The organism is Actinomadura macra NBRC 14102, from assembly GCF_001552215.1.
Taxonomy (GTDB): domain Bacteria; phylum Actinomycetota; class Actinomycetes; order Streptosporangiales; family Streptosporangiaceae; genus Spirillospora; species Spirillospora macra.
This window is the reverse complement of the sequence record NZ_BCQT01000027.1, coordinates 56215-111478: the sequence shown is the minus strand read 5'-3', so window position 1 is coordinate 111478 and position 55264 is coordinate 56215. Positions and strand designations below refer to the sequence as shown.

Sequence of the window (55264 nt, the reverse complement as noted above, 5' to 3'; positions counted from 1 at the left end):
CGGGTCTGTGGGGGCGGGGGCGGCTGGATCGCTGTGCGTGCAGGAGGTTGAGACCTTCGCGCCACCACATAATGTCGGCGCCGCGGGTCACGATGGTGGTGTGGATCGCGTGGACCGGTTGCTGGCGCTCGTCGCCGAGCTTCGTGCGGCCTCGCCCGTGGCGGTGGAGTCGTCGACGCTGGGTGAGCGTCTCGGGGTGAGCGAGCGGACCGTGCGGCGCGATCTGGAGCTCCTCACCCACGGTGGGCTGCCGGTCCAGGCGGGTGCGGGCGGGTACGCGCTGCCGGACGTGCCGCCGGCGCCCGCGCTCACCGAGGTCGGGTCGCTGATGGGGCCGGTACACGACACGCTGGTCGAGGCGGTGCGCACCCGGCGGATCGTCCGGCTGGTCTACACCGACCAGGGGGGTGTGCGCAGTTTCCGTGACGTCGAGGCGCACGGCCTGGTCGTGGCCCCTTATGGGGAGTACCTGGTGGGCTGGTGCCGGATGCGCGACGGGCCGCGCATGTTCCGCCTGGACCGGGTGGGGGCGGCGTTCCTGTCGGGGCGGGGCGCGGAGGTCCGCGATCTGGACGATCTGCTGGCGGCGCTGCGGGTGCCGATGCCGCGTCCACCGGCCGAGCCGGGGTCGCGGCGGGGCCCGGCGGGTGCCGCGCGTGCGCGGGCGTGGACGTTGGACCGGCTGGAGTCCGTCCGGTCCCGGCTGCGCGAGGCGACCGCGGAGGTGCGCGGGGGGCAGGAGGGCGCGGCGGCGCTGCGCGGTGTTCTCGGGCATGTGGCGGAGTGGACGCGGTGGCAGCTGGCGGCGGTCCGGGCCGTGGCGACCGACGAGGACCCGGTGCTGGAGGGACGCCGGCCGCCGTTCCCACCGGAGTTCGACCGGGATCTGCCCTACGCGCGGCGGGAGCGGATGATCCAGGACGCGATGGCGCTGCGCTCGCTCGGCGACCTCGCCCGCGACCTGCAGGAGGTGCTGGAGGCGGCGGCGCACTGGGTCGCCGACTGCGATGACGCGTTGTGGGAGGGTGAGCTGCCCGACCCGCGCCCGTTCGGGCCGCCGGGCGCGCCGCGTCCGTTGGCCGATCTGCTGGCGGGGTGGCGCGGGCCGCTCGCGCACATCGAATGGCACCTGGACCGGCTGACCGACGAGCCGCCGCGGCCGCCGGCCGAGGACGACGGGGGTGTGTGGCTTGTCGACCTTTGCCCGCTCCAGGCCTGACCTGCGGGACGGGAGCGTCAGCGGCCGGGGGTGTCGACGGTGAGGGGACGGCTGTCGAGGGGGTCGAGGAGGCGGGTGAACCAGACGGTCTTGCCGGCGCCGTCGGGACGGGCACCGAACTCGGTGGCGAGGGCCGCGACCAGCAGCAGGCCGCGTCCGGCCTCGGCCCAGTCCAGGATGTGCGGCGGGGGGCCGGGGGCGGGGGGCGCCATCGGGTTGCCGTCGCTGACCTCTCCGGCGATCCGCCGTCCGTCCAGGCGCAGGGTGAGCCGGACGGGACCGGTGCCGTGCACGACCGCGTTGGTGACCAGTTCATCGACCATCAGGACGATGTCGTCGATGTCGGCGGGGTCGCTCACACGCCACGCGCGCAGCGTCCGTCCGGTGAGAGCGCGCGCTCGGGAGGCCGCGCGGGTCTCGGCCGCAAGCTCCCACGCCGCGCGGTGGTGACCGCCTCTGTCGATCTCGTCGATGTCGTCGATGGATCCCTCGGTGGACCCGTCGACGCCCAGTTCCTTGGTGCCCATGCCCCGTCTCCTCACCTCTGGTGGTTTCCGCAGGTCAGCGGCCCTAACAGGCTTCTTCCCCGCAGGCGTCGCGGCATGGGGCCCTGGCCACAGATCTGGCCGCGCCGGCAGTTCCCCGTGTCGGCGGCGGACAGGGTGCTCGCACCCGGCCACGGTGGCGCCTCCGTGCACCGTCCGTGGTCGATCCGGGACAGGTCCCTCCTTTTCCCGCGTCGGTCTAGATAAGAGGACGCACCGCCCACCGGGCCGGTGCACGGGTCAAGGTGGGCCTCACTTTCGGGTGAGGTGATCGTGACACACGGGGACCGATGGAGAGAGCACGGCACGGTTGCCGTTAAGCTGGTGGGCGTCGGTGTGGCATGTGTCCCCCGGGCTCTACACAACGCCTTCGGGGAATACCGCCGGTCCGTACGGTCCGGGCTGGAACTCCGTTGTGCCTTTCGCCGTGAGGCGACCACCACACCGGCCTTAGCGCCGAGGCCCCGGCGAGATCTGATCTCGCCGGGGCCTCGGCGTTCGCTGGGCGGGCCAGGGGTGGGCGTGCGTGCGGCGGCGCCTATCAGGACATCGCGGCGGCGACCGCGCCGCCGACCGCGGCGAGGACCACGATCGCTGCGACCACCACGACGACGATCACTCGGACGCGGCGTCCGGTGCGCGCCTCGCCGAGCCGGGAGAGGCGATGGGCCAGCCGCGGATCGTCCTCGCTCAGGCGGACCTCGATCTGCGTGAGGATCCGCTGCTCCTCCATCGACAGCGCCATACTCATACCTCCGGGGGGCGTTCCAGATGTCTGGTTCCTGCCCACGGAGCAAGATCATTATCCCCCGGGCGCGGTAACCGTTGCGCCACGCGCGGGCCTGCTCTCGTGGTGGAGGCGGTCCAGCGCGGTGACGTAGTAGGTGTAGGACCGGCCGGGCTTGGCGGACGGGTCGATGATGCCGCCGCCGCGCACGTCGGCCACGAGCCGGGAAGGGTCGACGGGAGCGCAGCCGGGTCGTTCGCCGTCCACCCGGTAGACCGCGTAGGACGCCGCGCCCTGCGAGGGTCGCCATTGCACCCGCACGCCCTTGCCGTCGGCGCGGGCGTCGACGTCCTGGACGGGCGGCGGTGTCGTGCCGGCGCCGTCGCGGGCGGGCGGCGGTATCGCGGGGGTGCCGTAGTGGTCGCGGCGGAGGCGGTCGGCGAAGCCGCGCCGGTCGGAGACGATGTCGGAGGCGCTGAAGAACACGTCGCCGCGCACCTTCGGGTACCGGGCGTTCAGGGTGAGGTGGCGCGAGAGTTCGGCGGGCTTCTTCCAGGTGGCGTCCTGACCGACGCGGTAGGCGGCCTGCCCGATGGTCAACTGCACGTCGGTGTCGTCGACCTGCTGGGCCCACCAGTCGACGAGCGCGGCGTAGTCGGCGCGCTCGTCGCCGAGCGGCCAGTACAACTGCGGGGTGACGTAGTCGAGCCAGCCCTCGCGGATCCACTTGCGGGTGTCGGCGTAGATGTCGTCGTAGCTTTGCAGCGCGCGCGTGGGCGACCCGGCGGGGTCGGTGCTCTTGTTGCGCCACACCCCGAACGGGCTGATGCCGAACCGCACCCAGGGCTTGGTCTTGTGGATCTGGTCCGACAGCGACTCCACGAGGGTGTTGACGTTGCGGCGCCGCCAGTCGGCCTTGCTCAGCCCGCCGCCGTGGGTCTTGTAGGTGGCGGCGTCGGGGAAGTCGCCGGTCTCGGGGTAGGGGTAGAAGTAGTCGTCGAAGTGGACGGCGTCGATGTCGTACTTGCCGACGACGTCCAGCACGGCCCGGGTGGTCAGGTCCCGTACCTGCGGCAGGCCCGGGTCGTACCACAGGCCGGTCCCGTACTTGCGGACCCAGTCGGGGTGCTGACGGGCGGGACTGTTGGGGGCGAGTTTCTCCAGGTCGTCCTGGCGGCTCACCCGGTAGGGGTTGAACCAGGCGTGGAACTCCAGGTTGCGTTCGTGTGCCTCCTTCAGCATGAACGCCAGGACGTCGTAGCCGGGGTCCTTGCCCTGTGTGCCGGTGATCCACTGCGACCACGGCTCATACGGGGAGGGGTAGAACGCATCGGAGTTGGGGCGGATCTGCACGAACACCGCGTTCATGTTCATCGCCTTGGCGGTGTCGAGCAGCGCGACGAAGTCGGCCTTCTGCCGTTCGGTCGGCCTGCCGGTGTCCTTGGGCCAGTCGATCCCGGCGACGGTGGCGATCCACATGCCGCGCAGTTGCCGGGCTTTGGAGTCGCGGGGCGCGGGGATGTCCGGGCACTCGGCCTTGGCGCTGACGGGGACGGGAGCGCGCCCGCCGCCATCGCCGTCGCCGTCATCGGTGCCGCCGAGCGCGGGCACACCGCAGCCGGCCAGCGCGCCCGCCGCAAGCGCGGCCGTCATCGCCGCCGTCACCATCCGGATTCGCGTCCCCGCTCGCCATGCCATAGCGAGCCATTGTTACGCACTTGTTGCGATGGTACGCACGGAACGAACGATCCTCGCGCGCCCTCCCGTTGCCTTGCTCGAACATGTGTTCCATACTGTTCGTCCTGGTCGGGTCGTTCACGTGTTCGAAGGAGGCGGTGTGCGCTGGGATCACCTGCGGCTGGCCGAGGACGCGGCCGCGCCGGACCTGCCGCTGATCGAACGGCGGGCGGTGGCGCGCACATTCGACACGCCCGAGTTCCGCGGCATGACCTTCTACGAGGTGCACGCCAAGACGATCATCAACCGGGTGCCGGCCGCGTCCCGTGTTCCGTTCGAGTGGACGGTCAACCCCTACCGGGGGTGCTCGCATGCGTGCGTGTACTGCTTCGCCCGCAAGACCCACGAGTACCTCGACCTGGACGCGGGGGCGGACTTCGACTCGCGGATCGTGGTGAAGGTGAACGCCGCCGAGCGGGTGCGGGCGGAGCTGTCGGCGCCCCGGTGGCGGGGGGCGCCCATCGCGATGGGCACCAATGTCGACTGCTACCAGCGGGCCGAGGGCCGCTACCGGCTGATGCCCGGCATTCTGGCGGCGCTGCGGGACGCCGCCAACCCGTTCTCGATCCTGACGAAGGGGTCGCTGATCCTGCGGGACCTGCCGTTGCTGCGGGAGGCGAACGAGCGCACGCGGGTGAGCACGGCGGTGTCGGTGGGGTTCGCGGACGCCTCGCTGTGGCGGCTGGTGGAGCCGGGCACACCGTCCCCGCACCGGCGGCTGGAGGTGTGTGCGGCGCTCAACGGGGCGGGCGTGCGCTGTGGTGTGCTGATGGCGCCCGTCCTGCCCTACCTGGCCGACTCCCCCGCCCAGTTGGAGGAGGCGGTGCGCCGGATCGCCGCGGCGGGCGCGACGTCGGTGACGCCGATCCCGCTGCACCTGCGGCCCGGCGCGCGGGAATGGTTCCTGGCGTGGCTGCGCCGCCACCGCCCGGACCTGGTGGTTCCCTATGCGCGCCTGTACGGCGGCGGCGCCTACGCGCCGAAGGAGTATCAGGACGGGATCGTCGCGCAGGTCCGCGACCTGGCCGCCAAGTACGGCATCGCCGACCCGCCGCACCGCGACGTCCCGCCGGCGCCCCCTCCCCCGCCCGGCCCCCATCAGTTGAGCCTGCTGTGAGGGCTCTACTCTGAGCGCCCGCCATGGGCTCACCCGATCTCACCCGATCTCGTCCGGGCGCGGGTCGCGCGACTGGCCCGGCGGTCCCTCGGATGGGGCCGCGGGGGTGAGGCCGCTGAGGTGCGCGCACGGGTTCCAGAGAGCGTCCGGCGCCGCCCGCTCGGCGCGCGGACGGTACGGGAGGGGTCAGGCGGCGGGGAGCCGCAGGTCGCGGCGCAGGCGGTCGGCGCCGGTGAACAGGTGTGCGCGCAGCCCGGCCTCGCGTGCTCCGTCGATGTTCTCCTGGCGGTCGTCGACGAAGACCAGGTCGCCGGGCGCGGCGTTGAGGGCGTCGCTGACGTGCCGGTAGATGCGGGGGTCGGGCTTGGCCAGGCTGAGGTCGGCGCTGAAGAACCGGTGCTGGAACAGCGCGGACCAGGGGCGGCGCTCGATGTCGCGGGCCAGTTCCAGGGGCGCGTTGGACAGCAGCGCGAGCGGGACGCGCCGGGCGGTCAGGTCCTGCAGGACGGCTAGGGTGCCCGGGTCCAGGTGCGACCACATGTCCAGGTCGAGGCCGACGAGGGTGTCCAGCAGTGCGGTGCCGGCGACGCGGCCGAGGCGCCCGCACAGCTCGCCCCAGTATCCGGCGGCGTCGACGGCGCCGAGGTCGTAGGCGCGGCGTCCGCTCCAGTAGGCGTCCCAGAACGGGCCGGGCTCGGCGCCGAGCGCCGCGGGCAGCCGTGCGGCGGCGTCCTCGGGCGGCCGGCGGCACACGACCTCGCCGTAGTCGATGACGACCCACTTCATGTGACCTCCGATGTTCGCTCCCTCGCCTTTCTAACATGAATCACGTTAGATTGAACATATGGAAGGTGCGGAGCGGGTGCTGGCGATCGTCGAGCGGTTGCGGTCGGCGGAGCGGGTGACGGTGGCCGACCTCGCGGCCGAGACGGGCTGCTCGGAGATGACGATCCGGCGGGACATGGACCGGCTCGCCGAGGACGGGGTGCTGCGGCGGGTGCGGGGCGGTGCGGTGAGCCTGCTGCTGCGCGGCGAGGCGACGCCGTTCGCGTTGCGGCTGCGGGAGGCGGCCGAGGTCAAGCGGCGGATCGCGGCGCGGGTGGGCGCGCTGGTGGCCGACGGGGAGTCGGTGGTGCTGGACGGCGGGACCACGACGCTGGAGGCGGCGCGGGTGCTGGCGTCCCGCCGGCTGACGGTGGTGCCGTTGGACCTGCACTCGGCGAACGCGCTCAGCGCCGCGCCGGAGGTGACGCTGCTGGTGCCGGGTGGCCGGACGTCGCCGGGGACGTTGTCGTTCACCGGGCACCTGGCGGAGGTGTCGTTGCGGGCGTTGCGGGTGGACACGGCGGTGCTCGGTGTGTGCGGGCTGTCGGCGCGGCATGGGCTGACCGCGCACGATCTGGCGGAGGTGCCGGTCAAGCAGGCCGCTCTCGCCGCGGCGCAGCGGGTGGTGGCGGTGTGCGACGGCGCCAAGCTGGGCCGGACGGGCCTGGGTCATGTGTGCCCGGTCACCGCTTTGGACGTGCTGGTCACCGACACCGCGGCGCCCGCCGCCGCGGTCGCCGAGATCGAGGCGGCGGGCGTGGTCGTCCACCGGGTGTGAGGTCCGTGGCCGGTCAGGCGGCGGTGGTGATGAGGGAGGTGGCGAGGCGGCCGACGACGCCGCTCCAGCCGTTGCGGTCTCCCATGATGCGGCGGGCCATGGCCTGGTAGGGGTTGTCGGGGTCGAACCCGTCGTGTTCGAGGAACAGGCGGGTGCCGGTGCCCTCGGGTTCCAGCCGCCAGGTGACGGTGGAGTCCAGCCCGTTGTCCTCGCCCGGGTCGACCCAGCTGTAGCGCAGCATCCGTTCGGCGTCGAAGTCCAGGACGCGGCAGTGGCAGACGCCGCCGAACGCGACGTTGGGCCGGGGTGTGGTGGTGAGGGTGAAGGTGTGGCCGATCTCCAGGCGGAAGTCGCACGGCATGAACCAGCGGGCGAGTAGTTCGGGGTCGGTCAGGGCCCGCCAGACGCGGCTCGGTGGGTGGGGCAGGAACTCCTCGACCCGGATGGTGCGCAGGTCGCGGGCACCATCTGGTCCGGCGGCGCCGGGCGGGGTGTCGGCGGGTTCGCGGGTCATGTGTCCTCCTCGTCCAGGACGCGGCGCAGGGCGGCGGTCTTGTGTCGCCAGAACCGCTCGTAGGGGTGCAGCCAGTCGGCCAGGTCCATGAGCGGCTGGGCCTCCAGGTGGTAGTGGCGTTCGCGTCCGCGTCGCGTCTCGCCGACGAGCCCGGCGTCGCGCAGTACCCGCAGGTGCTCGGAGACGCTGGGGCGGGCCATGGCGAAGTGGGCGGCGAGCGCGCCCGCGGTGCTGGGCCCGTCCAGGAGCAGGCGCAGCAGTTCGCGGCGGACGGGGCTGGCCAGCGCGGCGAACAGGTCGTCGGCGGTGGCGGTCACGCGGCCGGTCTCCGGTGCCCGGCTCAGACGGTCCCCCCTGCTTGATCGGCCAGGACGATGCCGTTGCCGTCGGGGTCGGTGAAGGACGCCTGCCGGCCCCAGGGGGTGTCGGCGGGGCCCTGGACCTCGACGCCGGCGCCGCGCAGCCGCGCCAGGTCGGCGTCGAGGTCGGTGGTCTCCAGCATCAGGCCGGTGACGCCGCCGGGTTCCATCTCCAGCCAGGTGACCAGGACGGCGCTGGTGCCGCCGCCGGCGGGCCCGACCTCCAGCCAGCGGGCGCCCTCGGCGAACGGGACGGGGCTGTCGCCGAGCACCTCGAAGCCGAGGACGCCGACATAGAAGTCCTTGGCGCGGTCCTGGTCGGAGACGGGAAGGGAGAGACGGCTCATGCGGGTGATGGTCATGCGCCCCACTATATGTAGGATTTTCCCTACATATGCGGGCGCGCAGGGCGGCCGGGACGGGGAGGGGCGCGGCGACGAGCCCGAGGTAGGCGCGGCGGACGCGGCCGTCACGGATGAGGGCGCCGATGATGCGGCGGGTGGTGGCGTTGATGGGGACCGCCAGGCCGAGGCCGATGCCGGCGACGGCGGTGTTGACGCCGACGACGCGGCCGCGGGCGTCGGCGAGGGCGCCGCCGGAGTTGCCGGGGTTGAGGGCGGCGTCGGTCTGGATGACGTCCTCGATGACGCGGACGGCACCGCCGCTGCGGGTGGGCAGGGACCGGCCGAGGGCGGACACGACACCGGCGGTGACCGATCCGGCGAGGCCGAGGGGATTGCCGACGGCGACGACGAGCTGCCCGACGACAAGGCGGTCGCTGTCGCCGAGGGTGACGGGACGGGGGGTGTCGCCGTCGGCAAGGACGACGGCCAGGTCGGACAGAGGGTCGGTGCCGACGACGGTGAACGCGGTGGTGGTGCCGTCGGCGAAGGCGGCCTGCCCGGCGCTCGCGCCGCCGACCACGTGGGCGTTGGTGAGCAGGAACCCGTCACCGGTGAAGGCCACCGCGGATCCGGCGCCCTCGCCGCGCCGGTGCCGCACGCGCAGCGCGGCCACCCGGGGCGTCAACTCGCGGGCGACGGCGGACACCGCGGCGGAGTAGGCGTCCAGCGGCGGTTCGGTGCCCCCCGGTGCGGGCTCGTGGGCGCCGGGGTCCTGGTCGCCGGGCTCGGGGGTTCTGGGGTCATGGGGGATCATCACACCTCCCGATGATTACATGGTTACACAGCAACCCCGGGTGGGGGCGAGATGTTCCCTGGCCGTAAACGGCGATGCGGCCGGAGGCGGGCTGACACGCAGGTGGCCATCGGCGGGACGTGCCAGGGGTGGACGCGACCACGACACCGCACAGTCCTTGATCATTCGGGCCGCGCGCAGCCCCGTCCGGGTCGTAGGGTCGGGGCATGGGTGGCATACCGGGGATGGACGGGGAGCCGGTGGTGGTGGAGCGGGTCGCCGGGACCGGCGGAGAGCTGGTGCTGCGACGCGCGGGCGAGCACCTGGAGATCATCGGCAACGGGGTGTTCCTGATGGACACCCGCAACGGCGAGTCCGAGCGGCTGCTGGTACGCGCGGCGGTGGCGGGGCTGCGAGCTCCGGTACGGCTGCTGATCGGCGGCTTGGGGGTGGGGTTCTCACTGGCGGAGGCGCTGCTGCTGCCGCAGGTGGCCCAGGTGACGGTCGTGGAACGCGAGCGCGCCGTGATCGGCTGGCACCGGACGTTGCTGTGCCCGTGGTCGCGGGGCGCGCTGGACGACCCGCGCGTCACGCTCGAACACGCCGACCTGCTGGACGTCGTCGCCGACCCGGCCACGGGTCCGTTCGACGCGCTGTGCCTGGACATCGACAACGGGCCGGACTGGACGGTCACACCCGACAACGCCCGGTTGTACGGGCCGGAGGGGTTGGAGTTGCTGGCGGCGCGGCTGACGCACCGGGGAGTGCTGGCGGTGTGGAGCGCGAACACCGCCCCGCGTTTCGAGGCACTGCTGCGGGAGCGTTTCGCGCGGGTGGAGGCCCGCCGGGTGCCCGTGCCGCGCGGCGAGCCCGACATCGTGTACCTGGCGCGCGAGGCGCTGCCCGCCGCAGGCCTCACCCCGGCCTGAGCCAGCCCGACGCGCACCGTCCGGGACGGCGTGCTGCGCGGGCAAGGCAGGACCCTACAAAGCGGAGTAGGCGGGTTCTGTTGCCCGCGGCGTCGGATTCGGATGGGTGGTTCGCTAGGTTTCGGGCTGACAACACCTTTTGGGAGGATCAGTGGCTTCTGTCCACGCCGCCCCGCGGCGTCCCGCCGTCCTGGGCGACCTGCTGCCCGGTTCCCTGGCCCGCGACGCCGCGCTCGTCGCGGGCGCGGCCGCCTTCGTCGGCGTCGCCGCGCAGGTCGCGGTCCCGCTGCCCGGCACGCCGGTCCCGATATCGGGGCAGACGTTCGCGGTGCTGCTGGCGGGAGCGGCGCTCGGCTGGAGCCGGGCGGGCCTTGGCATGGTGGTGTACCTGCTGGCCGGGATGGCGGGCGTGCCGTGGTTCGTGGACGGCGCCTCCGGGACGGGCGCTCCGACGCTCGGCTACGTGATCGGGTTCGTCGTGGCGGCGGCCGTGGTGGGGTGGCTGGCCGAGCGTGGCGGCGACCGCACCCCGACCCGCACGGTCGCCACGATGCTGACCGGGACGGCGATCATGTACGTGACGGGAGTGCCGTATCTGATGGCTTCGCTGCACCTCGGGGTGGAACGGGCACTGGAGTTGGGGGTGACGCCGTTCCTGGTGGGGGACGCGCTGAAGGTGCTGCTGGCCGCCGGGTTGCTGCCGGCGGCCTGGCGGCTGACCGGCACCCGACGCGACCGCACCCGCTGATCGCGTCCGTCGCTGCACCGCATGCCCGCGGTCCCCGCACACCGGTCGACGGGCATGAGGTCGCGACCGTGGGGCATACGGGTGACATCCACCCCGGCCACGGCACGACGGCGGGCATCTCGGCGGGCGTTCGGGCGGCGGATTGTGGCGTACGCCTCATCGCGCACGGCGGCCCCGCCTGTTTGAACAGGTTCAATTCTCCCGTACAGTGGCTTTCGTGAAGCTCGCCGTGACAGCACCGGACCGCCTGTCCGTCCGCACCGTCCCGATCCCCGACCCGGGCGACCTGATCTCGCGCCTTCCGCACCCCACGGCACTGGCATGGGTCCGGGGCGGGGAGGGCATCGTCGGCTGGGGCGAGGCCGCGCGGGTGGCACTGCCCGGCGGTGAGGACCGGTTCGCGGCGGCCCGGCGGCTGCTGGGCGAGCTGTTCGGCGCCGCCGACGTCGACGACCGGGTGGGCGTGCCCGGATCGGGGCCGGTGGCCTTCGGTGGGTTCTCCTTCGACCCGAAGTCGCCGGACTCGGTCCTGATCGTCCCGCGGCAGGTGCTGGGGCGGCGCGGGGGGCGGGCGTGGCTGACCACGATCGGCGAGGAGCCCGATCCGCTGGCGCTGGTGCGGCAACCGGTGGAACCGTCCTCGCTGGCCTGGAGCGACGGCGCGCTGTCGGCACCGGCGTGGGAGGGCGCGGTGGCCGCGGCGGTGGAACGGATCCGCGGCGGCCGGCTCGGCAAGGTGGTGCTGGCCCGCGATGTCAACGTCCGCGCGGCCGAGCCGATCGACGCGCGGGTGCTGCTGCGGCGGCTCGCGGCGCGCTTCCCCGGCTGCTACACGTTCTCGTGCGCGGGCATGGTCGGCGCGACACCCGAACTGCTGATCCGCCGGACGGGCGGGGACGTGGACTCGCTGGTCCTGGCGGGAACGATCGCGCGCGGTACCGGGCCCGCCGACGACACGGCACGGGCGGCGCGGCTGTTCGCCTCCGCCAAGGACCGCGAGGAACACCAGTACGCGGCGGAGATGGTACGGGACGCGCTGGCGCCGCTGTGCGCAGACCTGCACGTCCCCGACGAGCCGGAGCTGCTGACGCTGCCCAACCTGATCCACCTGGCCTCCCCGGTGCGGGGGCGCCTGGCCGACGACCGGTCGGTCCTGGACGTGGTGGCGGCGCTGCACCCGACACCCGCGGTGTGCGGGACACCGACACCGGTGGCGGCGGACCTGATCCGCGAGCTGGAAGGCATGGACCGGGGCCGCTACGCGGGACCGGTCGGGTGGGTGGACGCACGCGGCGACGGCGAGTGGGGCATCGCACTGCGCTGCGCGGAGATCGACGGGACGCGGGCACGGCTGTTCGCCGGGTGCGGCATCGTCGCCGACTCCGACCCGGCGGCGGAGCTGGCGGAGGCGCAGACCAAGTTCGGTGTGATGCGCTACGCCCTCCAGGGCTGACCCGCCGGGCGAAGCCCCCCGGCCAGGCGGCCCTGGAACGGGTGGGCCCGGGACCGGGTGCTCGGTCGGGGGGTCACACTGGTGGGGTGCGTGCGAGCCGACTGCTGTCCCTGCTGCTGTTGCTCCAGGCGCGCGGCCGGATGACGGCCCGCGAACTGGCCGAGGAGCTGGAGGTGTCGGTCCGCACGGTGTACCGGGACGTGGAGTCGCTGGGCGCGGCGGGCGTCCCGGTGTACGCCGACCGGGGACCCGACGGCGGATACCGACTGCTGCAGGGGTTCCGGACGAAACTGACGGGACTGACGGCCGGCGAGGCGGAGTCGCTGTTCCTGTCGGAAATGCCGGGCCCGGCGTCGCAGCTGGGGCTGGGCAACGTACTGGCGGCGGCGGAGCTGAAACTGATGGCGGCGCTCCCCCCGGACGTGCGGTCGAGGGCGGAGCGGATCCGGGAACGGTTCCACCTGGACGCGCCGGGCTGGTTCCGGGCACCCGAGGACGTCCCGCACCTGCACGCGGTCGCCGACGCGGTGTGGGAGCAGCGGCGGATCCGGGTGCTGTACCGCCGATGGCAGCGCCCGCAGCGGGTCACACGGGTGCTGGACCCGTTGGGCGTGGTGTTGAAGGCGGGATCGTGGTACCTGATCGCCCGGGCGGAGGTCCCCCCGGAACAGGCACCCGAGACCCCACCGGACCGGGCGCGGCAGGGTGACCCGCGCAACTACCGGGTGTCGCGGATCTTGACGGTGGAGGCGCTGGCGGAGCGGTTCGAGCGCCCGGCGGGATTCGACCTGGCGGCCTACTGGGACGACTACACCGAACGCTTCGAGGCCGGCTCCTACCCCGAGCGCGCCACCGTGCGGCTGTCACCGGAGGGAGTGCGACGCTCGGCGGCACTGCTGCCGCCGGTGATGGCGAACGCGGTCCTGCGCGACGCGGGCCCGGCCGACGCGGACGGGTGGGTGCAGGTGAGGTTGCCGGTGGAGTCGCAGCGGCACGCGCACGTGGAGTTCCTGAAGCTGGGCGCCGATGTGGAGGTCCTCGCGCCCACCGCGCTGCGCGCCCTGATGGGCGAGACGGCCCGCGCCTTGGCTGCCCGTTACGCCCCCGCGCGCGAGCAGGCCCGCGGCCCCGACGACGCCGCACCCGGGGCGAGCAATATGGACGCTAGCGGATAAAAAGGGTGATCCGTACACTGCCGACCACGGAGCCAAATGAAGACCGCAGTTCCACGAAACGGGCGGGGGCCACCAGGACCGAACCATCCTGAGGAGCACTCATGATCACCAGACGAGTCATGTCGTACGCCCTGATCGCCGCCTCGGCCACCGGCCTATCGTGCGCCGTCGCCGCACCCTCGGTCGCCGGGTCCTCCCGATCCACCACACCAGGCGGAACGCACGCCGCGTTCACCGTGACCAGCACCGCCTTCACCGAAGGCGGAACGATCCCGAAAGTCCACGAGTGCACCAGCGGCGGCAACGACCCCCGCCAAAAGAACGAATCCCCGCCACTGGCCTGGACCGGCGCCCCGGCCGCCGCACAGAGCTACGCCCTGATCATGCGCGACCTCGACAACCGGAACCTCCTCCACTGGATCATCTACGACATTCCCGTCACCGCAACCGCGCTCCCCCAGAATGTCGAGCACGTCTACCAACCACCGGTCCCCAAGGGCTCCCGCCAGATCTACTACCGCGGCAGCGCAAGCCTGTTCGGATACCAGGGCCCCTGCTCCCCCAGCACCGTGAACACCTACGAATTCGTCATCCACGCACTCAACAAGGCGACCCTGGCCGACCTGGACGACAAATCCTCCATCCAGACCGCCGCCAAAACCATCACCGACGCATCGATCGGTTCCGCGAGGCTCACCGGCGAATCCTGACCCGGATCACCCATCCTGAACCTGCCACACCTCACGCCGTGGACAGGTCCATGACGACACACGCCCCACCCCCGGCTCAGACCGCCGGGCAGGTGGGGCCCACCCGGCGGCGACCGGGTACGGTCATGGACGAAACCGCCTGGTCGGGCGGACGAACACTCCTGCTCGTGGCGCTACGCCACGGCGCCCTGGTTGAGCGGCTGGTCGCCAGCCCGAGCGAGGAAGTCCTCCTCCTCAAAGTCCTGGGACTGACTCTGCTCGTCGCCGGCATCGCCCAACGACTCCAGGTCTCCGCGGCCGTCGGCGCGTTCCTGGTCGGAATCGCGCTGTCCGGAACACTCGGCGCCGGCACCGCACTCGTCCCACGCGGAGAATTCAACATCGTCATCGTCGGCCTCGCGGTCAGCGCGGGCACCAACCCGCGCCTGGGACCACTCGCGGCAGCCTACGTCCTCATCCTCGCCATCCTGGGCCCCGTCCTGGCACGCGGCGCCGAACCGGCAGCGCGAACCCTGCGCGCACGACGAACCGAACGCACGCCCCCCACACCCCAAACCGACGAGAACGTCCCGCAGCCCACCGCACGAACACGACCACCGAACACCCCCATCACCGACCCGGCCGGCCGAAGAACCAACAACGATCACGTAGCGGGCTGACAGGTCGAACACCAGAACAGATTCCGCGCAGCGAGCTCGGCACCCCGGACAGGCGTCCCACACACCAGGCAAGGCTGCCCGGCACGACGGTAGACGTACACCTCACCACCATGGTCATCCACCCGGGGCGCACGGCCCATCGCCTCCGGCGTATGCTCCGGACGCACGGTGTCGATCCGCCCCGTACGAACACCCTCGGCCATCAGAAGCACCAGATCATCCCAGATCGCGGTCCACTGCCCCCGGGAGAGGCGCCGTCCCGGCAACCGGGGATCGATGCCCTGACGGTAAAGAACCTCCGCACGGTAGATGTTGCCCGGCCCAGCCACCACGGACTGATCCATCAACAGCACGGCGATCGGCGTACGAGTCCGGGTGATCCGACGCCACGCCATGTCAGGATCGGCGTCCAGACGCAGCGGGTCGGGCCCAAGACGATCCCGCAGGACCTTCACTCCCCCGGGCTCCAGCAACTCGCACCTGCTCGGCCCCCGCAAATCCGCATGATGGGCCGCACCGACAAGACGGAGCCGGACCGCACCGGTCGGCGCAGGAGCAGGCAACGAACCGAACGTGTAAGTCCCGTAGATCCCCAAATGGACATGTAACGTCCGCTCATCAGCCCACTGCAACAGCAGATGCTTGCCATGCGCGTCGGCCCGCACGAGCACCTGCCCGTCAACGGCCGCCGCGCCATCGGCGAAACGCCCCTGCGGGCTGTCGGCGTGCACAGCGCGACCGCCGAACATCTGCTGATGCTCGGCGGCCAAGCGATGAATGGTGTGTCCCTCAGGCACCCGGCAAGCATAGGCGGCCAGGCACCAGCAGCAGCCCCGATCGGCCCGAAATCCCCCCGACCCGGACTGGATCGGGCCACCCCGGACAGCGCCGGCTCAGGGACGATCCCGCAACGGCTCCCCCGCGTCATGCATGTACCCGAGCGCCTGCCGATAGGAATCCACCAAACCGGTCTCCGTGAACGGCAACCCCACACGCACGCAGTGCTCCCGCACCAGCGGCTGGACCCGACGCAGATTGCAGCGCGGGATGCTGGGGAACAGGTGATGCTCAATCTGGTAGTTCAACCCGCCCATGAACCAGTCGGTGACGCGACCACCGCGCACGTTCCGGGAGGTGAGAACCTGACGGCGCAGATGCCCCCACCGCTCCCCCGGCCCGGGCATGGCCATGCCCTTGTGATTGGGCGCGAACACGCTGCCGAGGTGCACACCGAACAGTGCCTGATGCACCACGATCAGGGCGACCGCCTTCCCGGGCGACAGCAACGTGAACGCCAGGCTGAGATAGCCCACGGTGTGCAGGGCGAGCAGCCCGCCCTCCACCAGACGATCCCGCCGCGACCGCCCCCGCAGGAACAACGCACTGCCGATCTTGAGATTGAGCCCTTCGAGCGTGAGCAGCGGGAAGAACAGCAGCGCCTGGTGACGGGCCACCCACCGCAACGGACCGCGCCGATGCGCCGCCTGCTCACGCGTCCAGGCCAGGACGCCCTCGCCGACGTCGGGGTCCTTGCCCACGTGGTTGGGGTTGGCGTGGTGACGGTTGTGCTTGTCGGTCCACCAGCCATGCCCCATGCCGAGCATCAGATTGCCCAGCACCAGCCCCAGCAGCCGGTTCACACGGGCGCTCCCCGCGATCTGCCGGTGACCGGCGTCATGACCGAGAAAGCCGGTGCGGGCCGACAACACCGCCAGCGGAACCGCGAGGAGCACCACCCACCAGGAGCCCCCCGCCCAGGCGACCGCGACCCAGGCCGCCGCCGTGGCGGCCAGGTTCAGCCCGATGGCCCGCGCGTAATAGCCGGGGCGACGGTCCAGCAGCCCGCTGGCGCGGACCTCCCGCGCCAGCGGCGCGAAGTCGCTGCCGGCCCCTGCCCTTCCGGGCGGAGCGGGAGGGGCATCGAGGGTCGCGGGCATGAAGTCTCCATTCGCGTGACGCGGCGGCCCGTCCGGACAGCCGGTTCGCAAAGTTACGGAGCGTAGGTCCGGTTGGTCGCCACGCTGCGGAGCCATCCGCGTTCTCACTCGCAGGTCCCGGTCGGGCCCAGGACGGGTCGCCCCGGCGGCCGACACGACGCCGTCCGCGAAGCGATGCCGGGACGCCGCCGCGCTGGCACGGCCGCCCGATCGGGCGGCCGTGCCAGCGCGAACCAGGGCGCGCGACCCCTTACCTCAGAGGGAGATATCACTCACATCGGGAGCTACCAGACAATGGGGCACCCTGAGTCAAGGAAGAGTCAGGACAGACCTATAGGGTCATAAGCCATGAGCGAACGCACTCGGTGGATCGAACTGGACGGTGCCGCCAACGCCCGCGACCTCGGCGGGCTCCCCACCTCCGACGGCGGAGCCACACGCTGGGGGCGGGTGCTGCGCTCGGACAACCTCCAGGACCTCTCGGTCTCCGACCTCCGCGTCCTCCTCGACGACTACGCGCTGAAGAACATCATCGACCTGCGCACCGACGCCGAAGTGCACCTGGAAGGACCCGGCCCCCTGACCCGGGTCCCCTCGGTAACCATCCACCAACTGTCACTGTTCACCGAGGGCGGCCGCCACACCGACGCCGCGGCCGATCTCCCCGCCACCCCCAACAGCGGATCAGCCACACCGGACACCGAGATCGACACCGGCAAACTGCTCCCCTGGCGAGCCCCGAACCAGGACGGCTCCGCACAGGACCGCTCCCTCGGCTACTACCGCGGCTACCTCGCCGACCGCGCCGACTCCATCGTCGCCGCGCTGAGGGTGATGAGCCGCACCGACGGATCGGCACTGGTCCACTGCGCCGCGGGCAAGGACCGCACCGGCGTCGTCTGCGCGCTGGCGCTGGAGGTCGCAGGCGTCACCCGGGACGCCATCGTCTCCGACTACACCCTCAGCGGCGAGCGCATGGATCGGATCCTGCGCAGACTGCGCGCCAGCGACACCTACGCCGCCGACCTCGACTCCCGTCCCGCCGACTACCACCGCCCCCGCGCAGCGACCATGGAAGAATTCCTGACCCGCGTGGACGAGCGGTCCGGCGGCCCGCTCGGCTGGCTGGCCTCCCACGGCTGGACCGACGAGGACACCGACGCCCTCCGCACCCGCCTCCTCGGCTGACACACCGCCCGCTTCTCAGCTCCCTCATCCCCGGTGGCTCGGCACCGGCTTCGCCATGTCAGTCCTTGTAAGGCGTTCTGGTCTTGGACTTACCGAGCTGTTGTTGATCTTTGCGGGTGTTTAGGTGCACTCCGCCCCACGCCTTTACATTGTAAGTTAAAGGTTGAAGCACGTGTTTGGCGGCTGTCGTCAGAGGACGAATTCAGCGCGGCAGGACGGCGCGAACGGCAGCGTGAGCCGCCTTGCGCATCTCGGCGTGCAGGACCGCGTTCGACTCCCGGTCAGTCCGGGCCTCCACGATCCGCAGCCCCTCCCCCGTGATGGCCTTGGGCAGGTCCGCCGCCGCCTCCACCTGCCGGTACGGGACGCCGTGCGCGCCCGCGATCGACTCCAGGTCCACCCGGTGCGGAGTGCCGAAGACCCGCTCGAACGGACCATGCAGCGCCGCCTGCGGCAACAGCGAGAAGATCCCGCCGCCCCGGTTGTTGACGACGACGATCGCCAGGTCCGGCCGGCGGTCGTGCGGGCCCATGATCAGCCCGTTCTGATCGTGCAGGAACGCCAGGTCGCCGAGCAGTGCGTACGAGCGGCCGCTGTGCGCCAGCGCCGCTCCGATCGCCGACGACACCAGGCCGTCGATGCCGCTCGCCCCCCGGTTCGCCATGATCCGGATGCCGCGGCGCGGCCGCATCACCTGGTCCAGATCGCGGATCGGCATGCTCGCCGCCGTGAACAGCAGCGACCCACCCGGCAGCGCCGCCACCAGGTCCCGCGCCAACCTCGGCTCGCTGACCTCCGGAACCGCGTCCAGCACCGCGTCGACCGCCGCCGCGGCGGCGTGGTCGGCCGCCCGCCACGACTTCAGCCACGCGTCGTCGCCCGACACCACCGGGATCTCCACCTCCGGCGCGACCTGCGTCGCCGACCGGACGGGATCGGGCCAGTGCGCCAGGTCCGGCGCCAGCACGATATGCTCCTCGGCCCGGCGCAGCAGGGACAGCAGCGGACGCGACAACCCGGGCTTGCCGAGCGTCACCACCACCTCCGGGCGGTGCCGCTCCACGAACTCCGGCACCCCCAGCAGGAAATGGTGCGACGACAGCGCGTGGTCCCCATAGCGGGCGTTGCCGTTCGGCTCGGCCAACACGGGCCAACCCGCCATCGACGCCGCCGCCACGTACCGCTTGACGTTGACCGCGCCGTCCCCCACCACCAGCACCCCGCGGCGCGTCGGCGGGACGTGCAGGACCGAGCCGGGCGTCGCGGCCCGCACCTTCGTCCACGCGCCCGTGACGTCACCGTCGAGGGGCTCGCACCACGTCTCGTCCCCGTCCGGGATCAGCGGCTCCCGGAACGCCGCGTTCAGGTGCACCGGCCCTGGGACGGGGCCCTGCGCCAACCCCCACGCTCGGCTCACCAGCGACCGCCAGTACGCCACCATCCCCGGACGGTTCTCCGGCACGCCGATCTCGGTGCTCCACCGCGCCGCCGTCCCGTACAGCTTGACCTGGTCGATCGTCTGGTTCGCGCCGGTGTCGCGCAGCTCCGGCGGACGATCCGCGGTGATCACGATGAGCGGGACGCCCGACTCGTGCGCCTCGATCACCGCCGGATGGAAGTTCGCCGCCGCCGTCCCCGACGTGCAGATCAACACCACCGGGCGCCCCGCCCGCTTGGCCATCCCGAGCCCCAGGAACGACGCCGACCGCTCGTCGATCCGCACGTGCAGCCGGACCCGCCCCGCCTCCTCGGCGGCATGCAGCGCCAGCGCCAGCGGCGCCGAACGCGATCCCGGTGCCAGCACCGCATCGGTCATCCCGCAACGCAGCAGCTCATCCACCAGAACGGCCGACAGCGCGGTCGCCGGGTTCAAGGCGCCACCTCGATCACCGGCGGGCCATCCAGGTGCCCCTGAGCCGCGATCACGCGGCGCCGCCACGCCTCGGCCCCGGCGCCCGCGAACCGGCACAGCGCCCTCTCGTCCACGACGGGCCTGCGCACCACGATCTCCCCGCCCACCGGACGCAGCGGATCATGCACCACGTCGCCTTCCAGCAACGACAGTGTCCCCAGCCCGCACGCGTACCGCAGATCCGGCAGTGCCGCCGCCAGCGCGACCCCCGCCGCCAGCCCCACCGACGTCTCCAGCGCGCTCGACACCACCACCGGCAGCCCGCACGCCTCGGCGACCCGCAACGCCGCCCGCACCCCGCCGAGCGGCTGCACCTTCAGCACCGCCACGTCCGCCGCGCCGGCCGCCCGCACCCGCAGCGGATCCTCCGCCCGGCGGATCGACTCGTCCGCCGCGATCGGCACGTCCACGCGGCGCCGCACCAGCCCGAGCTCCTCCAGCGTCGCGCACGGCTGCTCGGCGTACTCCAGCCCCCACCGGTCCAGCGCCCGGATCATCCGGACGGCGTGCTCGACGTCCCAGCCGCCGTTGGCGTCCACGCGGACCCGACCGCCAGGGCCCAGCGCGTCGCGGACGGCCTCCACCCGCGCCATGTCGTCGGCGTCGGACTGCCCCGGCTCGGCGACCTTCACCTTCGCGGTGCCGCAGCCCGACACCTTCGCTATCTCGAAGGCCCGTTCCGGCCCGACCGCGGGGATCGTCGCGTTCACCGGGACGTGGGCGCGGACCGGCGGAGGGAACCCCTCCCACGCCGCCTCGCGGGCCGCGGCCAGCCAGCGCGCGCATTCGGCCGGGCCGTACTCGGCGAACGGCGAGAACTCCCCCCAGCCGGCGGGGCCCTGGATCAGAACGCCCTCCCGCCGCGTCACAGCGCGGAACCGCGTCCGCATCGGGATGGAGTAGACCCGCACCCGCTGACCCCCTGCCGCGCCCTTAGAACCGAACAATTAGTAGTACCACGGGAAACGCGACCAATCGGGGTCGCGCTTCTCAAGGAAGGAATCCCGCCCCTCGGCGGCCTCATCGGTGCCGTAGGCCAGTCGCGTCGCCTCCCCGGCGAACACCTGCTGACCCACCATCCCGTCGTCGACGAGGTTGAAGGCGTACTTCAGCATCCGCTGCGCCGTCGGGCTCTTGCCGTTGACCTTCCGTGCCCACTCCAGCGCCGTCGCCTCCAGTTCGGCATGCGGCACGACCGCGTTCACCATCCCCATCCGGTGCGCGGCCTCGGCATCGTAGGCCTCACCCAGGAAGAAGATCTCCCGCGCGAACTTCTGCCCGACCTGCCGGGCCAGGTACGCCGACCCGAACCCGCCGTCGAAGCTCGCCACGTCCGCGTCGGTCTGCTTGAACCGGGCGTGCTCCCGGCTCGCCAGGGTGAGGTCGCACACCACGTGCAGGCTGTGCCCGCCGCCCGCCGCCCACCCCGGGACCACGCAGATCACGACCTTGCCCATGAAGCGGATCAGCCGCTGCACCTCCAGGATGTGCAGCCGCCCCGCCCGGGCCGGGTCGATCGTGTCGGACGTCTCGCCCTCGGCGTACCTGTAGCCGTCCCTGCCGCGGATCCGCTGGTCGCCGCCCGAGCAGAACGCCCAGCCCCCGTCCCGCGGCGACGGACCGTTGCCGGTCAGCAGCACGCACCCGATGTCGCTGGACATCCGCGCGTGGTCGAGCGCCCGATACAGCTCGTCCACCGTGTGCGGGCGGAAGGCGTTACGCACCTCGGGCCGGTCGAAGGCCACCCGTACCGTCCCGTGGTCGACGGCCCGGTGGTAGGTGATGTCGGTGAAGCCGAACCCCTCGACCTCTTTCCACGCGTCCGCATCGAACAGCTCCGAGACCATGTCTTCCTCTCCTGCCGGGGACCACCCCACCACGCCCGTGCGTTGGTCCGGCCCATTCAATCGCGCCCCTGGCACAGGCCGGTTGCCGGCCCCGGTGTCCCGTGGCGATCCCACACGTCCATTTGAACACGTTCAGCGGAGTCGTCTACGCTGGCCGGATCATGGATCGCCGCCTGCACGCCGTCGTCCTCCCACCGGGCCCCCGCCTGCTCCGGGTGCTCACCGCCGCCCTCGACGGCACCGGGCCCGCCGTGTGCCCGCTGCCGCCCGGCCTGCCCGGGCCCGCGCTGCACGGCCTGCTCACCGCCCTGGCCCCCCACTCGGTCGAGACCGAGGACGGCGTCACCCGCCACCGCGCGGAGGCGGGCACCGACTCCACCCCCGTCGCCGACCGCACCGCGGTCCTGATCGCCACCTCCGGGTCGACCGGCGCCCCCAAGTTCGTCGAGCTCACCGCCGCCGCGCTCCGGCACTCCGCCGCCGGTACCCTCGCCCGCATCGGCGCCGCACCCGGGGACCGGTGGCTGTGCTGCGTGCCCACCAGCCACGTCTCGGGCGTCCAGGTCCTCGTCCGCGCCCTGGTCGCCGGCACCGAACCGATCATCCTCCCCCGCTTCGACACCGCCGCCGTCGTCTCCGGCGCCGCGCCGGGCGTGCACATCGCGATGGTCCCCACCCAGCTCCGCCGCCTCCTGGACGCCGGCGCCGACCTGACGGCGTTCGGCGCCGTCGTCCTCGGCGGGGCCGCCGCCGCGCCCGGCCTGCTCGCCGAGGCCCGCGCCCGAGGCGGGCGGATCTTCCCCAGCTACGGCATGAGCGAGACGTCCGGCGGATGTGTCTACGACGGCGTCCCCCTGGACGGGATGCGGTTCGCCCTCGGCGACGGCGGCCGGATCCGCATCGCCGGGCCGTCCCTGTTCACCGGCTACCGGCTGCGGCCCGACCTGACCACCGAGGCCATGGACGGCGGCTGGTTCGTCACGCAGGACCTCGGCGCCGTCGAGGACGGGCGCCTGCGCGTCCGCGGCCGCGTCGACGATGTGATCAACACCGGTGGCGAGAAGGTCCTCGCCGGTGAGGTCGCCATCGCCCTGTCGCGCCACCCGGGCGTCCGCGACGTCGTGGTCGTCGGACGACCCGACCCCGAATGGGGCGAGCGGGTCACCGCCGTCGTCGTCCCCTCCCCCGGCGCGTCCGGCGTCCCCGCCTTGCCCGAGCTGCGCGCCCTCGTGCGCGAGACCCTGCCCGCCCACGCCGCCCCCCACGAGCTGGAACTCGTCGAGGCGATCCCCCTGCTCGCCTCCGGCAAGCCGGACCGCGCCCGCCTGCGCGCCCCGGCCCCGGGCCGCTAGATCCGGCCGGCACGTGGCGCCGGCGCATGGCCGGGCGATCACCGGGGCAGGACGTCCACCATGACCGACGGGCGCGACCAGGACGGGCGGCAGGCCGGGAGCGAGAGCGGCCTCACCGTCCTGCTCGCGCTCGCCGCCAATCTCGGGATCGCCATCGCCAAGATCGTCGCGGCGGTGCTCACCGGGTCGGCGTCGATGGCCGCCGAGGCCGCCCACTCCATCGCCGACACCTTCAACGAGGTGCTGCTGATGGTCGGCCTGCGCCGCAGCGGCCGGCCCGCCGACCGCCGCCACCCCCTCGGCTACGGCAAGGAACGCTACATCTGGACGCTGCTCGTAGCCGTCGCGATCTTCGGGATGGGCGCGCTGTTCGCCTTCTACCAGGGCATTCAGACGCTCACCGGCCACCGCGGCGGGGAGGCCGACCCGCTCGTCGGCTACTGCGTCCTCGCCGTCTCGTTCGTCCTGGAGGCGATCTCCTGGCGGCAGGCCCTATGGCAGGTCACCGCCGCCGCCCGCGACGAGGCGCTCCCCCTCACCACCTACATCCGCCGAACGGACGAGCCCACCGCGATAAGCGTCCTGCTGGAGGACTCCGCCGCCCTCATCGGCCTCCTGCTGGCCTTCGCCGGCCTCGGCCTCCACCAGCTGACCGGCGTGGCCGCCTGGGACGGCGTCGGATCGGTCCTCATCGGCGCCCTGCTCACCGCCGTCGCGCTGCTGCTCGGCCGCATCAACCTCAACCTGCTCATCGGCAACCAGGCCGACCCCCGCATCGTCGCCGACGTCCGTGCCCGGCTCGGCGCCGCACCCGAGATCGACTGGGTCGTCGACATCGTCACCATGACCGTCGGCGCCGACCGGGTACTGGTTTGCGCCCGGCTGGACTTCCGCGACTCCCTGACCGCCGGGGACGTCGAGCACGCCTGCGTCCGGATGGCCCGCGAACTGCGGACCGCGCACGAGGAGATCGACGAGGTCTTCCTCGAACCGGTGCCCCGAGACGATCCTGAGCTGCGTGAACGTGTCATCGCGCGTTATGGCCGGACGCTGCGGCCGCCGAAGCCGGAGTCCGGGTGAAGTTTGTCACGTTGCCACAGCCCGGTGTCTTTACGTAGTAAGGTCACACCAGACAGGGCCGAACGGTGTGAAAATGCCTGTTCCGGGCACTACGACCTCCTGGATCGTTCCTCCACGGTCCACAGGCGAGACGGTCGATCAGCGGCGTCGGGAACAAGGACCCGCCCGTGCGACGTTCCGATAAGTGCGCGCGCCACCAGGGATCGACCAATCCGCGCCGCACCCACACCACCGAAGGGAGGGGGGCGTCCCCATGCCGCGAACCGCCGCAGAGACCCCGCTCACCGAGCCCGCGAGCCCCGCACTCGACGAGCTCCTGAAGCGTGGCCGCGCCCAAGGGCGCCTCTCGCTCGACGAGGTGCGGGGGGCCTTCGAGGCCGCGGGCATAAGCCCGGCGCAGGGCCGCTCCATCGTGCGCGAGCTTTCGGAGTCGGGCATCAGCCTTGCCGGCGAAGGCGACGCCGCCCGCCGCGCGGCCACTGCGAACGGCACCACCCCCAACGGCACCGCCGACCACAAGGGCGGCGAGCCCGCCCTCACCAGGGCCGGCACAGCCGCGCCCAAGAAGCGCGCCACCCGCAAGACCACCGCCAAGGCAGCCGGCAAGGCAGCCGGCAACGCCCCTGGGAAGGCCGGCTCCGAGGACCCCGCGGACGAGGCGTTCGACGTGACCGAGGTCGAGGCCGCCGACTCCGCCGCCGACCTGGACGACCAGTCCACCACCATGGGCGACTCCGTCCACACCTACCTCAAGGCCATCGGGCGGCGGCAGCTGCTCACCGCCGAGCAGGAGGTGGACCTCGCCAAGCGCATCGAGGCCGGCCTGTACGCCGAGCACAAGCTGGAGACCGAGCGGCACGGGCCCCGCGTCCGCGCCGACCTGGAGTGGGTGGCCGCCGACGGCCGCCGCGCCAAGGCCCACATGCTGGAGGCCAACCTCCGCCTTGTCGTGTCGGTCGCCAAGAAGTACTCCGACCGGGGCCTGTCGCTGCTGGACGTCGTCCAGGAGGGCAACCTCGGCCTGATCCGCGCGGTCGAGAAGTTCGACTACTCCAAGGGCTACAAGTTCTCCACCTATGCGATGTGGTGGATCCGGCAGGCCATCCAGCGCGGCTTCGCCGACTCGGCCCGCACCATTCGGCTGCCCGTGCACGTCCTGGAGATGCTGAGCAAGCTCAGCCGTGTCGAACGCGACATGCACCAGCGCCTCGGCCGCGAACCCACGCCGGAGGAACTGGCCGTCGAGCTGGACAAGAGCCCCGAGCAGATCCGCGAGCTGCTGCGCACCAGCCGCCAGCCGATCAGCCTGGACTCCACCATCGGCGAGGACGGCGAGACCCGGATCGGCGACCTCATCGAGGACACCGACAGCCCCGAGGCCGCCGAACTCGTGGACCGCCAGCTCATGGCCGAGCAGCTGCGCCGCACCCTGGACATCCTGTCCCCCCGCGAAGCCAAGATCATGGCGATGCGGTTCGGGCTGTACGACGGGACGCCCCGCACCCTCGACGAGATCGGCCGTGCCCTCGGGCTGACCCGGGAACGGATCCGCCAGCTGGAGAAGGAGTCTCTGTCCAAGCTGCGGCACCCCAGCAACGCCAGTCCCCTGCTGGACTTCGCGGTCTGACCCGCACCACCGAACGCCACGAGGTGCGAGGGCCCGCCAGACCGTCACGGTCTGGCGGGCCCTGTGCCGTGCGAGATCAACAACCCCGGACGGCGAACGCCAGGAACTGGGTGGTCTCGCGGCTGTCGAAGTTGTCGTCCGACCCGACGACGAGCGTGCACTCCCCCGACCTCAGGCGCGGCCCCCAGGCCAGCGCCTCAAGGTTCTGCGTCGGCGTGCTGTAGCGGCCGAGGTCGGCGACGAGCCGCTTGGCCACCGGCCGGAACCGGGCACCGCCGGACAACCTGTCGTTGAACAGCACGTTCGTGGCGCCCCGCACATCGAACTCGAAGAGCTTGACCTTGTAGTCGACCCCCTCGATCCACGACCGCTCCAATGCCAGGAAGCGGCCGTCGCGGGTCGAGAGGATCTCCGAGACGCCGCTGTCGGTGGCGCCGCCCGCCGGAACCGGCGCCGCCGGGAGCCGGTCGACGGGGTAGGCGTACTGCGCCTGCGGGCGCCCGTCGCGGCTCCACAGCGTCAGCCGGGTGAGGGTGCCGTGCTCCACGGTCGGCGGCTCGCCGTCCTCATAACGGGGTCCCTCCACCATCGCGGCGATGCCGCGCGGGGTGAACGTGAGCCCCTCGAACCCGAAGTTGCGCCGGGGGCCGCGTTGGGAGTCTGTCAGCGCGAGGTTTCTCGGGATCCGGAGCCCGCCTCGGTACCGGCCGTCCCGGTCCGACCAGCGGACGAAGAGGTCCGATATCGGGATGTCCTTGTGCGTCTCGTCCGGGCGGTCGCCCTCATGCGCCCACAGCAGCCGGCCGCTTCGCCCGTCGAAGCGGATCGTCTCCGGATCGGCCGACTCGGGCTTTCCGTATGCCGGGTAGGGGGACCCGTCGGGGCGCCCGAGCGTCGTGACCCCGGTGATCTCCACTCCGGTGAACGCCCCGTTCCCGGGGTCGATGTCCAGCCGGCCGGTGTAGAACCGCGCCGGGTTGTACCGCCACCGGTCGTCGGAGATGAAGTACCAGGTGCCGGTGCGCGGGTCACGGTCGATGCCCGACAGGCCCCCGACGGTGGTGTCCTGGAACTTCATCATGTGCGGAAGGTGCCGCTCCCCCAGGAACCGCGTGATCCGCAGCGCCTCCGGTGCCGCGGTCCGCGCGACGGCGTCCGCGCGCGGCGCCGGCCCGTCCATGACCACCACGGCGGTCAGGGTCGCCAGGACCGCGGTCACCGCCGCCACACCGCGCCGCGCCGTCCTTAACCTTTTCGCGTCCAATGTCACCCTTTGCTTAGAACTGAATCCGCTCCGTGCGCAAAGGGTATTCTCCCGCACCGCACGTCGCGGTGCTTTTCTTCACAGTGGCGCGCCGCGCGGCGACGTGGCCAGTGACCACAGGAACGGTTGATCACAAGGGCGGTCGGTACCGGGGGTCACTCGGCGCGGCGGAACTCCAAGATCGCCACACCCGTCAACCCCGCCCCCATGAGCAGGACGATAAGGATTTCCATCCACACCGGAACGACCCAGCCGTTCCAGCTGACACCGGGATTGAAGGTCCGCTCCAGCGCCGGCGAGACGTCCAGGTGGGCGAAGACCGCCTGACGCAGCGGGTCCACCGCGTACGTCAGAGGGTTGAATCGGGTGAGGATCGTCAGCCAGGTCGGCAATCCGTTCAGCGGGTACAGCGCACCCGAGAGGAACATCATCGGCATCATCGCCATCTGCATGAGGCCGAAGAACGACTGCATGCTCTTGATGCGCGCGGCCATCATCACGCCGAACCCGGTCAGCGCGAACGCGCCGATGAACATCAGCCCGACCAGCTCCAGCAGCAGAAGCGGGTCGTAGGGGACGCCGGCGAGCCCCGCCAGCAGCACGATCACCACACCCTGCAGCGTCGCGACCAGCGCGCCGCCGACGCACTTGCCGACCACGATCGCGCTGCGGCTGACCGGCGCCACCAGCATCTCGCGCAGGAACCCGAACTCGCGGTCCCACACGATCGACCCGGCCGAGAACATCGCGGTGAACATCACCGACATGGCGCAGACGCCGGGGAAGATGAAGGTCTTCAGGTCCACATCGCCGGCCGGGCCGCCGCTGGCCATCAGGTTCGACAGTCCGGTGCCCATGACCAGCAGCCACAGCACCGGCTGGATCAGGCCGGACACCATCCGCAACTTGTCGCGCCAGAACCGGATCAGTTCGCGGTGCAGGACGATCTTCACCGCGCGCAGGTCGTGCCGGACGCTGCGCTCGGGCACCGTGACCCGCACGACCCCGGCGGGGGCGGTACTCGCCATCGTCATCTCCTCGCCACGCGCATCATCATGCGCATGTGGTCGCTCGCGCCGGCCTCGGCGTCGCGGATCGTCGAACCGGTGAAGGACATGAACACATCGTCCAGGGACGGGCGGGACACGCTCACCGACCTGATCGGCACGCCCAGTTCGGCGAACAGCCGCGGCACGAACGCCTCGCCGGAGGCGACCGCGAAGGTGACGGCGCCCTCGGACACGCCCGCCTCCAGCCCGAACCCGCTCTCCAGGGCGGCGATCGCGGCCTCGTCGTCGGCGGTCTGGATACGCACCCGGTCCTTGCCGACGCCCGCCTTCAGCGCCTCGGGGGTGTCCAGCGCGACGATCCGCCCCGAATCCATGATCGCGATCCGGTCGCAGTACTCGGCCTCGTCCATGTAGTGCGTCGTCATGAAGATTGTGATCTCCTCGGCCTCCTTGAGCTGCCGGATGTACTCCCAGATCGACGACCGTGTCTGCGGATCCAGGCCGACGGTCGGCTCGTCCAGGAACAGCACACGCGGCGAGTGCAGCAGGCCACGGGCGATCTCCAGCCGCCGCTTCATGCCCCCCGAGTACGTCTGCACCCGGTCACCGCGCCGCTCCCAGAGCCCGACCATGGTGAGCACCTGCTCGATCCGGGCGGAGGTGACCGACCTCGGCACCCCGTAGAGCTCGGCGTGGAAGCGCAGGTTCTGCTCTCCTGACAGGTAGCCGTCAAGGGTCGGATCCTGAAAGACCAGCCCGATGTTGCGGCGCACGGTGTCGCGCTCGGTCACCACATCGTGCCCGGCGACCCTCGCGGTACCGCCCGAGGGACGCAGCAGCGTGCAGAGCATATTGATCGTGGTGGACTTTCCTGCGCCGTTCGGGCCGAGGAATCCGAAGATCTCTCCCGGCCGGACCGCGAACTCGATCCCCCGCACGGCCTCCACGTCGCCGAATCTCTTGATCAGGCCGTCGACCTCGACGGCCGGTCCCGCGCCGGGCATAACGCCTCCCGCGTGTTCGGCTTTTGGTTCCCCCAACGGTAGGATTCTCCTATCTCTCAGGTCAAGAGAATTTAGAGCATCCAAGGGAGTGGCAGTGCAGGAGCAGCCGGACCCGTTGCGCGATTCGCCGTCCTACCTGCTGTTCGAGCTCCTCAGGCTCGCCCGGCGGACATCGGCGCGGACGTTTCCCGGCGAGCGCGTGCGCCTGCCGCACCTGATGGTCCTGGACTGCGTGGCACGCCTGGGGCCGCTGTCACAGCGCGAGGTCAGCGAACACCTGCGAATAGACGCCGGTGACATGGTCGGCATGATCGACGCCCTGGAGGAGGCCGGCTACGTGGAGCGGCGCCGCGACGCCGGCGACCGCCGCCGCTACGCCCTCGACGTCACCGAGGCGGGCCGGCTGTTCCTCGGCGCGAGCCACGAGCGGCGGAACCGCCTCGACGACCTGCTGTTCGAACCTCTCGCTCTGGGCGAGCTGGCGCAGTTCAAGGACCTGATGCTGCGGGTTCTGGCCCACCACGACCCGCGCTTCGCCGATCAGCGGTCGGGGCGGCCACCCGCACCCGGCCCGGACCGCCCGTCCGATCGGCCCCACGCCAGCCGATAGCGGCCGTTTCGAAAGCGCCTCTCCTTCGTCACCATGGTGCTCGAAGAACCTCACTCCGGGACCAGATCCCCGCCGGCCCGAGTTCACCCTGGTCAGAACCCCACAAACCGATGCTATTCCGGCCCAGCCGACCCTCTTGACGATCTCGTGTCAAGCGTTGTCGCCCGTAGTCATGGCCCTTTCGTCACCGTAGGTGCGGTTACCGAACGGATTCGCGGCACCGTGCCGATCCCGCGGACGGATGCGGTCCCGCGCCCGTGAGAGCCGATCCGGCGAGCGCCCGGCGCACCTAACCTCGGTACATGCCCGACCTTGCGTACTACGCCTCCCTGCCGCGCACCCGCGGCGCCGCGGCGGCCCTGCTCCTGGACGACCTGGGGCGGGTCCTGCTGGTCAAGCCCACCTACAAGGAGGGCTGGTTCCTGCCCGGCGGAGTGATCGAGGCCGACGAGTCACCCCTCGCCGCCTGCATCCGCGAATGCGAGGAGGAACTCGGCCTCGTTCCCCGCCTGGACGGCCTCGTCTGCGTCGACTGGGGCTCCCCCCAGAACGGCGTCGACTCCGTCAACGTCTTCGTCTTCGGCGGCACCATCACCCCCGCCGAGGCCGGCGCGATCCGGCTGCCGCCCGAGGAGCTCTCCGACCACGTCCTGGTGGCGCCGGAGAAGATCCCCGAACTGGCACCGCCGCACATCGCCCGCCGGATGGCACCGAGCCTGCGGGCCCTGGCCGAGCAACGGGCCGTCTACCTGGAGAACGGCCGCGAGCAGCCCTTCGGCACCATCCCCTGAGCCTCCGCCCGCCGCGGTCGGCTCACACGGGCGCGGCGTCGTGGATATGACGGGCGCGCGCGGGATCGGCGGCGCGCGCACAGTGGGCCGAGCAGTACCAGTGCCGGTCCACCTCGACACCGTGCCCGAGGATCCGGCACTCGCAATGCTCGCAAATGGGCGCCATCCGCGTGATCGCGCACTCGAACGAGTCGAACGTGTGCACGCTGCCCTGCGCGTGCACCTCGAAGGACAGCGCGTAGTCGTTGCCGCAGACCTCACAGGTCCCCATCGGGCCTGGCTCCTCTCCCCCGCCGCACCACGCTCCCTGTCTACCCAGGTGACGCGCCGCTACCCAGGCCACGCCTACCTGGACTGCCTGGCCACCGGTCCACCCGGAGCCGCCGGCGGGCGCTTGGCACCCCGCCGGCCACCCCGCCTGCGGCCAGACCCCTCGTCCGCGTCCGGCCACCGCGGCGAGCGCCCCGACGACCGCAGGACCGCCTCCCACGCGTCCCCCGCCGCGAGCGGCAGGTGCGGCACGCCCCAGTGCCACGCCGACACCAGCAGATCGGGATCGCGCGGACGATAGTCGACACCCGACGCCCGGGCCATGTCCCACGCGTGCAGATGCCACTCCACGCACGCCGCGCCCACGTGATCGCCGACGGTGTACTTGGTGCCCCGGTAGATCAGGTGCGTCCGGTCCCACATGTCCGGCATCAGGTCGGCGTACGCGCCCGCCGACACCCCGAACGCCATGATCCGCTCGGGACCCGGTTCGGCCGGCAGCACCGCCAGCTCCGCCGCGTTCTGGCGGGCCTGCTGCCGGATCAGGACCGCCGACGCCGCGTCCTGGGCGAACAGCTTGGCCAACCGGCTGTCGGGCGCGTCCTGCAGGTACTCCAGGAAGTTCTCCGCCACGCACCGCAGGTGCCCGGACAGATCGATCAACTGCCAGTCGGCGCACGGCGTCGGCACGTCCCAGTCGCGGATCCCGTCCGCCAGCGCGCGGATCGCCTGTACCCCGTCCTGATAGGACTCGAGTACGCGATGCCGGTCCGGCGGCGTGCGCTCCACGTGTCGTTCCCCCCGCGTCCAGAGCACCGTGCGCGTGCCCTCCCCGCCGGGGCGCCCGCGCCATCGCCGCGGTCCCCTGCGGCGATCCGGCACGAGGAGCCCCCCGGCGTTCCCCGAGAGGGCAGACTCTCAGAGTTCGTTGGCCGGTGCCACTCGGTAAAGCTGTGTCGTCCCACGTCGGGGACTTCCCGACCGCCTCCCCAGATGGACGAGATGACCGGACCGCACGCGGCGGCCCGCCTGTTCGGCCCGCTCAGGCCGTCCCGCTCACACGAGGGTGGTGGGCTGCGTCCGGAAGCTCAACCGGTGCGCTTCGCGAGCGGTGCGCAGCCGGTCGACCTCGTCGGTCCACGGGCGCACGGACGGGCGCGCCTTGGCCTTGCGGTAGGCGATCTCCGCCGCCCGGTGCGTCTTGGCGTCCTGTGCCTCGGTCGAGTACACCTTCGGGCCCATGGCGACCCGCTCGGCCGCCTCCGCCGCCGTCAGCGCGCCGGTCAACGCCTCGTCGAACGCGATCGTCAACGCCCGCAGCTCACGCTCGGGCGTGTCCGCACCCTGCGCGTCCCGCAGTGCCCGCTCGGCCTCGGTCGCCGCCGCCAGCCGCCCGGGATAGTCGTCGGCCAGCCGCTGGTCGGCCTCGTACAACTCCGCGACATCCTTGGTCACCCGGCGGCCCAGCGGCATGGTGGTCTCTCCCTCAAGCTCACGATCGTGCTGCGATCGTCGTGTCCGATCCAGGCAAGCGTACGCGGGCTCACCAGCGTGTCGTGCCGGGGCACACCCAACTCCGGCCCTTTACGTAGTAAGGTTCAGATTCATGGTCAGGCAGCCCAGCATCAACGCGCAGAACCGCGCCCCACTGTCCATCGAACGGATCATCGAGGCGGCCCTCCAGATCGTCGACGGCCAGGGGCTCTCCCGGCTCACCATGCGCCGGCTCGGGGACGCGCTGGAGGTCGAGGCAATGGCGATCTACCACCACCTCCCCCGCGGCAAGGAACAACTCCTGGACGGTCTGGTCGCGCACGTCGCCGCCGCGCCCGCGGCGCCCACCGGGGCCGCAGGCGGCAGCGACTGGCGCGGCGCGCTGCGCTCCTGGGCGCGCGACTACCGCACGCGCCTGCTGGCGCACGCCGGGGTCCTTCCTCTCGTCGTCACCCGGCGGAACCCGACCGCACTGACGGAGACCGTCGTGTCCCTGCGTGAGGTACTGCGGCGCGGTGCCGTCCCCGAGGACGCGGCGGCCGCCGTCGCGCACACCCTCCTCGGCTACGTGATCGGCCACTGTGCCCTGGAGGTCCGCGGCACCGGAGAGGACGGCGCCGACCGTGTCGTCGACTGGGACGCCCGCTTCGACGCCGGCCTGAGCCTCGTGCTCACCGGCGCGGCCTAGTCCTCCACCACGAGGACCTCGAGATGGCGGGGGCCGTGTACGCCCTCGACCCGCGTCATCTCGATGTCGTGCGTGGCCGACGGCCCGCTGATCCAGGTGAGAGGGCGGCACGGGTCGAGTCGCGCGACCGCCTCCGGGACCGTTCCGACGATCTGGTCGGCGTGCACGACGCACAGGTGGTAGCCCGGAACGAGGGTCAGGGCGCGCCGCCCCTGGGCCCGGCCGCCGTCCAGGACGACGGTGCCGGTCTGCGCGACGGCCACAGCGCAGCCGGTGACGGCGCCGTCCACCCCCGCCAGGGTCTCCATGTCGACAGCCGGGGTGTCGGCGAGTGCGCGTACGCCGTCCAGCTCCGCGAGCCAGCCGAACGGCAGATCCGCCGGAACGACGATCTGCTTGGCCTCCCGGCCCCACAGCGCCGCCGCGACCGCCGTGGCCAGTTCGTCGGCGCTGACATGGCGGACCGCCGCCCGCTGGTCGGCGACCCGCTCGGTGAACAGCGCGAGCACGTCCGCCCGGGTCTCGGCCTCGGACTCGGTCAGCTGGCGGGCGTAGTCGCGCGGCACCGGCGCGCGACCAGCGCGCGCACCGCCGACGGCCTCGCGGACCCGCCGCAAGATCTCCTCCCGCGAGCTCATGAACCCCTCCGTCGCGCGTTCACAAGCTCCCCAGTCACGGCGCTCATGAGCTCCTCCGTCGCAGCGTCATGAGCTCCTCCGTCACGGCGCTCATGAGCTCCTCCGTCACGGCGCTCATGAGCTCCTCCGTCGCAGCGTCATGAGCTCCTCCGTCGCAGCGTCATGAGCTCCTCCGTCGCAGCGTCATGAGCTCCTCCGTCGCCACCAGGCGCGGAAGCTCTCCGACGGCGGGACGGGCAGGTCGCGTGCCTCGGTCCACTTGCCGAGCAGGCCCGGCAGCCGCCTGATCCGCCCGCCGCGCGACAGCAGCCGGGCCCAACGGGTGCCGCGCCGGAGCGCGGTCTCGTAGCGCTGCGCGTCGCCCATCGTCCAGGCGAGGCCGCGCATCATCAGCAGCTCCGGTGTGGGGACGGGGCGACGGCGCCGTGACTCGACCACCTTCCCCCGCAGGTGCACCAGGACGTCCGGGATGTCGATCTTCACGGGGCAGACGTCCGCGCAGGCGCCGCAGAGCGTGGACGCGTACGGCAGCGACGCGTCGGCGGCGCTCTCCACGCCGCGCATCTGCGGGGTGAGGATCGCGCCGATCGGGCCCGGATACACCGGGCCGTACGCCCGACCACCCGTGCGTTCATAGACCGGACAGACGTTCAGGCAGGCCGCACAACGGACACAGCGCAGTGCCGTCCGGCCGATCTCGTCGGCCAATGCCCTGGTACGGCCGTTGTCGAGCAGGACGAGATGAAACTCCGCCGGCCCGTCACCCGGGGCCACACCCGTCCAGGACGAGACATAAGGCGTCATCCGGTCACCGGACGAGGAACGCGGAAGGAGTTGGAGAAACACCTCCAGGTCCGTCCAGGTGGGGACGACCTTCTCGATCCCGGCGATGGTGATCAGCGTCTCGGGAAGGGTGAGGCACATCCGGCCGTTGCCCTCCGACTCCAGCAGCACCACCGTGCCCGTCTCGGCGACCAGGAAGTTGGCGCCGGTGATCGCGACACGCGCACCGAGGAATCTGCCGCGCAGGTGCGCGCGGGCCGCCGCGACGAGCGCCGCGGGATCGTCCGACAGATCGGGCGGTGCGCCCGGCATCTCCCGCAGGAACAGCTCGCGTATCTCCGCCCGATCGCGGTGCGCGGCCGGCGACAGCAGATGGGAGGGCTCGTCCTCGCCGAGCTGGACGACGAGGTCGGCCAGCGCCGTTTCGCGGACGGTGATCCCCGCCCGCGCGAGCGCGTCGTTCAGTCCGATCTCGCGGGCGGCCAGCGACGCGGCCTTCAGCGCCTCCGCCGCGCCGGTCGCCCGGACGAGGCCGGTGACGATGCGGCGGGCCTCGGCCGCGTCCGCCGCCCAGTGCACGGTGCCGCCCGCCTCGGTGACCGCCCGCTCCAGTTCTTCCAGGTGGGTGTCGAGGCCGAGCAGCGTCTCGTCCTTGATCGCGCGGCCGGCCTCGCGCAGCGCCTCCCAGTCGGCGGGCTCGCCGACGGCGGCGGACGTCCGGCCCCGCGCCGCCGCGGTGGCGCCGCGCAGGTTGCGGCGCTGCCGGGTGTCGGCGAGCGCGGCGCGGGCAGCGGTGGCGAACTTCGGCATGGGCAGCGGCACGGGCTCACGGGTCGTACCCGAGTTCCGGGCGCTCGCCCCGGCGCGCACCGGGTCACCTGTCCCGATGCCCGCCGGGACGCTCGTCCCGGCGGGCGAGGGCGTCCTTCCGGTGGGGGGCGTCCTTCCGGGGGAGGAGGTCGTCACGTCGGCCCCGTCTCGGCCAGGATCTCGGCAAGGTGCATGAATCGCACGCCGCCGCGCAGCCGCGACAGCGCGCCGCCGATGTGGGCCAGACACGAGTTGTCGACCGCGCACACCACGTCGGCGCCGGTGTCGCGGACGTGCCGGACCTTGTCGGCCACCATCGCGACCGACACGTCCGCGTTCTTCATCGCGAACGCACCGCCGAACCCGCAGCACTCCCCCGCCTCGGGGAGTTCCACCAGGTCCAGGCCCTTCACCGCGCGCAGCAGCCGCAGCGGCCGGTCGGCGACGCCGAGCGTCCGCGTGGACTGGCAGCTGGGATGGTAGGTGACGCGGTGGGGAAAGTAGGCGCCGACGTCGGCGGCACCGAGGACGTCCACCAAGAACTCCGTCAGCTCGTAGACGGCCAGCCCTTCCGCGGCGCGGGCGAGCGCCGGGTCCCGGACCGTCCGCGCGATCCGCGGGTAGGCGTGACGGACGGCGGCGGCGCAGGAGGCGGACGGCGTCACCACGACCTCGCACGCCTCGAACGTATTGGTGAACGCGCGGGCGAGGACGGCGGCCTCACGGTGGTAGCCGGTCGTCCAGTGGACCTGGCCGCAGCACGTCTGACCCGGCGGGTAGACGACCTCGTGCCCGAGGCGTTCCAGCAGGGTCGTCACGGCCTTGCCTGTCGCGGGGAACATCGCGTCGTCGAAGCACGCGACGAACAGCGCAACGCGCATAGCGGCCCCACCCCCAAGACGCCTTGCGGATGCCCGCGCCCCTTGGGACACCGGCCCCGCTCCCGTGGGACATCGTAGGGGCCCGGACCGGGACGTCCGGGGGAAACGATCGCACCCGCCTGGCCAGAACCGGGCCGTCCGATCACGACGATCGCACCCGATGGAACGTTTGCCGATTGGACGGCGTGTCGTTCTCCGTCCGTTATCGACCGCCAGGCACGCTATGCCTGGCACTTCGGGGTGAGGCGAGTCACACTCCTCCGGTACTTCGGTACCAAGGGACAACCGTCCCAACGGGCTATGGCCGGTGGAGACGAACCGATCCACACTGGGGTGCGTCAATAAGGAAAAGCACCGCCACCAACGAGTAGTTGAGACCGGAGGCACGCCGATGTGCCCGCACCAGCCGCCCTGTCCCTCCCACGAAGCACCTGACCGCGACGCAGCGCGCACCCTGGCCGCCCACCCCGAGCAGGGGTGGAGCCTGCTGTGCAACGGCGTCGTGCTCTTCGAGGACACCGGTGAGCTGCTGCCCGACGGGGGAATCATCGCACCGCACCGGCCGACGGACCTTCAGGCTCCGTCAGCCGCCTAGCCAGTCTCCACGGGGGACTAGTTCGAACGGGTGATCATCCGCGGGGGCACGCACACCTGCCCATGACCTCTGGGCCCGCACCGGGCCCAGAGGTGTCATTACCCGGCCGTCCGCGCAGGACGGCCCGCCCATCGGCGAAGCCATGGCTCCACCGCCCCGCCCACGGCCGCCGGGTCCCGGTCCAGAGCGTGACGCTCCCCGGCCAGCACCGTGATCTGAGCCGCGTCCGCCGCGTCCGGGACGCCGAACGGATCCCGGTCTCCGTTGACGACCAGAACCTCCACCCCCGCTCCGCGCAACTCCTCCACCCGCGTCTTCTCCGGACGGCCGGGCGGGTGCAGCGGGAACGCCAACGCGACCACACCGGCGGCTCCGGCGGCCCGCGCCGTCCGGCAGGCGACCCTCGCCCCGTTGCTGCGTCCGCCCTGGATCAGCGGAACGCCACCGAACGGCTTCCGCACCGCCCGGACGATCTCCAGCCACGCCTCGTCCTGCTTGGCGGCCGGGCCCGGTGCCCGGCGGCCCGCGAGCCGGAACGGCTGCATGACCCGCGCGACGGCGCCGTCGAGGCCGAGCGCCACCTTCCGGACGGCCAGCAGGTCGGCGGCCTCCACTCCCCCGTTCGACCCGTGGGTCAGCACCAGCAGGAACGCCGGGTCGTCCGGCGCGTCCATCGTCACCTCGGCCGGCCCGTGCGCCGTCGCGATGTCCATGCAGGTCACCGTAGCCCGTCCGACATGCCGGGTGATCACGCGGGGCAGACTGGAGCGATGGAGAAGATGACCGACAGTCAATGGCGCGCCTTCGCCTCGGAGGGGACCCGCACCGGTAAGGCGGGCGTCACCCGCAAGGACGGGACGCCGCACGTCACGCCGATCTGGTTCGTCCTCGACGGCGACGACCTGCTGTTCACCACCCACGGGCAGAGCATCAAGGGCCGCGTGCTGTCCCGCGACCCGCGCCTGTGCGTCTGCGTGGACGACCAGACCCCGCCGTACTCGTACGTGATGCTCTACGCCGAGGCGTCCCTGATCGAGGACGTCGCCGAAGTACGCAACTGGGCGACCGTGATCGGCGCCCGCTACATGGGCGCCGGCCGGGCCGAGGAGTACGGGGAGCGCAACGGCGTCCCGGGCGAGTACCTCGTCCGCGCCCGCGTCACGAAGGTGATCGCCGAACGCGCCATCGCCACCTGACCACGGGTCGGGTCACGCGGCGGATCGGGTCAGGCTTCGGGCCAGTTCGGGGCCGAGGTGCCCATGGCGAGACGCAGCCGCTCGGCGAAGCTCTCGTGCAGCAGCGGCCCCCAGGCGTAGTCGCTGGGGACGCGCACGGCCTTCCCGAGGACCTCGTGCGTCTCGCCGGGCCGCCGCTCCCCCGGTCCGTCGGCGTACCGGACGGCCAACAGCGCGTACATGTGGTCGAGCGCGCCGAACGCCTCACCCGCGAGCGCGGGGAGCGTCCCGTCGGTGACGGACTGCTCGACCACCGGCTCCCACCACAGGTCGGCGGGGTCGCCGTCCTCGTCCTCGCCGCCGAAGTCGCGGCGCAGGCGGGCGCGGACCTGCCCGGCGACCCCGGGGTCGGAGAGACCGCGACGCCACACCTCCCCCGCCTCGGCGCCACGTCCCCGCAACGGCAGCGTACGCGCCAGCAGCTCGGTCGCCAGCGGCCCGACCTCCGGGTCGGCGGGGTCGGCCGGATCGCCGAGGGAGGCACCGAACGCCCCGATCGCCTGGTCGAGATAGGAGATCCCGAGCGCGACCGCCAGCCGCGCGTACGCGTACGGGGCACTGTCGCGGTCGATCAGTTTGAGCCCGGCGGTCAGGATCCGCTGCGCCCGTGCGGGCTCACCGCGCTCCAGCAGCCGCTGCGCGAGATCGTGCGCGGCGGGCGGCCCGTACCCGGCGTCGCCGGTCGCGATCACCGCCTCCCAGTGGCTCCGGGCGGTGTCGAAGTCGTCGGCGTCGTCGGCGAGCCTGGCGAGTGCGAGATGCGCGGGCGGCAGGTAGGCGGGATTCGCGAAATCCACCACGACCCGCCAAGCGGGTGCCGCCTGCTCGTGCTCTCCTGCGCGCTCATGGGTCAGCGCCAGGTGGTAGGCGGCGCGGGGACCGTACTCGGGATCACCGGAGGCGATCGCGACCCGGTCGGCTTCCCGAGCCCGCACCACGTCCCCCGCGTCGTCCAGAACGACCGCGAGCCCGAGCGCGGCCTGCGCCCGGTGCGGAGTGTCGCCTCGGGCGAGCACCTCTTCGAAAAGCAGTGCGGCCCGGTCGGCTTCGCCGTTCTCGGCGAGCGTCCGCGCCTTCTCGCACAACCGGGCCGGATCATCGGATGCGGACAAGGGATCCGCGGGCTCGCTCATCGCTCTTCTGCCCTCTGGGGGTCGGGGTCCGCACAGAGCCTAGCGACCCTTCGCCGCTTTTTGGGGGAGCGACCCCCAGAGGGTATTTGCCAAACATGCCGAAGTCGGGCCTCGTCGGTGGTTAGGGCCTGGCAGTGGAACAGCCTCTTTCTCTGGCCCGGCCTATTCGCTCACCACCGTGTCAGAGAGACACCGAACCCGCCGACCAGCGCGGGCCTGGGTGGCCCTCACCGTATGACGGCTGCTCAACGACTGACGGACGCCCGCCGGAGCGCGGCCGGGCTCGAAAGACCGAGCAGGTCAGTCTTCGAAGGCTCCGGGGGGCGGGCAGGAGCAGACCAAATTGCGGTCGCCGTACGCCTGGTCGATGCGGCGGACAGGGGGCCAGTACTTGGAGTCACGGAGGGCTGGGAGGGGGTAGGCGGCCTCCTCGCGCGTGTACGGGTGCTTCCAGTCATCGGAGATCAGGCAGTTCGCGGTGTGCGGGGCGTTCTTGAGGGGATTGTCGTCGGCGTCGTAGCCGCCGTCGGCCACCCGCTGGATCTCGCGGCGAATCTCGATCATGGCGTCGCAGAAGCGGTCGAGCTCCGCCAGGTCCTCGCTCTCGGTGGGCTCGATCATCAGGGTCCCGGCGACGGGGAAGGACAGGGTCGGGGCGTGCAGGCCGTAGTCGATGAGCCGCTTGGCGACGTCCTCGGCGGTGACACCGGTCTCCTTGGTGATCTTGCGGAGGTCGGCGATGCACTCGTGGGCGACGAGACCGTTGCGGCCGGTGTAGAGGATCGGGTAGTGCGGCGCGAGGCGCGCGGCGAGGTAGTTCGCGCCGATGATCGCGCCCTCGGTGGCGGCCTGGAGGCCGTCCGGGCCCATCATCACGATGTACGCCCAGGAGATCGGAAGGATGCCCGCCGAACCCCACGGGGCCGCCGAGATCGGGCCCACGCCCGTGCCCGGGCCGGCCTCGTCGCGGAGCGGGTGGTTCGGGAGGAACGGCACCAGGTGCTCGCGGACACCGATCGGACCGACGCCCGGGCCGCCGCCACCGTGCGGGATACAGAAGGTCTTGTGCAGGTTGAGGTGCGAGACGTCCGAACCGAACTCGCCGGGACGGGCGAGACCGACCAGGGCGTTGAGGTTGGCGCCGTCCACGTACACCTGGCCGCCGGCCTCGTGGACCGCGGCGCAGACGTCGGTGATCGTCTCCTCGAAGACGCCGTGGGTGGACGGGTAGGTCACCATGATCGCCGACAACCGGTCGCCGTGCGCAGCGATCTTGGCATGCAGGTCGTCCAGGTCGACGTTGCCGCCGTCGTCGCACCGGACGACGACGACCCGCATCCCGGCCATGACGGCGCTGGCGGCGTTGGTGCCGTGCGCGGAGGACGGGATGAGGCAGACGTCGCGGTGCCCGTCACCGCGGGAGGCGTGGTAGCCGCGGATGGCGAGCAGGCCCGCCAGCTCGCCCTGGGAGCCGGCGTTGGGCTGGACGGAGACCTTGGCGTAGCCGGTCATCTCGGCCAGCGCGTCCTCCAGCTCGCCGATCAGCTCCAGGTACCCCCGGGCCTGCTCGACGGGCGCGAACGGGTGGATGTCGGCGAACTCCGGCCAGGTGATCGGCTCCATCTCGGTGGTCGCGTTCAGCTTCATCGTGCAGGAGCCGAGCGGGATCATGGAGCGGTCGAGCGCGATGTCCTTGTCCTGGAGCCGGCGCAGGTAGCGCAGCATGGCGGTCTCGGAGCGGTGCGCGTGGAAGACCGGATGGGTCAGGTAAGGGCTCTCGCGGCGCAGCGCACCCGGGATCGCCTCGTCGGCGCCGGTACCGTCGGTGGGGACGCCGAACGCCTCCAGGACGGCGGTGACGTGCGCGGGCAGGGTGGTCTCGTCGCAGGCGACCGCGACGTGGTCGGCATCGGCGGGACGCAGGTTGATCCCGCGCTCGCGGGCGGCGGCCACGACGGCGGCGGCCCGCCCGGGGACGCGGGCGAGAACGGTGTCGAAGAAGGAGCCGTGCACGACCTCGACGCCGCCGCGGCGGAGCCCGGCGGCGATCTCGGCGGCGCGGCGGTGGGCCCGCTGGGCGATGGCGGCCAGGCCCTCGGGGCCGTGGTAGACGGCGTACATGCTCGCCATCACGGCGAGCAGCACCTGGGCGGTGCAGATGTTGCTGGTGGCCTTCTCGCGGCGGATGTGCTGCTCGCGGGTCTGCAGCGCCAGCCGGTAGGCGGCGGCGCCGTCCGCGTCGACGGACACGCCGACGAGCCGTCCGGGGAGCTGCCGCTGGATTCCCTCGCCGACGGCCATATAGCCGGCGTGCGGGCCGCCGAACCCGTAGGGAACGCCGAACCGCTGGGCGGAGCCCACCGCAATGTCGGCGCCGGACTCGCCCGGCGGGCGCAGCAGCGTCAGGGCGAGCAGGTCGGCGGCGACGACCACCTTGGCTCCGCGCTCGTGGGCCTGGACACAGACGGGCTCCAGGTCGCGGACGGCACCGGACGCGCCCGGGTACTGCAGCAGGACGCCGAAGAAGTCGCCCTCGGGCAGACCGCCGGACAGGTCGGCGGTGACGACCTCGATGCCGAGCGGGATCGCGCGAGTCCGGATGACCTCGATCGTCTGCGGGAGCGCGTCGGCGTCGACCAGGAACGTTCCCGGGGCTTTGCGCTTGGACACCCGGTGCGCGAGCGCCATCGCCTCGGCGGCGGCGGTCGCCTCGTCCAGCATGGACGCGTTGGCGACCGGCAGCCCGGTGAGGTCGCTGACGGCGGTCTGGAAGTTCAGGAGGGCCTCAAGGCGGCCCTGGGAGATCTCCGGCTGGTACGGCGTGTAGGCGGTGTACCAGCCCGGGTTCTCCAGGACGTTCCGCAGGATCACCCCCGGGGTGATCGTCCCGTGGTAGCCCAGTCCGATCATGGACGTGAGGACGGTGTTGCGGGCGGCGAGTTCGCGGAGGCGGGCCAGCGCTGCGGTCTCGCTCAGCGCGGGCGGCAGGTCCAGAGGACGGCCGGTGCGGATCGCGGCCGGGACCGCGTCGTCGATGAGCGCCTCGGCGCCGGAGTAGCCGATCGCCGCCAGCATCCTCGCCTGGTCGTCCGGTGAGGGACCGATGTGCCGGTCGGCGAAGACGGACCGTGGGTGCTGCGGTGAGGCCACCGGGGCGAAGAACTGGGCTGTCATGGGGAGAGCCTCCTGGCTGCTGCGGTCGCTCAGGGCCACCGCCGGCGCGGGCCGGCGGCCGGTCTCCCCCTCTGTCATCGGCACCTGAGAGCTTCACCCGCGCGGCGGGGTTTCCCCTTCGGTGAGCCGTCCTTCCCCAGGTGGGGAGATCGACGCCTGCTTTCCAGAGGTGCCTCGCCCGGGCGGTCCTTTTGCCTGAGAGGTTCCGGGGAGGTTGCCCCTTCGGCGCCCCGCACCGGCTTGCGCGAGGTCTCTCCCGCCCAGGGTCGACGGCATGTCTGGGCAAACCCTACCCAACGATCGCCCCACCCGACCGTCCCGGCCCCACGAAGATCGGGCGGGCACCCCGGTGACCTGGGTCGCCGTGCGCGTACCGACCAGTACGATGAGCACGGCCCGCGAGGACGGGACGGGCCGCGGGCCAGGGCGGAGAAGGGCGGCGGACTCGGGTGGAGGCGCGCGCGGCCGGTGGCGGGGCTCCCGCTCGACGGCGCGCCGCCCGGTCTGGGACGCTGATCACGATGACGGATGGCCAGTGCGGCGGCACGGCATGACGCGGCCGACCGGAGTGACACCGGCCCGCGGCGAGGCGGCGCGCCCCGGCCGGGGCGCCACCGCGGGCGGCGCGGGCGTGCCCGTGGACGAGCCGGCCCGGCCCGACCGGATCCGCCGCCCCGCGGACGCGATCCGGTTCGCGGCCTCGTGCGCCCTGCTGGCGGTGGTGATGCTGCTGGTGTCGATCGCACAGCAGACGACGCACGGTCTGCAGACCGACATCGCCGAGGGCACCGCGCACGCGCCGCGGCTGCTGCTCTCGCTGGCGACGCTGGCGTCCAGCTTCGGGGTGCTGGCCGTACCGGTGGCCTTTGCAATCGAACGATTGTTCCATAAAGACGGGATGCGCGTCGCCATCGCGTTGCTGGCCGCCATGATCGCGTTCCTGATCACGATCGGGCTGGACGACCTGGTGGTGCCGTCCGCACCCGGCGGTGTGCTGGACTCGCTGATCTGGGGCGGCACCGCGACCGCGCCCGTGCACACCGACATCGCACCGGTGATCGCGTTCGTCAGCGCGGTCGGCATGGCCGGGCGGATCCGCTGGCAGGCCGCGACCTGGACGATGATCGGGCTGGCGGCGCTGACCGGGCTCACCGCGTCCTACGCCTCGGTCGCGGCGCTCGCCGCGACCTACCTGCTCGGCCGGGCGATCGGGCACGGCACCCTGTACGCGGTCGGGACGCCGAACCCCCGGCCGTCCGGGACGGCGGTGGTGGCGGCGCTGGAGCGGCTCGGGATGCGGCCGGAGCGCGCCGCGCGCATCGGCGGCACCGAGGGCGGCGGCACCGAGGAGGCCCGCCGCTACGGCGTCGTCCTGGCGTCCGCTCCGTCCGGCGGCCGCCCCGCCCGCGTCCCGCCGCGCCGCGGCGAGTGGCACCTCGACGTGCGGGTGCTGGACCGCGACCAGCAGACCGCCGGGGTCCTCTACCGGGTGTGGCGGCTGCTGCGGCTGCGCGGCACGACGACGGTCCGGGCACTGCGGTCGCTGCGCCGCTCGCTGGAGCAGGAGTCGCTCATGGCCTATGCCGTGGACGCGGCGGGGGTCCGGACGCCGCGGCTGGCCGGCACGTCGGAGGTCGGTACCGAGGCGGCACTGCTCGCCTACGAGTACGTGCCGGGGCGACGGCTGGGCGACGTTCCCGGCGAGGAGATCACCGACGGGCTGCTGTCGGACGTGTGGCGGCAGTTCCGGCGGCTACAGGCCGGGCGGCTCGCGCACCGGCGTCTGGAGGACGGCGCCGTCCTGGTCGGTGACGACGGCCGCGCCTACGTCACCGCCCTGCACTCCGGAGAGATCGCGGCCGGTGACCTGGCGTTGCGGCTGGACCTGGCGCAGCTGCTGACCACGCTCGCGCTGCGGGCCGGGCCGGAGCGGGCCGTCCGGACGGCGGCGGCCGTGCTGGGCGAGGAGGTCCTCGCCGGGGCCGTGCCGCTGCTGCAGCGGGTGGCGCTGTCGCGGGCGACGCGGACGACGCTGCGGCAGCACAAGGACCTGCTGACCCGGATCCGGGAGCAGATCGTCCAGCTGGAGCCGGAGACGGAGACCGCACCCGTCCGGCTGGAGCGGTTCCGGCCTCGAACGATCTTCAGCATCGTGGCGCTGTCGATCGCCGCCTACATCGTGATCCCGCAGGTCGGCAGCCTGGACATCGGCCATCTGGTCTCGACGGCGACCTGGTGGTGGGTCGCGGTCGCGCTGGGCGCGGCGGTGCTCACCTACCTGGCGGCGGCGTTCATGCTGATGGGCTTCGTGCCGGAGCGGCTGCCGCTGTGGCGGACGGTCCTGGCCCAGGTCGCGGCGTCGTTCGTCAAGCTGGTCGCGCCCGCCGCCGTCGGCGGCGTGGCGGTCAACACCCGGTACCTGCAGCGCTCCGGCGTGCGGCCGGGGCCGGCGGTGGCGAGCGTCGGCGCGTCGCAACTGGTCGGGATGGTCACGCACATCCTGCTGCTGATCCTCTTCGGCTTCCTCACCGGCTCCGCCAACAAGGCCACCCAGGACTTGGCGCCGTCCCGCACGATCGTCATCGCGGTGCTCGCGCTGGGGCTGGTGGCGGGGCTGGCCGTGACCGTCCCGAAGGTGCGCCGCGTCGTCACGTCCCGGATGAAGAGCATGTTCTCCGGCGTGGTGCCGCGGCTGGTGGACGTGCTGCAGTCGCCGAGGAAGCTCGCCACCGGGATGGGCGGGACACTGCTGCTCACCGTGGCGTTCGTGCTGTGCCTGGACGCGTCGATCCGTGCGTTCGGGGGGTCGCTGCACTGGACGTCGGTGGTGGTGGTGTTCCTGACGGCGAACGCGCTGGGGTCGGCGGCGCCGACGCCGGGCGGGCTGGGCGCGGTCGAGGGCGCGCTGACGCTGGCGCTGACGATCTCGGGGCTGACGGCGGAGACGGCGACGTCGGCGGTGCTGCTGTACCGGCTGCTGACGTTGTGGCTTCCGGTGCTGCCGGGCTGGGCGGCGTTCGCCTACCTACAGCGCAAAGAGGCACTCTGAGGGCCGTGCCGAGAGACAGGCTGGACGTCAGGGACGATCTGGCTTCGACCGGTGCGGCTCAGCCGGTGCGGCGGGCGCGGCGGCGGTTGGCGAGCTCGTCGTTCGGGTGCTCACAGGTGTCGTCGTCATCGGTGGCGGCGCGTTCGCCGGGCAGTTCGGCGAGGCTCCCCTCGACCTCCTGCCATACCCGTCCGAGCGCGATGCCGAAGACGCCCTGCCCGCCTTGGAGCAGGTCGACGACCTCGTCCGCGGACGTGCACTCGTAGACGCTGACGCCGTCGCTCATCAGGGTGATCTGCGCCAGGTCCTGGACCCCCCGGTCGCGCAGGTGCGTGACCGCCGTGCGTATCTGCTGGAGCGAGACGCCGGTGTCGAGGAGGCGTTTGACCACCTTCAGCACGAGGATGTCGCGGAAGCTGTAGAGCCGTTGGCTGCCCGATCCGTGCGCGGCGCGGACGCTGGGGTCCACGAGCCGCGTGCGCGCCCAGTAGTCGAGTTGCCGGTAGGTGATCCCTGCCGCGGCGCACGCTGTCGGGCCGCGGTAGCCGACATCCTCCGGTGGCACCGACACCTGGGTGTCGAAGAGCAGGCCCTGCTCTCCGGCACGCCGGGACGCCATCTGCCTCTCGGGGGTCGCCTTGCCCTCGCCGCTGCTCACCGCCACGCGGACCTCCGGCTTCTATCAGCCCGTGGCGCTTCGTCAAGGGGGTTTGACGAATTACACCACGGGTGTTCCACCAGCACGGTAGGTGCCGGTCAGGGCGTGGTCAACGTTCACCGTCGGCGCGTCGCATGCCCGGATGAACCGGCTTCACGTGGGCAAACTACACACCTTCGCCGTCACCGCACTCCTACCCCGATCGTCGCCCATCGGAAACGGCCAGGTCCAGGGCAATGCAAGACCAATCGCGGCGGGGCATGACCTTGCACCCCAGAGTGACATATCCCACGAAACTCGAACAAATTACCCCAGCACGCAGAGTGATCGTTCTCGTGGCCGTCCGTCGGCCGGCGGTCAGCCGGCCCGACCGAAATCCTCGGGGGAGATCGTGTCGAGGAACTCGCGGAACTTCTCGACCTCGTCCTCCTGCTCGTCGGGAATGGCGACGCCGGCCTCCTCCAGGACGTCCTCGCTCGCGAAGATCGTGGCGCCGGTGCGCAACGCCAGGGCGATCGAGTCGGAGGGGCGGGCGCTCACCTCCACGCCGTTGGAGAAGATGAGGTCGGCGAAGAAGATCCCCTCGCGCAGAGCGGTGATGTTCACGGTGCGCAGCTGCACGCTCAGGGCGTCCAGGACATCGCGGAACAGGTCGTGGGTGAGGGGCCGCGCGGGCAGCACACCCTGCTGGGCGAAGGCGATCGCGGTCGCCTCGACCGCCCCGATCCAGATGGGCAGGTACCGGTCGCCCTCCGTCTCCTTCAACAGGACGATCGGCTGATTGGAGGGCATCTCGACCCGGACGCCGACGACCTCCATCTGCTTCACTGCGGCTCCCTGCTGGTTCTCGCTGTCTCGGTCACCACGTGCGCCGGACCGATTCCTGACCGAACCATGTAGCCAACGTACACCCCGCATCGGACACCCCGTGGCACGGCCGGGGCGGCAAAATACTCCACGGCCCGCATGATCAGGGGTCGAGGCTTTCGCGGAGTCCGGTGGAGACGAGCGCCGCGTGCAGCCGCACCGACAGCGCGGCGATCTCACGGGCGGTCTCGGCGGCCTGCTCGTGCGCGACGGGGCTGCGGCGGCGCAGCTGGGGAGCGACCATCTGCTCGATCAGCCCGACCTGGCGGTCGGCGGCCGCCTTCACGGCCCGCAGGTGCCGGACCTCGAAGCCGAACCCGCCGAGCGCGGCGGCCACGCGCGCGATAGCGAGATCCTCGCCGTGATAGTGGGCGCCGGTACGGCGGACGAGGCCGTACTCCTCCAGCCGGGCGAGCAGTTCCTCGTCGATCCCGGCCCCGTCCAGGAGCTGGCGGCGGGTCAACCGGACGGCGGGCTCGTCCGCGGTCGTGTCGGCCGCCACGAGCGTGCGGGGGCGGCGGGCGGGCTCCGTTCCCGATCCGGCGCGGCGGGCGCCGAGCGGCGGGACCGCCTCTCCGCGGTCCCGGGCCTCCAGATGCTGCCGGATCACGCGCAGCGGCATGTAGTGGTCGCGCTGCGCGGTGAGCACGAACCGGAGCCGCTCCACGTCGGAGGAGGCGAACTTGCGGTAGCCGGACGGGCTGCGCTGCGGTTCGACCAGGCCCTCGGACTCCAGGAACCGGATCTTGGAGATCGTGATGTCGGGGAAGTCGGGCCTGAGCAGGCCGAGCACGTCCCCGATCGTCATCAGGGACCGGGCTGGCTGCGCGTTCATGGCCCCTCCCCTCGTGGCCGCGACCCCGTGCCCCCCTCCGCCGCCCGGCGGCGGGCGGGCGATCCCGTCAATGGTGTCTCCGGAGGGGTCCAACGGCAAGTACGCCGACCGGCGGCCTCCACTCGCTGGCGCTCCGTCCCGGTACCGGTCAGCCGTGTTGCGGATTGGTCAGGAAGACCAGCCGGAACTTGCCGATCTGCACCTCGTCGCCGCCGGATAGGCCAGCCTGGTCGATCCGCTGCCGGTTGACATAGGTGCCGTTAAGGCTGCCTACGTCGCGCACAGAGAACACGCCTCCTTGTCGGGCGAACTCGGCGTGACGGCGGGACACGGTGACGTCGTCCAGGAAGATGTCGCTCTCGGGGTGGCGGCCCGCGGACGTGCGGTCCTTGTCGAGCAGGAAGCGGCTGCCGGCGTTCGGGCCGCGCTTGACCACCAGCAGCGCCGTCCCGGGGGGCAGCGCCTCCACGGCGACCTGCTCGGGCCCGACCGGCTCCTCGGCGCCCTGGTCTCCGTCCAGGGCCTCGAACCCGCCGATGGAGATCGTCGAGGTGGACTCGCCGGGTGACTCCCGGGGAGGCAACGGCGACGGTGAACTCCGGTTCAGCGGAGTGCCGCAGTTCGAGCAGAAGCGGGCATCATCCGGGTTGGCGTGACCGCACTGCGTGCAGTAGACGCTCGGCATCGATCGGCTCGGCCTCCTACCATCGGCGTGCCACCCGCGGACGCCCCGCTGCCGCGGAAGCCGCTTGCGCCACGCGCATCCATCAACCAACCCACGCCGGGGACCCGCCCCCGACCACGGTCCATCTCACCGCCCGCTCACACGACGGTCGCCGCAACTTACGCGGGTATTACCCGAGGGGTCAACTGGAACGGTGAGCCGACTGCCCCAAACTACATTCGCCGGTGATCGCCGGTCTACGCCGCCGCGCGGACGGCCGCCGATCGCGACGCCTGGCCGGACCCCGGGTTTACCGCTTCCCCATCTCCCTCTAGGACGACCGTATCGCGCGAACGGCGATCCTCGCGCGCGGGGTAATCGACACGACGGCCCCGACACCCTGCAGTGTCTTCACCACACCGCCTGGGATGTTGAGCGCCGTGGTCATCGTGTGAGGGTCGCCGATGGCCAGGAACCGGTACGGCGCCTGGAGGGGCCTCCCGTCCACCTGCACGCCGCCCTGCACGCCGCCCTGCTCGTCTAGGAAGTAGGTGTCGACGCCCGCGCGCACGTCGTTGACCTGTACTACTTCAGCGCCGGCGTCGCGCAACTCCTGCAAGGCGTCCAGCAGGTGGAGGGCTCGCATCCCCCGCTTCGGGTCATCGATCGTCACCTCCACTCCGGGCCCCTCGGCGGGCAACGTGCCCGCCAGAAGGCCATAGATGGTCGCCCGCTTGCGCGCCTCCTCCAGAGCCGTGCCGCCTTCGGCATCACGTTCCAGCCCGGCTTTAGTCTCCTCAAGGTCGCGCAGGTCTCCCCTGAGCCGTTCCGATCGCTGCCCCAGATCGGCCAGAATCCCCACGAGCTCGTCTTGGCGCGCCGTGGCGAATGTCGTGTCCCGGTTGTTCGTCTGCACCTGCGCGACGACTGCGAACCCCAGAACGAGACAGAGCACTCCCCCGACGAGTTGCCCCCACGAAACGCGGGGCCGCAGCAACCCCATTACCACTGCGAATCCCGACGGCCTCTCAACGCTTTCCGGGACGCCTTCGCCGGCCGGCTCCGCAAGGGATGCAGAGGACGGTTCTGGCCGATCCTTCTTTGTCGGAACGTCGCCATCGGCGTGCGGGCGTTCGGGGCTCTCGTCGAACTCGGTCATGCGCCGAACAGCTTTCGCCGGATGGCCGCCGCGTTGGAGAAGATGCGGATGCCGAGGACGACCACGACGCCGGTCGACAGCTGCGAGCCGACCCCGAGCTGGTCGCCCAGGAACACGATCAGCGCGGCGATGATGGTGTTGCTGACGAAGGAGACCACGAACACCTTCTCGTCGAAGATCCCCTCAAGCCGGGCCCGGACCCCGCCGAACATGGCGTCCAACGCGGCGACGATGGCGATCGGCAGGTACGGCTGCAGCCACAGCGGCACGGTCGGCTCCAGCATGAAGCCGAGCGTCACCCCGATCGCCAGCCCGATCAGCGCGATCACCGTTCCGTCCCCCCTCCCCCGCTCGTCCTCATCGCCCCTCCTGCGGCGCGGCGTACCGTAGCCGGAGACCGGCGGCCGCCGGTAGACGCACCTGGTCCGATGCGCGCATGCCATAGCCGATCCGGTAGCGCTCCTGGAGCCGCCGCAGCCACCGGTCCGCGTCGGAGCCGGCGAAGGCGTCCTTCAGCTCGTGGGACCTGCCCAGCGCGGACACCTCGTACGGAGCGCGCAGCGGCCGGTAGTCGACGAGGACCGCCTCGCCGGCGGTGCGGATCGCCGTCACCGGCGTGATCCGCTGGCCGTTGATCCCGATGGCGCGGGCACCGGCCGCCCAGAGGCCGTTCACCACCATCTGGAGGTCCTGATCATAGACCCGGCCGGCAGCCGGGCCATGCCCGCCATCGCCCTCGGCCCCCTCGTGCGGGGCGTCGTCCAGTGTGATGACCAGGCCGGATCCGGCCGCGGGGGCGCCCGCCGCGGCCGCCCGCGCCTCGGCGAGTCGCTGCCGGGCACGCCGGCCGGCGTCGCTGCGCGCCAGAGCGGCGGCGCGCCGGCGCTCGGTCTCGGTCCGCAGCCGGTCGAGACGGCGCTGGAGGGCGTCCGTCTCGCCCGTGCGGAGATGTATCTCCTCGATGAGCCCCGCACGACGCTCGGCCGCCACGGGCTCGCTACGGCGCACCTCAGCCCCGGCCACGGCGAGGAGGACACCCACCAGGAGCAGGACGAGCAGGACACCGCCGCCCCCGAGCCGCCCCTTCCGGGACGTTGTCTCCCCGGCGGTGCCTCGCCGTGCGGCGGCCTCCGCGTATCCGGGGTCGAGCAGCTTCCCGGCGAACAGGTCGAGCAGCAGGGACATGGACGCGTCCGGCCTCAGCCATCCCCTCGTGCCCGGCCCGGCACTCCCCTGCCCGGCACGCGGCCCAGCACTCCGCGGCCCAGCACTCCGCGGCCCGCCAGCCTCAGCCGCGCTGTTGACAGGCTTCTTGCCGTCCGCTTTTGGGGCAGCCGGTTCAGGAGATTCCGGTCCGTCGTCTCGTGCGATCACCGGCCCATCATGGCAAGGAGCGACGAAAAGGCCCTACAGGCGGCCATCGGCCGGTCAGGCAACGGCGCGGGAGCGGTCGAAGCCGACGTGAAGCGCGAGCGCGGCGAGGACGGAGCCCATCATGTAGCGCTGGACCCGCTGCCAGGCGGGACGGCGAGTGAGGAAGCCGGCGATGCCACCGGCGCCGACGACGATGAGGGCGTTCACCGTCACCGCGACGACGATCTGGGTGAGTCCCAGCAGGAGGCTCTGCAGGGCCACGTGCCCGCGGTCCGGATCGACGAACTGAGGCAGCAGCGACACGTACACGATGGCGATCTTCGGGTTGAGCAGGTTGGTCACGAGTCCCATGGTGAACAGCCGGAGCGGCTTGTCGGGCGCGAGTTCCTTCGCCTCGAACGCGGACCGGCCGCCCGGCCGAACGGCCTGCCAGGCCAGCCAGAGCAGGTAGAGCGCTCCGCCCAGTTTGATCGCCGTGTAGAGGGACGGGACGAGGCTGAACACGGTCGTGATCCCCGCGGTCACGGCCACGACGAAGACCACGAACCCGGCCGCGACACCGCCGAGCGAGATGAATCCCGCGCGGCGGCCCTGCGTCACGGACCTCGACACCAGATAGACCATGTTGGGGCCGGGCGAGAGAACCATCCCGAGGGCCACGAGGGCGATACCGGTCATGGCGGCGAGCGAAATCATTGCACTCCTGTCTCCGATTCGCACCGATGGTAGAAGTCGAAGCATCTCGGTGCAATAATAACTTTGCTCTCGGTGCAATTAGGGGATTGGGGCAGGTGCTTGGACGACTACCGGCGCGTGGCCGACATGGTGGCCGCCGACATCAGGGCCGGGCGGCTCCGACCGGGCGAACGCCTCCCCCCGCAACGCGCGTTCGCCCGTGCCAGAGGCATCGCCGCCTCCACGGCGAGCCGGGTCTATCAGGAACTCGCCAAGCGAGGACTCGTGGTCGGCGAGGTGGGGCGCGGAACGTTCGTCCGGGCGGCGGAGAAACCGCCGTCCCCCGCACTGGCCGAACCCTCGGACGCGCGGGTCGATCTCGAACTCAGCTACCCCGTGGTGCCGGAGCAGGGCGCGCTCCTCGCCGCGGGGTTGGAACGCATCCTGCGTCCGGACATCCTGCACGCGGCACTCGGTCCCATCGGTGTGAAGGGCACTGAGCGAGCCCGGGAGGCCGCGGCGTCGCTGCTGGACGCGCCGGGATGGAAACCGGCGCCGCCGGGCGTTCTGTTCGCGGGAAACGGCCGCCAGGCCATCGCCGGCGCGGTGGCCGCGCTCGTGCCACCGGGTGGGCGGCTCGGGGTCGAGAGCCTCACCTATCCGGTGATCAAGGGCATCGCCTCACGACTCGGCGTCACACTGGTGCCCCTCCCCATGGACGAGGACGGCCTGTGCCCCGACGCCCTCGCGGACGCGCACAGGAAGGCACCTCTTGGCGCCGTCTACGTACAGCCGACGCTGCACAATCCCTACGGGACGACGATGCCTTGGCAGCGGCGCGCTGCACTCGCCGCCACGCTGCACCGCCTGGATCTGTACGCGATCGAGGATCGCATCTGGGCGTTCATGCTCGCGGACGGGCCGGCACCGCTGGCGTCCCTCGCCCCGGCGCGCACAGTGCTGATCGACAGCCTCTCCAAGCGTCTCGCGCCCGGGCTGAGCCTTGGCTTCGCGGTCGTTCCCCCGCCGCTGGCCGGACGCGTCGCCGCCGCGCTGCGGTCGGGCGGTTGGGCGCCGGCCGGGTTCGCGCTGGAAGCGGGGTCCGGCTGGATCACCGAGGGGACGGTCGAGGCCGTCGGCCACGTCAAGCGCGCGGACGCCGCGTCCCGCCAGCGGATCGCCGCCGAGCGTCTCGCGGGGTTCGCCGTCCGGTCTGATCCGTCCTCGTACTTCTGCTGGTGGGATCTCCCGGCGCCCTGGCGCGCGGAGACCTTCGTCGCGGCCGCCGGCAGGCGGGGCCTCGCCGTCACCCCTGCCGCCGCGTTCGTCGTCGGATCCGCCGCGGCCCCACGGGCGGTCCGCCTCGGGCTGGCCTCCCCGCCTTCCGAGACCCTCGCTCGGGCCCTGACCGTCCTGGCCGAGATCGCGGCGGGCACCCCTGAGGACGCCGCCGTGGACTAACCCCCCGCCGCCGCTCTTCGCTCCCCTCACATGATCCTGAGCACGCCCTGCCAGACCGGGACCAACCGGACCGGAGACGCGGCCGTCGCCCCCGCCGGCCCGATCACGGGAAATGATCTCGAAGTTATCCACATGTTCGAGGCGCCTGGACTTCGGGGGACGGGTCGTTCATCGTTTTCGGAGGGGCGGGCGCTCGGGGAGGGCGCGGAATCCGGGGGGAGCGGCCGGCATGATCGAGGTGCGTGGAGTCGGGCAGCGGGTGGACGGTGGGCGCCGCACGCTGCGGGACGTGTCGCTGACGATCGGGAGCGGCGAGCTCGTCGCGATCATCGGCGGGAGCGGGGCGGGAAAGACGACGCTGCTGGACGCCATCGCGGGCCTGCGTCCGCCGGCGGAGGGCGAGATCCATCATGACGGGGGCGGCGGCGGGCTCGGGTACGTCCCGCAGGACGACATCGTCCACATGGAGATGCCGCTGCGGCGCACACTGCGGTACGCGGCGGGGCTGCGGCTGCCCGCGGGAACGCCGCAGGAGCAGGCCGAGAAGGCCGTGGACGAGGTGCTGGAGGCGCTGGCGCTCACCGGACGCGCGGGGCAGCGTGTGGGCGCGCTCAGCGGTGGTGAGCGGAAACGGGCGAGCATCGCGGTCGAGCTGCTGACGAGACCGCGCGTGTTCTATCTGGACGAGCCGACCTCGGGCCTTGATCCCGGAACGGCGGCCGACCTGATGCGGCTGCTGCGCGGCCTCGCCGACGCCGGGACGACGGTCGTGGTCACCACGCACCATCCGCCGGACGTCGCCGTGTGCGACCGGGTGGCCGTCCTGGCGCCGGACGGGCGGCTGGCGTTCTACGGCTCCCCTGATGAGGCCATGGAGGAGTTTCAGACCGACGGGATCGAGGACATCTACCTGCGTCTGGCCGAGACCGGGGAGGCAGCACACGACTGGACGGGCCGCTTCGAGGCACCGAGAGAGGCGGCGGGGCCGGGGATCGGCGCCCTTGCCCAGTGGGTCCTGCTCACCAGACGCAACATCGACCTTCTGACGCGGAACCGGCTCACGCTGGCCGTGCTCGCCGGGTCGCCGCTCATGGTGCTGGCGATGTTCGCGGTCCTGTTCCGCCCGGGGGCGTTCTCCCCCGCGTCACCGAGCCCCGGCTCGACGGTGATGATCCTCTTCTGGATCGCCTTCGGCGGATTCTTCTTCGGGCTGACCTACGGACTTCTGCAGATATGCACGGAGCTACCGGTTCTGCGACGCGAGAGATTCACCGGCCAGCGACCGGCGAAACGGCCAGGCCACTCTCCAGCCCACAACGCAACGGCGAGAGCCCGGGCCGCCCCCCACGGGGCGACAGGCAACGGCGTGTCGGCGAACGGGGCCCAGGCCCTTGGCCCATCGGGCGGGCGCGGGGGGCGCCGGCGGAGGCTCTGGCGGCGAGGGGCAGGGCGGCAAGGGCTGGGGATCGGGCCGTATGTACTGGCCAAGGTGGCCGTCCTGCTGCCGTTGCTGGCCGTCGTGGACGCGCTGATGCTCGGGGTACTGCGGGCGCTCGACCGGCTGCCCCCGGCGGGGTGGCAGACCTACGGGGCGCTGTTCGTCACGCTGCTGCTCTGCTCGCTGGCCGCGCTGGCGCTCGGGCTGCTGGTATCGGCCGCCGTCACCGATCCGGCGCAGGCGACGATGGCGTTGCCCATGCTGTGCTTCCCGCAGGTTCTGTTCGTGGGAGCGATCCTGCCCGTGCCGGAGATGGCGGCTCCTGGCCGGTGGCTGAGCTACGCCATGTCCAACCGCTGGGCGTTCGAGGGGCTCGGCCACAGCCTCGGCGTGGAACGACTCTGGGGGTCCGGACGGTCTCCGCTGGGCCCTCCCCTGCTCGCCTCGTACGGTGACAGCTTTTCCCGTGCCGTCGCCGTCGACTGGGCCTTGCTCGCGGGTTTCGCGGTGCTGTTCCTCGCGGCCACAGCGCTCGTTCTAACGCGCAGGACACCAAACGTAGGCTAACCGGCCGAAAAAGGACAGTGCGCCCTCTTGCGGGAAACCATTCGATTTTGGACCGTTCTTCTAGGGCGTGTGGCGGTTTCGCTCTCGGGGGTAGCAATGTCCGATTTTCGGGTCGGCGCAATGCCGGCCGTCCATCCTGACTATGCCAGCACGGGGCGGCTCGACGAGCTCCGCGCGACCGAGTACCGGCATCTGGACGAGCAGGGCCAGGTCTACCTCGACTACACCGGCGCGGGAGTCGCGGCGCAGGCACAGCTTCGTGCGCACTTCGAACGGCTGGGCGGCACGTGCTTCGGCAACCCGCATTCGGAGAACCCGACGTCCAGCGCGTCCACGGCCCTGGTCGACCAGGCGCGGGCGGCGATCCTCGGCTTCTTCAACGCCTCGCCGGACGAGTACGCGGTGATCTTCACGGCGAACGCCACCGGGGCGTGCCGGCTCGTGGGCGAGGCGTATCCGTTCCGGCGCGGCGTGCGGCTCGTCCTGACCGGCGACAACCACAACTCCGTGAACGGGATCCGGGAGTTCGCCAGGGCCCGCGGCGCGCAGGTCGTCCACCTTC

At 72.0% G+C, this 55264-nt stretch carries 54 protein-coding genes, 1 pseudogene and 2 riboswitches (1 of these 57 cut by a window edge); of the genes and pseudogenes, 22 read left to right on the top strand and 33 right to left on the bottom strand.

The genetic code is table 11. The features are described 5' to 3' along the window. Positions 1 to 100 precede the first annotated feature (100 nt). Positions 101 to 1219: a helix-turn-helix transcriptional regulator gene (locus tag AMA02S_RS36475; RefSeq protein WP_067468448.1), complete on the top strand. Its 1119-nt coding sequence runs from the start codon at positions 101 to 103 to the stop codon at positions 1217 to 1219. Between the two features lie 17 nt (positions 1220 to 1236). On the opposite strand, the gene AMA02S_RS36470 is transcribed toward AMA02S_RS36475, so the two are convergent. From AMA02S_RS36470 to AMA02S_RS36460, 3 genes are all read right to left on the bottom strand, one after another. Continuing rightward, positions 1237 to 1746, bottom strand: coding sequence for an ATP-binding protein (locus AMA02S_RS36470; RefSeq protein WP_067468445.1), 510 nt, complete (start codon positions 1744 to 1746; stop codon positions 1237 to 1239). Between the two features lie 559 nt (positions 1747 to 2305). Next, positions 2306 to 2509, bottom strand: a complete 204-nt coding sequence (locus tag AMA02S_RS36465; protein WP_067468442.1) for a DUF3040 domain-containing protein — start codon at positions 2507 to 2509, stop codon at positions 2306 to 2308. Between the two features lie 57 nt (positions 2510 to 2566). Continuing rightward, positions 2567 to 4189 (bottom strand): glycoside hydrolase family 10-like protein, encoded by a 1623-nt coding sequence (locus tag AMA02S_RS36460; RefSeq protein WP_067468439.1) that lies wholly within the window; start codon positions 4187 to 4189, stop codon positions 2567 to 2569. 139 nt (positions 4190 to 4328) lie between these two features. Here AMA02S_RS36460 and AMA02S_RS36455 point away from each other — a divergent pair, with 139 nt between their 5' ends. Beyond that, positions 4329 to 5345, top strand: coding sequence for an Rv2578c family radical SAM protein (locus AMA02S_RS36455; protein WP_067468436.1), 1017 nt, complete (start codon positions 4329 to 4331; stop codon positions 5343 to 5345). A gap of 186 nt (positions 5346 to 5531) precedes the next feature. Here AMA02S_RS36455 and AMA02S_RS36450 read toward each other — a convergent pair whose 3' ends face one another. Then, positions 5532 to 6131 carry an HAD family hydrolase gene (locus AMA02S_RS36450; RefSeq protein WP_067468433.1) on the bottom strand — a complete coding sequence of 200 codons (600 nt, stop codon included), beginning with the start codon at positions 6129 to 6131 and terminating at the stop codon, positions 5532 to 5534. Positions 6132 to 6189: 58 nt separating this feature from the next. Between AMA02S_RS36450 and AMA02S_RS36445 the strand changes: the two genes are divergently transcribed. Further along, positions 6190 to 6948, top strand: a complete 759-nt coding sequence (locus tag AMA02S_RS36445) for a DeoR/GlpR family DNA-binding transcription regulator (RefSeq protein ID WP_067468430.1) — start codon at positions 6190 to 6192, stop codon at positions 6946 to 6948. A gap of 13 nt (positions 6949 to 6961) precedes the next feature. Here the strand turns inward: AMA02S_RS36445 and AMA02S_RS36440 are convergent, their stop codons facing one another. The 4 genes and pseudogenes from AMA02S_RS36440 to AMA02S_RS45210 all read right to left on the bottom strand — a co-directional run. After that, positions 6962 to 7462: an SRPBCC family protein gene (locus tag AMA02S_RS36440; protein WP_067468427.1), complete on the bottom strand. Its 501-nt coding sequence runs from the start codon at positions 7460 to 7462 to the stop codon at positions 6962 to 6964. Beyond that, the gene (locus tag AMA02S_RS36435) at positions 7459 to 7779 is read right to left on the bottom strand and encodes an ArsR/SmtB family transcription factor (protein ID WP_067468424.1); all 321 of its coding nucleotides are present in this window, start codon (positions 7777 to 7779) and stop codon (positions 7459 to 7461) included. The genes AMA02S_RS36440 and AMA02S_RS36435 overlap by 4 nt, the downstream gene beginning before the upstream one ends. Positions 7780 to 7802: 23 nt before the next feature. Continuing rightward, positions 7803 to 8183 (bottom strand): VOC family protein, encoded by a 381-nt coding sequence (locus AMA02S_RS36430; protein WP_067468421.1) that lies wholly within the window; start codon positions 8181 to 8183, stop codon positions 7803 to 7805. A 223-nt stretch (positions 8184 to 8406) separates the two neighbouring features. Continuing rightward, a pseudogene (locus AMA02S_RS45210) lies at positions 8407 to 8979 on the bottom strand (S1C family serine protease); the annotation flags it as partial. A 206-nt stretch (positions 8980 to 9185) separates the two neighbouring features. On the opposite strand from AMA02S_RS45210, the gene AMA02S_RS36420 reads away from it, so the two are divergent. The 6 genes from AMA02S_RS36420 (at position 9186) to AMA02S_RS44465 (ending at position 14632) form a co-directional block, all read left to right on the top strand. Further along, on the top strand, positions 9186 to 9887 hold the full coding sequence (locus tag AMA02S_RS36420) for a polyamine aminopropyltransferase (protein WP_067468415.1): 702 nt from the start codon (positions 9186 to 9188) through the stop codon (positions 9885 to 9887). Positions 9888 to 10038: 151 nt separating this feature from the next. Continuing rightward, positions 10039 to 10635 (top strand): biotin transporter BioY, encoded by a 597-nt coding sequence (locus tag AMA02S_RS36415; protein WP_067468412.1) that lies wholly within the window; start codon positions 10039 to 10041, stop codon positions 10633 to 10635. A 217-nt stretch (positions 10636 to 10852) separates the two neighbouring features. Then, on the top strand, positions 10853 to 12088 hold the full coding sequence (locus AMA02S_RS36410) for an isochorismate synthase (protein WP_067468567.1): 1236 nt from the start codon (positions 10853 to 10855) through the stop codon (positions 12086 to 12088). 86 nt (positions 12089 to 12174) lie between these two features. After that, positions 12175 to 13263, top strand: coding sequence for a helix-turn-helix transcriptional regulator (locus AMA02S_RS36405; protein ID WP_067468410.1), 1089 nt, complete (start codon positions 12175 to 12177; stop codon positions 13261 to 13263). Between the two features lie 101 nt (positions 13264 to 13364). Further along, positions 13365 to 13973 carry a YbhB/YbcL family Raf kinase inhibitor-like protein gene (locus AMA02S_RS36400; protein ID WP_067468407.1) on the top strand — a complete coding sequence of 203 codons (609 nt, stop codon included), beginning with the start codon at positions 13365 to 13367 and terminating at the stop codon, positions 13971 to 13973. A gap of 50 nt (positions 13974 to 14023) precedes the next feature. Then, positions 14024 to 14632 (top strand): cation:proton antiporter, encoded by a 609-nt coding sequence (locus AMA02S_RS44465; RefSeq protein WP_245667986.1) that lies wholly within the window; start codon positions 14024 to 14026, stop codon positions 14630 to 14632. On the opposite strand, the gene AMA02S_RS36390 is transcribed toward AMA02S_RS44465, so the two are convergent. After that, positions 14617 to 15429 (bottom strand): Fpg/Nei family DNA glycosylase, encoded by an 813-nt coding sequence (locus AMA02S_RS36390; RefSeq protein ID WP_067468401.1) that lies wholly within the window; start codon positions 15427 to 15429, stop codon positions 14617 to 14619. The genes AMA02S_RS44465 and AMA02S_RS36390 overlap by 16 nt on opposite strands. Positions 15430 to 15525: 96 nt before the next feature. After that, a complete protein-coding gene (locus AMA02S_RS36385) occupies positions 15526 to 16569 on the bottom strand; it encodes a fatty acid desaturase family protein (protein ID WP_067468398.1) in 1044 nt (347 codons plus the stop codon). Positions 16570 to 16917: 348 nt separating this feature from the next. On the opposite strand from AMA02S_RS36385, the gene AMA02S_RS36380 reads away from it, so the two are divergent. Next, entirely contained in the window at positions 16918 to 17757 is an 840-nt protein-coding gene (locus AMA02S_RS36380) for a tyrosine-protein phosphatase (RefSeq protein WP_067468396.1), read from the top strand. Between the two features lie 202 nt (positions 17758 to 17959). Here the strand turns inward: AMA02S_RS36380 and menD are convergent, their stop codons facing one another. From menD to AMA02S_RS36365, 3 genes are read right to left on the bottom strand one after another with little or no spacing between them, the layout of a single operon-like run. Further along, positions 17960 to 19630, bottom strand: coding sequence for a 2-succinyl-5-enolpyruvyl-6-hydroxy-3-cyclohexene-1-carboxylic-acid synthase (menD, locus tag AMA02S_RS36375; protein WP_067468393.1), 1671 nt, complete (start codon positions 19628 to 19630; stop codon positions 17960 to 17962). After that, on the bottom strand, positions 19627 to 20580 hold the full coding sequence (locus AMA02S_RS36370; protein ID WP_084265976.1) for an o-succinylbenzoate synthase: 954 nt from the start codon (positions 20578 to 20580) through the stop codon (positions 19627 to 19629). The genes menD and AMA02S_RS36370 overlap by 4 nt, the downstream gene beginning before the upstream one ends. A gap of 36 nt (positions 20581 to 20616) precedes the next feature. Continuing rightward, positions 20617 to 21516 (bottom strand): 1,4-dihydroxy-2-naphthoyl-CoA synthase, encoded by a 900-nt coding sequence (locus tag AMA02S_RS36365; protein WP_067468387.1) that lies wholly within the window; start codon positions 21514 to 21516, stop codon positions 20617 to 20619. A 161-nt stretch (positions 21517 to 21677) separates the two neighbouring features. Between AMA02S_RS36365 and AMA02S_RS36360 the strand changes: the two genes are divergently transcribed. The 3 genes from AMA02S_RS36360 (at position 21678) to AMA02S_RS36350 (ending at position 25575) form a co-directional block, all read left to right on the top strand. Then, positions 21678 to 22868, top strand: a complete 1191-nt coding sequence (locus AMA02S_RS36360; RefSeq protein WP_174551012.1) for an AMP-binding protein — start codon at positions 21678 to 21680, stop codon at positions 22866 to 22868. 60 nt (positions 22869 to 22928) lie between these two features. Then, complete coding sequence (locus AMA02S_RS36355) at positions 22929 to 23948, top strand: cation diffusion facilitator family transporter (protein ID WP_067468384.1); 1020 nt, start codon at positions 22929 to 22931, stop codon at positions 23946 to 23948. A gap of 253 nt (positions 23949 to 24201) precedes the next feature. Continuing rightward, positions 24202 to 25575 carry an RNA polymerase sigma factor gene (locus AMA02S_RS36350; RefSeq protein ID WP_067468381.1) on the top strand — a complete coding sequence of 458 codons (1374 nt, stop codon included), beginning with the start codon at positions 24202 to 24204 and terminating at the stop codon, positions 25573 to 25575. Positions 25576 to 25651: 76 nt separating this feature from the next. Here AMA02S_RS36350 and AMA02S_RS36345 read toward each other — a convergent pair whose 3' ends face one another. The 3 genes from AMA02S_RS36345 to AMA02S_RS36335 all read right to left on the bottom strand — a co-directional run bounded on the left by AMA02S_RS36345 (position 25652) and on the right by AMA02S_RS36335 (position 28853). Next, positions 25652 to 26794: an esterase-like activity of phytase family protein gene (locus tag AMA02S_RS36345; protein WP_245667985.1), complete on the bottom strand. Its 1143-nt coding sequence runs from the start codon at positions 26792 to 26794 to the stop codon at positions 25652 to 25654. Positions 26795 to 26994: 200 nt separating this feature from the next. After that, positions 26995 to 27867 carry an ABC transporter permease gene (locus AMA02S_RS36340; RefSeq protein WP_067468378.1) on the bottom strand — a complete coding sequence of 291 codons (873 nt, stop codon included), beginning with the start codon at positions 27865 to 27867 and terminating at the stop codon, positions 26995 to 26997. 2 nt (positions 27868 to 27869) lie between these two features. After that, positions 27870 to 28853, bottom strand: coding sequence for an ATP-binding cassette domain-containing protein (locus AMA02S_RS36335; RefSeq protein WP_067468375.1), 984 nt, complete (start codon positions 28851 to 28853; stop codon positions 27870 to 27872). A 94-nt stretch (positions 28854 to 28947) separates the two neighbouring features. Here AMA02S_RS36335 and AMA02S_RS36330 point away from each other — a divergent pair, with 94 nt between their 5' ends. Together AMA02S_RS36330 and AMA02S_RS36325 are read left to right on the top strand one after the other, a co-directional pair. Next, a complete protein-coding gene (locus AMA02S_RS36330; RefSeq protein ID WP_067468372.1) occupies positions 28948 to 29463 on the top strand; it encodes a MarR family winged helix-turn-helix transcriptional regulator in 516 nt (171 codons plus the stop codon). A gap of 302 nt (positions 29464 to 29765) precedes the next feature. After that, the gene (locus AMA02S_RS36325) at positions 29766 to 30254 is read left to right on the top strand and encodes an NUDIX domain-containing protein (RefSeq protein ID WP_067468369.1); all 489 of its coding nucleotides are present in this window, start codon (positions 29766 to 29768) and stop codon (positions 30252 to 30254) included. A 22-nt stretch (positions 30255 to 30276) separates the two neighbouring features. Here the strand turns inward: AMA02S_RS36325 and AMA02S_RS36320 are convergent, their stop codons facing one another. The 3 genes from AMA02S_RS36320 to AMA02S_RS36310 form a co-directional block, all read right to left on the bottom strand. After that, complete coding sequence (locus tag AMA02S_RS36320; protein WP_067468366.1) at positions 30277 to 30525, bottom strand: metallothionein; 249 nt, start codon at positions 30523 to 30525, stop codon at positions 30277 to 30279. A 74-nt stretch (positions 30526 to 30599) separates the two neighbouring features. Next, positions 30600 to 31313, bottom strand: a complete 714-nt coding sequence (locus tag AMA02S_RS36315) for a maleylpyruvate isomerase N-terminal domain-containing protein (RefSeq protein WP_084265975.1) — start codon at positions 31311 to 31313, stop codon at positions 30600 to 30602. A gap of 267 nt (positions 31314 to 31580) precedes the next feature. Next, positions 31581 to 31997 (bottom strand): plectin, encoded by a 417-nt coding sequence (locus tag AMA02S_RS36310; RefSeq protein ID WP_067468363.1) that lies wholly within the window; start codon positions 31995 to 31997, stop codon positions 31581 to 31583. A 133-nt stretch (positions 31998 to 32130) separates the two neighbouring features. Between AMA02S_RS36310 and AMA02S_RS36305 the strand changes: the two genes are divergently transcribed. Then, entirely contained in the window at positions 32131 to 32706 is a 576-nt protein-coding gene (locus AMA02S_RS36305) for a TetR/AcrR family transcriptional regulator (protein WP_067468360.1), read from the top strand. Here AMA02S_RS36305 and AMA02S_RS36300 read toward each other — a convergent pair. The 3 genes from AMA02S_RS36300 to AMA02S_RS36290 all read right to left on the bottom strand — a co-directional run bounded on the left by AMA02S_RS36300 (position 32703) and on the right by AMA02S_RS36290 (position 35818). Continuing rightward, entirely contained in the window at positions 32703 to 33344 is a 642-nt protein-coding gene (locus AMA02S_RS36300) for a LutC/YkgG family protein (protein WP_067468358.1), read from the bottom strand. The two genes, AMA02S_RS36305 and AMA02S_RS36300, sit on opposite strands and share 4 nt — an antisense overlap. 183 nt (positions 33345 to 33527) lie before the next feature. Further along, positions 33528 to 34937 (bottom strand): lactate utilization protein B, encoded by a 1410-nt coding sequence (locus tag AMA02S_RS36295; protein WP_067468558.1) that lies wholly within the window; start codon positions 34935 to 34937, stop codon positions 33528 to 33530. 152 nt (positions 34938 to 35089) lie between these two features. Then, on the bottom strand, positions 35090 to 35818 hold the full coding sequence (locus AMA02S_RS36290; protein WP_067468355.1) for a (Fe-S)-binding protein: 729 nt from the start codon (positions 35816 to 35818) through the stop codon (positions 35090 to 35092). Between the two features lie 391 nt (positions 35819 to 36209). On the opposite strand from AMA02S_RS36290, the gene AMA02S_RS36285 reads away from it, so the two are divergent. Continuing rightward, positions 36210 to 36413, top strand: coding sequence for a DUF5999 family protein (locus tag AMA02S_RS36285; RefSeq protein ID WP_067468352.1), 204 nt, complete (start codon positions 36210 to 36212; stop codon positions 36411 to 36413). Between the two features lie 98 nt (positions 36414 to 36511). On the opposite strand, the gene AMA02S_RS36280 is transcribed toward AMA02S_RS36285, so the two are convergent. Further along, a complete protein-coding gene (locus AMA02S_RS36280) occupies positions 36512 to 37126 on the bottom strand; it encodes an alpha/beta hydrolase family protein (RefSeq protein ID WP_067468349.1) in 615 nt (204 codons plus the stop codon). A 57-nt stretch (positions 37127 to 37183) separates the two neighbouring features. On the opposite strand from AMA02S_RS36280, the gene AMA02S_RS36275 reads away from it, so the two are divergent. Beyond that, on the top strand, positions 37184 to 37609 hold the full coding sequence (locus AMA02S_RS36275) for a PPOX class F420-dependent oxidoreductase (RefSeq protein ID WP_067468346.1): 426 nt from the start codon (positions 37184 to 37186) through the stop codon (positions 37607 to 37609). 29 nt (positions 37610 to 37638) lie between these two features. On the opposite strand, the gene AMA02S_RS36270 is transcribed toward AMA02S_RS36275, so the two are convergent. Next, the gene (locus tag AMA02S_RS36270; RefSeq protein ID WP_067468344.1) at positions 37639 to 38781 is read right to left on the bottom strand and encodes a tetratricopeptide repeat protein; all 1143 of its coding nucleotides are present in this window, start codon (positions 38779 to 38781) and stop codon (positions 37639 to 37641) included. Positions 38782 to 39081: 300 nt separating this feature from the next. Beyond that, positions 39082 to 41955: an aminomethyl-transferring glycine dehydrogenase gene (gcvP, locus tag AMA02S_RS36265; RefSeq protein WP_067468555.1), complete on the bottom strand. Its 2874-nt coding sequence runs from the start codon at positions 41953 to 41955 to the stop codon at positions 39082 to 39084. 61 nt (positions 41956 to 42016) lie between these two features. Further along, positions 42017 to 42128: riboswitch (glycine riboswitch) on the bottom strand. Continuing rightward, positions 42129 to 42224: riboswitch (glycine riboswitch) on the bottom strand. 281 nt (positions 42225 to 42505) lie between these two features. Here gcvP and AMA02S_RS36260 point away from each other — a divergent pair. Continuing rightward, complete coding sequence (locus AMA02S_RS36260) at positions 42506 to 45004, top strand: lysylphosphatidylglycerol synthase transmembrane domain-containing protein (protein ID WP_067468552.1); 2499 nt, start codon at positions 42506 to 42508, stop codon at positions 45002 to 45004. 58 nt (positions 45005 to 45062) lie between these two features. Here AMA02S_RS36260 and AMA02S_RS36255 read toward each other — a convergent pair whose 3' ends face one another. From AMA02S_RS36255 to AMA02S_RS36220, 8 genes are all read right to left on the bottom strand, one after another. Continuing rightward, complete coding sequence (locus AMA02S_RS36255; RefSeq protein WP_218005242.1) at positions 45063 to 45668, bottom strand: MerR family transcriptional regulator; 606 nt, start codon at positions 45666 to 45668, stop codon at positions 45063 to 45065. 351 nt (positions 45669 to 46019) lie between these two features. Further along, on the bottom strand, positions 46020 to 46490 hold the full coding sequence (locus AMA02S_RS36250) for a bifunctional nuclease family protein (protein ID WP_067468341.1): 471 nt from the start codon (positions 46488 to 46490) through the stop codon (positions 46020 to 46022). Between the two features lie 142 nt (positions 46491 to 46632). Next, positions 46633 to 47364, bottom strand: a complete 732-nt coding sequence (gene ftsR, locus AMA02S_RS36245) for a transcriptional regulator FtsR (protein ID WP_067468338.1) — start codon at positions 47362 to 47364, stop codon at positions 46633 to 46635. Positions 47365 to 47512: 148 nt separating this feature from the next. Beyond that, positions 47513 to 48049 (bottom strand): FHA domain-containing protein, encoded by a 537-nt coding sequence (locus tag AMA02S_RS36240; RefSeq protein WP_067468335.1) that lies wholly within the window; start codon positions 48047 to 48049, stop codon positions 47513 to 47515. A 310-nt stretch (positions 48050 to 48359) separates the two neighbouring features. Beyond that, positions 48360 to 49187, bottom strand: coding sequence for a DUF881 domain-containing protein (locus tag AMA02S_RS36235; RefSeq protein ID WP_067468332.1), 828 nt, complete (start codon positions 49185 to 49187; stop codon positions 48360 to 48362). Continuing rightward, positions 49184 to 49516, bottom strand: coding sequence for a small basic family protein (locus AMA02S_RS36230; RefSeq protein WP_067468329.1), 333 nt, complete (start codon positions 49514 to 49516; stop codon positions 49184 to 49186). The genes AMA02S_RS36235 and AMA02S_RS36230 overlap by 4 nt, the downstream gene beginning before the upstream one ends. Positions 49517 to 49544: 28 nt before the next feature. Next, positions 49545 to 50372 carry a DUF881 domain-containing protein gene (locus tag AMA02S_RS36225; RefSeq protein ID WP_067468326.1) on the bottom strand — a complete coding sequence of 276 codons (828 nt, stop codon included), beginning with the start codon at positions 50370 to 50372 and terminating at the stop codon, positions 49545 to 49547. Positions 50373 to 50615: 243 nt separating this feature from the next. Further along, positions 50616 to 51239, bottom strand: a complete 624-nt coding sequence (locus AMA02S_RS36220) for a LysE family translocator (RefSeq protein WP_245667984.1) — start codon at positions 51237 to 51239, stop codon at positions 50616 to 50618. A 117-nt stretch (positions 51240 to 51356) separates the two neighbouring features. Here AMA02S_RS36220 and AMA02S_RS36215 point away from each other — a divergent pair, with 117 nt between their 5' ends. The 3 genes from AMA02S_RS36215 to AMA02S_RS36205 form a co-directional block, all read left to right on the top strand. Next, positions 51357 to 52697 carry an aminotransferase-like domain-containing protein gene (locus tag AMA02S_RS36215; RefSeq protein WP_067468321.1) on the top strand — a complete coding sequence of 447 codons (1341 nt, stop codon included), beginning with the start codon at positions 51357 to 51359 and terminating at the stop codon, positions 52695 to 52697. A gap of 229 nt (positions 52698 to 52926) precedes the next feature. Next, on the top strand, positions 52927 to 54702 hold the full coding sequence (locus AMA02S_RS43700; RefSeq protein WP_067468318.1) for an ABC transporter ATP-binding protein: 1776 nt from the start codon (positions 52927 to 52929) through the stop codon (positions 54700 to 54702). A gap of 96 nt (positions 54703 to 54798) precedes the next feature. After that, on the top strand, positions 54799 to 55264 hold the 5' portion of the coding sequence (locus tag AMA02S_RS36205; protein WP_218005241.1) for an aminotransferase class V-fold PLP-dependent enzyme. It continues 956 nt past the right edge of the window; only the first 466 of its 1422 coding nucleotides appear in the window; the start codon lies at positions 54799 to 54801; the stop codon falls past the right edge of the window.

Bases quoted from the DNA above. Each gene is read 5' to 3' on its own strand.
- AMA02S_RS36225 (WP_067468326.1), bottom strand. From the start codon at position 50,372: ATGTCCCTGCTGCTCGACCTGTTCGCCGGGAAGCTGCTCGACCCCGGA.
- AMA02S_RS36275 (WP_067468346.1), top strand. From the start codon at position 37,184: ATGGAGAAGATGACCGACAGTCAATGGCGCGCCTTCGCCTCGGAGGGG.
- AMA02S_RS36450 (WP_067468433.1), bottom strand. From the start codon at position 6,131: ATGAAGTGGGTCGTCATCGACTACGGCGAGGTCGTGTGCCGCCGGCCG.
- AMA02S_RS36380 (WP_067468396.1), top strand. From the start codon at position 16,918: ATGAGCGAACGCACTCGGTGGATCGAACTGGACGGTGCCGCCAACGCC.
- AMA02S_RS36285 (WP_067468352.1), top strand. From the start codon at position 36,210: ATGTGCCCGCACCAGCCGCCCTGTCCCTCCCACGAAGCACCTGACCGC.
- AMA02S_RS36470 (WP_067468445.1), bottom strand. From the start codon at position 1,746: ATGGGCACCAAGGAACTGGGCGTCGACGGGTCCACCGAGGGATCCATC.
- ftsR (WP_067468338.1), bottom strand. From the start codon at position 47,364: ATGAACGCGCAGCCAGCCCGGTCCCTGATGACGATCGGGGACGTGCTC.
- AMA02S_RS36235 (WP_067468332.1), bottom strand. From the start codon at position 49,187: ATGACCGAGTTCGACGAGAGCCCCGAACGCCCGCACGCCGATGGCGAC.
- gcvP (WP_067468555.1), bottom strand. From the start codon at position 41,955: ATGACAGCCCAGTTCTTCGCCCCGGTGGCCTCACCGCAGCACCCACGG.
- AMA02S_RS36240 (WP_067468335.1), bottom strand. From the start codon at position 48,049: ATGCCGAGCGTCTACTGCACGCAGTGCGGTCACGCCAACCCGGATGAT.
- AMA02S_RS36290 (WP_067468355.1), bottom strand. From the start codon at position 35,818: ATGCGCGTTGCGCTGTTCGTCGCGTGCTTCGACGACGCGATGTTCCCC.
- AMA02S_RS36300 (WP_067468358.1), bottom strand. From the start codon at position 33,344: ATGAGCTCGCGGGAGGAGATCTTGCGGCGGGTCCGCGAGGCCGTCGGC.
- AMA02S_RS36305 (WP_067468360.1), top strand. From the start codon at position 32,131: ATGGTCAGGCAGCCCAGCATCAACGCGCAGAACCGCGCCCCACTGTCC.
- AMA02S_RS36365 (WP_067468387.1), bottom strand. From the start codon at position 21,516: ATGGTCTCGGAGCTGTTCGATGCGGACGCGTGGAAAGAGGTCGAGGGG.
- AMA02S_RS36310 (WP_067468363.1), bottom strand. From the start codon at position 31,997: ATGCCGCTGGGCCGCCGGGTGACCAAGGATGTCGCGGAGTTGTACGAG.
- AMA02S_RS36445 (WP_067468430.1), top strand. From the start codon at position 6,190: ATGGAAGGTGCGGAGCGGGTGCTGGCGATCGTCGAGCGGTTGCGGTCG.
- AMA02S_RS44465 (WP_245667986.1), top strand. From the start codon at position 14,024: ATGACGACACACGCCCCACCCCCGGCTCAGACCGCCGGGCAGGTGGGG.
- AMA02S_RS36420 (WP_067468415.1), top strand. From the start codon at position 9,186: ATGGGTGGCATACCGGGGATGGACGGGGAGCCGGTGGTGGTGGAGCGG.
- AMA02S_RS36360 (WP_174551012.1), top strand. From the start codon at position 21,678: ATGGATCGCCGCCTGCACGCCGTCGTCCTCCCACCGGGCCCCCGCCTG.
- AMA02S_RS36340 (WP_067468378.1), bottom strand. From the start codon at position 27,867: ATGGCGAGTACCGCCCCCGCCGGGGTCGTGCGGGTCACGGTGCCCGAG.
- AMA02S_RS36440 (WP_067468427.1), bottom strand. From the start codon at position 7,462: ATGACCCGCGAACCCGCCGACACCCCGCCCGGCGCCGCCGGACCAGAT.
- AMA02S_RS36350 (WP_067468381.1), top strand. From the start codon at position 24,202: ATGCCGCGAACCGCCGCAGAGACCCCGCTCACCGAGCCCGCGAGCCCC.
- AMA02S_RS36260 (WP_067468552.1), top strand. From the start codon at position 42,506: ATGACGCGGCCGACCGGAGTGACACCGGCCCGCGGCGAGGCGGCGCGC.
- AMA02S_RS36400 (WP_067468407.1), top strand. From the start codon at position 13,365: ATGATCACCAGACGAGTCATGTCGTACGCCCTGATCGCCGCCTCGGCC.
- AMA02S_RS36325 (WP_067468369.1), top strand. From the start codon at position 29,766: ATGCCCGACCTTGCGTACTACGCCTCCCTGCCGCGCACCCGCGGCGCC.
- AMA02S_RS36460 (WP_067468439.1), bottom strand. From the start codon at position 4,189: ATGGCATGGCGAGCGGGGACGCGAATCCGGATGGTGACGGCGGCGATG.
- AMA02S_RS36295 (WP_067468558.1), bottom strand. From the start codon at position 34,937: ATGCCGAAGTTCGCCACCGCTGCCCGCGCCGCGCTCGCCGACACCCGG.
- AMA02S_RS36465 (WP_067468442.1), bottom strand. From the start codon at position 2,509: ATGGCGCTGTCGATGGAGGAGCAGCGGATCCTCACGCAGATCGAGGTC.
- AMA02S_RS43700 (WP_067468318.1), top strand. From the start codon at position 52,927: ATGATCGAGGTGCGTGGAGTCGGGCAGCGGGTGGACGGTGGGCGCCGC.
- AMA02S_RS36355 (WP_067468384.1), top strand. From the start codon at position 22,929: ATGACCGACGGGCGCGACCAGGACGGGCGGCAGGCCGGGAGCGAGAGC.
- AMA02S_RS36320 (WP_067468366.1), bottom strand. From the start codon at position 30,525: ATGGGGACCTGTGAGGTCTGCGGCAACGACTACGCGCTGTCCTTCGAG.
- AMA02S_RS36220 (WP_245667984.1), bottom strand. From the start codon at position 51,239: ATGACCGGTATCGCCCTCGTGGCCCTCGGGATGGTTCTCTCGCCCGGC.
- AMA02S_RS36385 (WP_067468398.1), bottom strand. From the start codon at position 16,569: ATGCCCGCGACCCTCGATGCCCCTCCCGCTCCGCCCGGAAGGGCAGGG.
- AMA02S_RS36335 (WP_067468375.1), bottom strand. From the start codon at position 28,853: ATGCCCGGCGCGGGACCGGCCGTCGAGGTCGACGGCCTGATCAAGAGA.
- AMA02S_RS36270 (WP_067468344.1), bottom strand. From the start codon at position 38,781: ATGAGCGAGCCCGCGGATCCCTTGTCCGCATCCGATGATCCGGCCCGG.
- AMA02S_RS36430 (WP_067468421.1), bottom strand. From the start codon at position 8,183: ATGACCATCACCCGCATGAGCCGTCTCTCCCTTCCCGTCTCCGACCAG.
- AMA02S_RS36280 (WP_067468349.1), bottom strand. From the start codon at position 37,126: ATGGACATCGCGACGGCGCACGGGCCGGCCGAGGTGACGATGGACGCG.